Source organism: Borreliella americana, assembly GCF_021043605.1.
In the GTDB taxonomy this organism is placed as follows: domain Bacteria; phylum Spirochaetota; class Spirochaetia; order Borreliales; family Borreliaceae; genus Borreliella; species Borreliella americana.
On sequence record NZ_JAJNFB010000008.1, the window covers coordinates 1 to 51,312 of the forward strand.

The 51,312-nt window shown below is 27.8% G+C and carries 57 protein-coding genes and 2 pseudogenes; 42 read left to right on the forward strand and 17 right to left on the reverse strand.

Annotation, left to right across the window (positions count from 1 at the left end):
• Positions 1 to 803: 803 nt before the first annotated feature.
• Both LRB30_RS03110 and LRB30_RS03115 read left to right on the forward strand, forming a co-directional pair.
• A pseudogene (locus LRB30_RS03110) lies at positions 804 to 1,286 on the forward strand (P13 family porin); the annotation flags it as partial.
• Between the two features lie 307 nt (positions 1,287 to 1,593).
• Positions 1,594 to 2,112 carry a hypothetical protein gene (locus LRB30_RS03115; protein ID WP_231014030.1) on the forward strand — a complete coding sequence of 173 codons (519 nt, stop codon included), beginning with the start codon at positions 1,594 to 1,596 and terminating at the stop codon, positions 2,110 to 2,112.
• Positions 2,113 to 2,187: 75 nt separating this feature from the next.
• Here LRB30_RS03115 and LRB30_RS03120 read toward each other — a convergent pair whose 3' ends face one another.
• From LRB30_RS03120 to LRB30_RS03130, 3 genes are all read right to left on the reverse strand, one after another.
• A complete protein-coding gene (locus LRB30_RS03120) occupies positions 2,188 to 3,036 on the reverse strand; it encodes a S2/P23 family protein (protein WP_231014031.1) in 849 nt (282 codons plus the stop codon).
• Positions 3,037 to 3,152: 116 nt separating this feature from the next.
• Entirely contained in the window at positions 3,153 to 4,406 is a 1,254-nt protein-coding gene (locus LRB30_RS03125; protein ID WP_231014032.1) for a hypothetical protein, read from the reverse strand.
• Between the two features lie 401 nt (positions 4,407 to 4,807).
• Entirely contained in the window at positions 4,808 to 5,281 is a 474-nt protein-coding gene (locus tag LRB30_RS03130; protein WP_231014033.1) for a BBA07 family lipoprotein, read from the reverse strand.
• Positions 5,282 to 5,455: 174 nt separating this feature from the next.
• On the opposite strand from LRB30_RS03130, the gene LRB30_RS03135 reads away from it, so the two are divergent.
• From LRB30_RS03135 to LRB30_RS03200, 14 genes are all read left to right on the forward strand, one after another.
• Complete coding sequence (locus LRB30_RS03135) at positions 5,456 to 5,791, forward strand: contractile injection system sheath initiator (protein WP_010890377.1); 336 nt, start codon at positions 5,456 to 5,458, stop codon at positions 5,789 to 5,791.
• The gene (locus LRB30_RS03140) at positions 5,788 to 6,660 is read left to right on the forward strand and encodes a DUF276 domain-containing protein (protein ID WP_231019145.1); all 873 of its coding nucleotides are present in this window, start codon (positions 5,788 to 5,790) and stop codon (positions 6,658 to 6,660) included. Before LRB30_RS03135 ends, LRB30_RS03140 begins: the two co-directional genes overlap by 4 nt.
• Positions 6,661 to 6,662: 2 nt before the next feature.
• Entirely contained in the window at positions 6,663 to 7,289 is a 627-nt protein-coding gene (locus LRB30_RS03145; RefSeq protein WP_231014036.1) for a DUF735 family protein, read from the forward strand.
• A gap of 62 nt (positions 7,290 to 7,351) precedes the next feature.
• A complete protein-coding gene (locus LRB30_RS03150; protein WP_231019169.1) occupies positions 7,352 to 8,386 on the forward strand; it encodes a DUF685 domain-containing protein in 1,035 nt (344 codons plus the stop codon).
• A 23-nt stretch (positions 8,387 to 8,409) separates the two neighbouring features.
• A complete protein-coding gene (locus tag LRB30_RS03155) occupies positions 8,410 to 8,589 on the forward strand; it encodes a BlyA family holin (protein WP_231014041.1) in 180 nt (59 codons plus the stop codon).
• Positions 8,586 to 9,011, forward strand: a complete 426-nt coding sequence (locus tag LRB30_RS03160) for a BlyB family putative holin accessory protein (protein ID WP_231019183.1) — start codon at positions 8,586 to 8,588, stop codon at positions 9,009 to 9,011. The genes LRB30_RS03155 and LRB30_RS03160 overlap by 4 nt, the downstream gene beginning before the upstream one ends.
• The gene (locus LRB30_RS03165) at positions 9,001 to 9,366 is read left to right on the forward strand and encodes a BBA14 family lipoprotein (protein ID WP_231014043.1); all 366 of its coding nucleotides are present in this window, start codon (positions 9,001 to 9,003) and stop codon (positions 9,364 to 9,366) included. The genes LRB30_RS03160 and LRB30_RS03165 overlap by 11 nt, the downstream gene beginning before the upstream one ends.
• Before the next feature lie 226 nt (positions 9,367 to 9,592).
• Positions 9,593 to 10,414: an outer surface lipoprotein OspA gene (ospA, locus tag LRB30_RS03170; protein ID WP_231019194.1), complete on the forward strand. Its 822-nt coding sequence runs from the start codon at positions 9,593 to 9,595 to the stop codon at positions 10,412 to 10,414.
• 14 nt (positions 10,415 to 10,428) lie between these two features.
• The gene (gene ospB, locus LRB30_RS03175; RefSeq protein ID WP_231019208.1) at positions 10,429 to 11,316 is read left to right on the forward strand and encodes an outer surface lipoprotein OspB; all 888 of its coding nucleotides are present in this window, start codon (positions 10,429 to 10,431) and stop codon (positions 11,314 to 11,316) included.
• A 590-nt stretch (positions 11,317 to 11,906) separates the two neighbouring features.
• Positions 11,907 to 13,103, forward strand: a complete 1,197-nt coding sequence (locus LRB30_RS03180) for a plasmid maintenance protein (RefSeq protein ID WP_231019225.1) — start codon at positions 11,907 to 11,909, stop codon at positions 13,101 to 13,103.
• 47 nt (positions 13,104 to 13,150) lie between these two features.
• Positions 13,151 to 13,735, forward strand: coding sequence for a DUF226 domain-containing protein (locus LRB30_RS03185; RefSeq protein ID WP_231014047.1), 585 nt, complete (start codon positions 13,151 to 13,153; stop codon positions 13,733 to 13,735).
• Complete coding sequence (locus LRB30_RS03190) at positions 13,711 to 14,463, forward strand: ParA family protein (protein ID WP_231014049.1); 753 nt, start codon at positions 13,711 to 13,713, stop codon at positions 14,461 to 14,463. Before LRB30_RS03185 ends, LRB30_RS03190 begins: the two co-directional genes overlap by 25 nt.
• A 29-nt stretch (positions 14,464 to 14,492) precedes the next feature.
• Positions 14,493 to 15,038, forward strand: coding sequence for a chromosome replication/partitioning protein (locus LRB30_RS03195; protein WP_231014051.1), 546 nt, complete (start codon positions 14,493 to 14,495; stop codon positions 15,036 to 15,038).
• 487 nt (positions 15,039 to 15,525) lie between these two features.
• Positions 15,526 to 15,957 carry a DUF261 domain-containing protein gene (locus LRB30_RS03200; protein ID WP_231014052.1) on the forward strand — a complete coding sequence of 144 codons (432 nt, stop codon included), beginning with the start codon at positions 15,526 to 15,528 and terminating at the stop codon, positions 15,955 to 15,957.
• Positions 15,958 to 16,180: 223 nt separating this feature from the next.
• On the opposite strand, the gene dbpA is transcribed toward LRB30_RS03200, so the two are convergent.
• The 3 genes and pseudogenes from dbpA to LRB30_RS03215 form a co-directional block, all read right to left on the reverse strand.
• Positions 16,181 to 16,747: a decorin-binding protein DbpA gene (gene dbpA / locus LRB30_RS03205; RefSeq protein ID WP_231019238.1), complete on the reverse strand. Its 567-nt coding sequence runs from the start codon at positions 16,745 to 16,747 to the stop codon at positions 16,181 to 16,183.
• 325 nt (positions 16,748 to 17,072) lie between these two features.
• Positions 17,073 to 17,414, reverse strand: a pseudogene (locus LRB30_RS03210) (DbpA/DbpB family decorin-binding adhesin).
• Positions 17,415 to 17,902: 488 nt separating this feature from the next.
• Positions 17,903 to 18,115, reverse strand: a complete 213-nt coding sequence (locus LRB30_RS03215; RefSeq protein WP_231019246.1) for a hypothetical protein — start codon at positions 18,113 to 18,115, stop codon at positions 17,903 to 17,905.
• Positions 18,116 to 18,287: 172 nt separating this feature from the next.
• Between LRB30_RS03215 and LRB30_RS03220 the strand changes: the two genes are divergently transcribed.
• The 3 genes from LRB30_RS03220 to LRB30_RS03230 all read left to right on the forward strand — a co-directional run bounded on the left by LRB30_RS03220 (position 18,288) and on the right by LRB30_RS03230 (position 21,746).
• Positions 18,288 to 18,881: a helix-turn-helix domain-containing protein gene (locus LRB30_RS03220; RefSeq protein WP_231014056.1), complete on the forward strand. Its 594-nt coding sequence runs from the start codon at positions 18,288 to 18,290 to the stop codon at positions 18,879 to 18,881.
• Positions 18,882 to 18,884: 3 nt separating this feature from the next.
• Positions 18,885 to 20,237 carry a PBSX family phage terminase large subunit gene (locus tag LRB30_RS03225; RefSeq protein ID WP_231014057.1) on the forward strand — a complete coding sequence of 451 codons (1,353 nt, stop codon included), beginning with the start codon at positions 18,885 to 18,887 and terminating at the stop codon, positions 20,235 to 20,237.
• 969 nt (positions 20,238 to 21,206) lie between these two features.
• Positions 21,207 to 21,746: a hypothetical protein gene (locus LRB30_RS03230; RefSeq protein ID WP_231013795.1), complete on the forward strand. Its 540-nt coding sequence runs from the start codon at positions 21,207 to 21,209 to the stop codon at positions 21,744 to 21,746.
• 64 nt (positions 21,747 to 21,810) lie between these two features.
• Here the strand turns inward: LRB30_RS03230 and LRB30_RS03235 are convergent, their stop codons facing one another.
• Positions 21,811 to 23,397, reverse strand: coding sequence for a peptide ABC transporter substrate-binding protein (locus LRB30_RS03235; RefSeq protein ID WP_231019255.1), 1,587 nt, complete (start codon positions 23,395 to 23,397; stop codon positions 21,811 to 21,813).
• Between the two features lie 467 nt (positions 23,398 to 23,864).
• Here LRB30_RS03235 and LRB30_RS03240 point away from each other — a divergent pair, with 467 nt between their 5' ends.
• The 21 genes from LRB30_RS03240 to LRB30_RS03340 all read left to right on the forward strand — a co-directional run bounded on the left by LRB30_RS03240 (position 23,865) and on the right by LRB30_RS03340 (position 38,281).
• Entirely contained in the window at positions 23,865 to 24,527 is a 663-nt protein-coding gene (locus LRB30_RS03240; protein WP_231019259.1) for a hypothetical protein, read from the forward strand.
• A gap of 97 nt (positions 24,528 to 24,624) precedes the next feature.
• Positions 24,625 to 25,248, forward strand: coding sequence for a hypothetical protein (locus tag LRB30_RS03245; protein ID WP_231013791.1), 624 nt, complete (start codon positions 24,625 to 24,627; stop codon positions 25,246 to 25,248).
• A gap of 352 nt (positions 25,249 to 25,600) precedes the next feature.
• Positions 25,601 to 26,842 (forward strand): anti-CBASS protein Acb1 family protein, encoded by a 1,242-nt coding sequence (locus LRB30_RS03250; RefSeq protein WP_231013796.1) that lies wholly within the window; start codon positions 25,601 to 25,603, stop codon positions 26,840 to 26,842.
• Between the two features lie 11 nt (positions 26,843 to 26,853).
• Positions 26,854 to 27,450 (forward strand): DUF1357 family protein, encoded by a 597-nt coding sequence (locus LRB30_RS03255; RefSeq protein ID WP_231013790.1) that lies wholly within the window; start codon positions 26,854 to 26,856, stop codon positions 27,448 to 27,450.
• Between the two features lie 90 nt (positions 27,451 to 27,540).
• A complete protein-coding gene (locus tag LRB30_RS03260; protein ID WP_231013789.1) occupies positions 27,541 to 28,152 on the forward strand; it encodes a DUF228 domain-containing protein in 612 nt (203 codons plus the stop codon).
• A 16-nt stretch (positions 28,153 to 28,168) separates the two neighbouring features.
• Positions 28,169 to 29,086, forward strand: a complete 918-nt coding sequence (locus LRB30_RS03265; RefSeq protein ID WP_231013788.1) for a hypothetical protein — start codon at positions 28,169 to 28,171, stop codon at positions 29,084 to 29,086.
• Between the two features lie 3 nt (positions 29,087 to 29,089).
• Positions 29,090 to 29,542 carry a DUF3890 domain-containing protein gene (locus tag LRB30_RS03270; protein ID WP_231013787.1) on the forward strand — a complete coding sequence of 151 codons (453 nt, stop codon included), beginning with the start codon at positions 29,090 to 29,092 and terminating at the stop codon, positions 29,540 to 29,542.
• Positions 29,539 to 29,913: a DUF1506 family protein gene (locus tag LRB30_RS03275; protein ID WP_231013786.1), complete on the forward strand. Its 375-nt coding sequence runs from the start codon at positions 29,539 to 29,541 to the stop codon at positions 29,911 to 29,913. Before LRB30_RS03270 ends, LRB30_RS03275 begins: the two co-directional genes overlap by 4 nt.
• Entirely contained in the window at positions 29,910 to 30,308 is a 399-nt protein-coding gene (locus LRB30_RS03280; protein ID WP_231013785.1) for a hypothetical protein, read from the forward strand. The genes LRB30_RS03275 and LRB30_RS03280 overlap by 4 nt, the downstream gene beginning before the upstream one ends.
• Positions 30,289 to 30,828, forward strand: coding sequence for a DUF764 family protein (locus LRB30_RS03285; protein ID WP_231013784.1), 540 nt, complete (start codon positions 30,289 to 30,291; stop codon positions 30,826 to 30,828). Before LRB30_RS03280 ends, LRB30_RS03285 begins: the two co-directional genes overlap by 20 nt.
• A 65-nt stretch (positions 30,829 to 30,893) precedes the next feature.
• Positions 30,894 to 31,964: a DUF787 family protein gene (locus LRB30_RS03290; RefSeq protein ID WP_231019271.1), complete on the forward strand. Its 1,071-nt coding sequence runs from the start codon at positions 30,894 to 30,896 to the stop codon at positions 31,962 to 31,964.
• The gene (locus tag LRB30_RS03295; protein WP_231013782.1) at positions 31,964 to 32,386 is read left to right on the forward strand and encodes a DUF1463 family protein; all 423 of its coding nucleotides are present in this window, start codon (positions 31,964 to 31,966) and stop codon (positions 32,384 to 32,386) included. The genes LRB30_RS03290 and LRB30_RS03295 overlap by 1 nt, the downstream gene beginning before the upstream one ends.
• An 86-nt stretch (positions 32,387 to 32,472) precedes the next feature.
• A complete protein-coding gene (locus LRB30_RS03300) occupies positions 32,473 to 32,964 on the forward strand; it encodes a DUF1473 family protein (protein WP_231013781.1) in 492 nt (163 codons plus the stop codon).
• Positions 32,957 to 33,175 (forward strand): DUF1322 family protein, encoded by a 219-nt coding sequence (locus LRB30_RS03305; protein WP_231013780.1) that lies wholly within the window; start codon positions 32,957 to 32,959, stop codon positions 33,173 to 33,175. The genes LRB30_RS03300 and LRB30_RS03305 overlap by 8 nt, the downstream gene beginning before the upstream one ends.
• An 8-nt stretch (positions 33,176 to 33,183) precedes the next feature.
• Positions 33,184 to 34,578 carry a hypothetical protein gene (locus LRB30_RS03310; protein ID WP_231019282.1) on the forward strand — a complete coding sequence of 465 codons (1,395 nt, stop codon included), beginning with the start codon at positions 33,184 to 33,186 and terminating at the stop codon, positions 34,576 to 34,578.
• 18 nt (positions 34,579 to 34,596) lie between these two features.
• Positions 34,597 to 35,160: a DUF792 family protein gene (locus LRB30_RS03315; RefSeq protein ID WP_231013778.1), complete on the forward strand. Its 564-nt coding sequence runs from the start codon at positions 34,597 to 34,599 to the stop codon at positions 35,158 to 35,160.
• 39 nt (positions 35,161 to 35,199) lie between these two features.
• Positions 35,200 to 36,033, forward strand: coding sequence for a hypothetical protein (locus tag LRB30_RS03320; RefSeq protein WP_231013777.1), 834 nt, complete (start codon positions 35,200 to 35,202; stop codon positions 36,031 to 36,033).
• 99 nt (positions 36,034 to 36,132) lie between these two features.
• Positions 36,133 to 36,408 (forward strand): hypothetical protein, encoded by a 276-nt coding sequence (locus LRB30_RS03325; protein WP_231013776.1) that lies wholly within the window; start codon positions 36,133 to 36,135, stop codon positions 36,406 to 36,408.
• Positions 36,409 to 36,446: 38 nt separating this feature from the next.
• Positions 36,447 to 36,713 carry a hypothetical protein gene (locus LRB30_RS03330; RefSeq protein ID WP_231013775.1) on the forward strand — a complete coding sequence of 89 codons (267 nt, stop codon included), beginning with the start codon at positions 36,447 to 36,449 and terminating at the stop codon, positions 36,711 to 36,713.
• A 70-nt stretch (positions 36,714 to 36,783) separates the two neighbouring features.
• Positions 36,784 to 37,722 carry a DUF693 family protein gene (locus tag LRB30_RS03335; protein WP_231013774.1) on the forward strand — a complete coding sequence of 313 codons (939 nt, stop codon included), beginning with the start codon at positions 36,784 to 36,786 and terminating at the stop codon, positions 37,720 to 37,722.
• A complete protein-coding gene (locus LRB30_RS03340) occupies positions 37,712 to 38,281 on the forward strand; it encodes a DUF777 family protein (protein ID WP_231019292.1) in 570 nt (189 codons plus the stop codon). The genes LRB30_RS03335 and LRB30_RS03340 overlap by 11 nt, the downstream gene beginning before the upstream one ends.
• Positions 38,282 to 38,334: 53 nt before the next feature.
• Here the strand turns inward: LRB30_RS03340 and LRB30_RS03345 are convergent, their stop codons facing one another.
• From LRB30_RS03345 to LRB30_RS03360, 4 genes are all read right to left on the reverse strand, one after another.
• A complete protein-coding gene (locus tag LRB30_RS03345; RefSeq protein WP_231013772.1) occupies positions 38,335 to 39,474 on the reverse strand; it encodes a hypothetical protein in 1,140 nt (379 codons plus the stop codon).
• Between the two features lie 486 nt (positions 39,475 to 39,960).
• A complete protein-coding gene (locus LRB30_RS03350) occupies positions 39,961 to 40,170 on the reverse strand; it encodes a hypothetical protein (RefSeq protein WP_231019293.1) in 210 nt (69 codons plus the stop codon).
• A gap of 99 nt (positions 40,171 to 40,269) precedes the next feature.
• Positions 40,270 to 41,118 carry a hypothetical protein gene (locus LRB30_RS03355; protein ID WP_231019295.1) on the reverse strand — a complete coding sequence of 283 codons (849 nt, stop codon included), beginning with the start codon at positions 41,116 to 41,118 and terminating at the stop codon, positions 40,270 to 40,272.
• A 357-nt stretch (positions 41,119 to 41,475) separates the two neighbouring features.
• The gene (locus tag LRB30_RS03360) at positions 41,476 to 42,099 is read right to left on the reverse strand and encodes a hypothetical protein (protein ID WP_231013769.1); all 624 of its coding nucleotides are present in this window, start codon (positions 42,097 to 42,099) and stop codon (positions 41,476 to 41,478) included.
• Positions 42,100 to 42,281: 182 nt separating this feature from the next.
• Between LRB30_RS03360 and LRB30_RS03365 the strand changes: the two genes are divergently transcribed.
• Positions 42,282 to 42,479 (forward strand): Lp6.6 family lipoprotein, encoded by a 198-nt coding sequence (locus LRB30_RS03365; RefSeq protein ID WP_231019306.1) that lies wholly within the window; start codon positions 42,282 to 42,284, stop codon positions 42,477 to 42,479.
• A 236-nt stretch (positions 42,480 to 42,715) separates the two neighbouring features.
• Here the strand turns inward: LRB30_RS03365 and LRB30_RS03370 are convergent, their stop codons facing one another.
• From LRB30_RS03370 to LRB30_RS03395, 6 genes are all read right to left on the reverse strand, one after another.
• Entirely contained in the window at positions 42,716 to 43,717 is a 1,002-nt protein-coding gene (locus LRB30_RS03370) for a complement regulator-acquiring protein (protein WP_231019315.1), read from the reverse strand.
• Between the two features lie 163 nt (positions 43,718 to 43,880).
• A complete protein-coding gene (locus LRB30_RS03375; protein WP_231013766.1) occupies positions 43,881 to 44,756 on the reverse strand; it encodes a complement regulator-acquiring protein in 876 nt (291 codons plus the stop codon).
• 179 nt (positions 44,757 to 44,935) lie between these two features.
• The gene (locus tag LRB30_RS03380; protein WP_231019323.1) at positions 44,936 to 46,228 is read right to left on the reverse strand and encodes a complement regulator-acquiring protein; all 1,293 of its coding nucleotides are present in this window, start codon (positions 46,226 to 46,228) and stop codon (positions 44,936 to 44,938) included.
• Positions 46,229 to 46,854: 626 nt separating this feature from the next.
• Entirely contained in the window at positions 46,855 to 47,322 is a 468-nt protein-coding gene (locus LRB30_RS03385; protein ID WP_231019329.1) for a complement regulator-acquiring protein, read from the reverse strand.
• A gap of 331 nt (positions 47,323 to 47,653) precedes the next feature.
• Positions 47,654 to 48,031 carry a complement regulator-acquiring protein gene (locus LRB30_RS03390; RefSeq protein ID WP_231013763.1) on the reverse strand — a complete coding sequence of 126 codons (378 nt, stop codon included), beginning with the start codon at positions 48,029 to 48,031 and terminating at the stop codon, positions 47,654 to 47,656.
• Between the two features lie 173 nt (positions 48,032 to 48,204).
• The gene (locus tag LRB30_RS03395) at positions 48,205 to 49,068 is read right to left on the reverse strand and encodes a complement regulator-acquiring protein (protein ID WP_231019349.1); all 864 of its coding nucleotides are present in this window, start codon (positions 49,066 to 49,068) and stop codon (positions 48,205 to 48,207) included.
• Positions 49,069 to 49,588: 520 nt separating this feature from the next.
• On the opposite strand from LRB30_RS03395, the gene LRB30_RS03400 reads away from it, so the two are divergent.
• Entirely contained in the window at positions 49,589 to 50,389 is an 801-nt protein-coding gene (locus tag LRB30_RS03400; RefSeq protein WP_231013760.1) for an OMS28 family porin, read from the forward strand.
• The last annotated feature ends 923 nt before the right edge of the window (positions 50,390 to 51,312 follow it).

Sequence of the window (51,312 nt, forward strand, 5' to 3'; positions counted from 1 at the left end):
AAGTATGTTAATCTATACTGTGGCGATTCAAACCAATCCTAACACAATTTTGCTTTTTAATACGAATACATCTATCAAAAACTTTGATTTTAAATAAAAAAACTACATTAATCAAAAAATTTTTTTAAAAAATTCATTATAAACATTAATTTGAATTAAGAATTAAAAAATTATATAAACGGCTTAGAAAGTTAAAACATAAAAACATTATAAAAACTTACTTAATGTCATTAATAAGCGGTCTTAAAAGATTTCAAAAAGAGATAAATTGAAGATTAATCTAGGCTCAACAAGAAATAAATAATATAATAAAATTCAAAGTTTTAAAACAATAAGGGGCCAATTGAACCTGAAATCGCACGATCTTTTTTCTATAACAATTTAACAGTGGCAAGTTGGCCACCCCACTTATTATACATCATTATATTTATAAGCTTTTCAGTTTAATAAAGCTGAAAAGCTTATAATTCCTTTATACCCCACCTTATTGATCAAAAGAATTTCAAATAACATGGATAACTAGCAGATAGTATTACTCTCGCAAAAGAGCTTTGAATGAATATATGGTTCACTTTAAAGGCTTGCTTTTCCAACTTAATTAAACTTTTTAAAAGTCTTCTTTTACTTTTAATTTATCCTCTTTAATCTTAGAAATTTTAAAAAATCTATTACTACAGAAACAAACAAAATCAATTTAAACTTTATGTGCTTACAATAAATTGATATTTAAATTGATATTAATTTATTATAAATTGCGCTAATACGTTACTTGTTAAAACTTACTATTAGGAGATAATAAAAACATGAAAAAAATTTTCACATTAATATTAATTTTTGGGTTAACAATTCAAATCTTTGCCACAAAAAAAGACATACAAGATAAAATTGGAAAAGGTATTGAAAGTTTTAATAAATATGATAAAGAGAAAAAAAATCCAATAGGGCCATTCCTTTTAAATTTATTTTTGCCTTTTGGAATAGAATCCTTTGTCCAAGGAGATTATATTGGTGGAGGCTCGGCGCTTGGATTTAATTTATTGGGAGCAATCCTTTGGGGAACTGGAATTATTCTTAATCACCGTGAAACACAATTAACCGGATACATACTAATAGGGATGGGAGCAAGCATGGTTTTAACATCCTACACAGCCTCACTTATTATTCCATTTACATTTGCAAATCATCGGCACAATGAAAATCTTAAAAAGAGACTAAGCGCTGAGCTTGCGGGTTTTGAACCCAATTTTGATCTTGGAATAAACGGATTCCAATTGTCGTTTAAAAAAATTATTAAATTAATAATAGATAATAAAATTAAAAATCAATTTGCAAACAAAGAAAGTATTCACACCAACGCTATTGTTCGCTTATAAATTATACTTAAAATATCCTTATCTTTAATAATAAAATTCTTGCAATCTTGCCGAAAACTCAGCCCAATTAAAAAATTATTCTTAATGCCAAATTGGTACAATATTTTTAACAATTATTAATAATAATATAATAATTAATTAAAATGTTCTAAACATATTATTAAAATGCTATAATTACTAATTATTATTAATAATTAAAATACTTTTTAAGGAGACTATTTTGAAAAAAACGATTATTGTATTTATAATATTAGCATTAATGCTTAATTGCAAAAACAAAAATAATGATACCGAGCCAAACAACGATCTAGATGAAAAATCTCAAAAATCGCAAGCTAAATCAAATCTAGTTGATGAAGATAGAATTGAATTTAGCAAAGCAACACCTTTAGAAAAATTAGTAAGCAGATTAAACTTAAACAACACGGAAAAAGAAACACTAACATTTTTAACAAACTTATTAAAAGAAAAACTAGTAGACCCAAATATTGGCTTACATTTTAAAAATACCGGTGGAGATGAAAGCAAAATAGAAGAGTCTATACAAAAATTTTTATCAGATCTAAAAGAAGATGAAATAAAAGATCTGCTTGCAAAAATTAAAGAAAATAACGATAAAAAAGAAAAAGATCCAGAAGAGCTAAATACTTATAAAAGCATACTTGCTAGCGGATTTGATGGAATTTTTAATCAAGCAGATTCCAAAACCATACTTAATACTTTGAAAGAGACTATATAGCAAGCCTAAGTTTAAAACTTATAATTAATTTAAAAAAGCTAGTGGTTTTAAACTGCTAGCTTTTAAAATAACTTTTTAGTCAATCAACGAATTAAATGCAAAACTTGCGCTTTTTATCTTGGGATATTTTTCAATTATTTTTTTCATAGTAACATTAAAAAGCTGAGAATCAAGAGAAATTCTGTAAACTTTTTCATTTTTTGGATACTGCTTGTATTTAATGGTAATCTCAGCAATCATATCGCTCCAAGTTCCATTATTATAAAGAGAAACAAAAGCCTCAATCAATTTTTTAGCATCACTAGAACCAAAAGGATATGCGGTTACAAGACCAGATTCAATTGATTTTTCAGACATTGGAAGTCTTCCCCAAAATCCACCTTTATTTTCATTAAAATTTATATCATTTCCTTTGCTTATTAATTTAAACCCAGAAACAGAATATAACGGATCACTCTCGCTAGTAGTTTCAAAAACTATTATAGGCATGGCATAAGAAATATAGCTTCCATCAACAGGAGAAACAAGATAAGAATACTTAATGCCCCTAAGCTCTTTAATAAAATCTCCGCGCTCATCAAACAAATCTCTGGCTTTAATTTTTATCCAACGAACAGAAACTGCCCAAATAAAAGCATTTATTGATTTTGTTCCTTCTAAAAAATCTATTTTAGAGTAATCAATAAATTTAATTTTATTCTCAAAGACCCTGTGGGTTTCATAATTTTGCAAATCATAAACGGCTCCACAACCTCCAGAAAAAAGCCCAAAATTCATTGCTTCTAAAGCTCTTTTTTCCTGGCCCGTCTTGCTTGATCCACGTTCCCCAATAGGCTTATTGCTTCCCTTTCCCTCCATTTTTGAATTATCATCTAAATTACACCCTAGAACTAAAACCACAAAGGATACAATGACTCTTTTCAAAATGCTCCCCCTTTAAACTTTTAAAATTTTAAAATTTTATCTAATATTTAAAATTTTTAAATTAGATTATTAGAAGCAAATGTAGATCAATTAACAAAAAAATCAAAATAAAAACCTTAGCGTCTGCTAATTTCTTTTATTAGGCCGTTTAACATGCTATTTATATAATCATAAAGTTTTTTATTCTTGCCAATATTGTTGTAATAAAGTTTAAAAATTTCTAAAAGAGAATTTCTAACTTTAAAAATCAATACTCTTTTGTTTTTATTTCTAATAGAGCCTAATGCTTGCTTGAAAGATTTACGTGATTTTTCCATTTCTTTTAAAAACCTATCAACATCGTAATTTAATGTTATTTCCTCTAACTTTCTTAATATCAACCTAGTATATTCCTTTCCAAGCCTTTTAAACAAATCGTCAAGATTTTCAAAATCCAATTCTCCGTCTAGCAAAACCCTGCAACATTGCAAAGTCTCTTCTTCTTCGTCTGTTAAATTACGCTTCCAATTTAAATGCCAATCAAGCTCTGACTTTGTGGTAAGAGAAAAATTTTTTAATTCAAGAAGTTCTTTGCTAACGCTACTAATTTGTTGATCTACTGTTTTTTCAAGAGCAACAAGAATATCTGCGCTTGAACCACTCGCATTAATCTTGGTTAGATAAAATTGTTGACACAAATTCATATCTAAAAGAGAAATTTCATCTTCTCTATCACTTTTATCAGAATAATTTCCAATCAATCGCCCTAAAGTGCTCATTTTAGAAGACAAATCTCCCCACCGCTTTTTTCCTATATCAATCAAAAACTGATTAACATCTTTTTCGCTGTATTTATATTTTGCTAACACTTCATCATTGTTTAAAAGCCACCCACCAAGAGCATATCTATTCTCATCATTTTGCAAAGATTTCTTAAAAAACTCAAAATTTTTGTCTTCTTCCAAATTTAAATGGGGAATCCAAATCTCATCGTGAGCATTTTTCAGTAAAGCTTTACCGTATCTTGACTTACCAATGTTGTGCTTTGAAGAAGTTTCTTGCAAAGACTCAGAATTATCTAAATTGTCAAAATCATTGCTCAACTGATCCCGGTCTTTAGGCATTAAATTTTTAGAATTTCTTAAAGTTTGCAAATCCTTTTTAAAGTCTTTAGATTTTCTTAATGAATGGCCATTCTTTTTGCTTTCAAAATTACTTAGCCCAAAATCTTTAAGCCCATTGTTCTTAGAATCTAAAGATTTGTTTTCGTTGCTTATTAAATTTTGCTTATTGCTAGAAGTAGTACTTTTTAAATCTTCTTCTAAAGATTTACCCTTACAATTAACAAACAACGGGAAACTAATAATAACTGCAATTCCTATTTTATTCATAAATTTAATTACCTCTATTTAATTGTCGGTTTAAATAAAAATATAGCTCACTTTACATACACTAAATGTATACATCACATTATTCATTACTATAAAAGGAATTAGGATCGACATTATTTTAATAAATAGTTTTTTAAAATAAAAAAACTATTTAAAATAACTTAAATAAAGTTTTAAGCCTAAATTAATCCAATAATGCCTTTTAAAGCAAAAAAATATTAATTATCTGTGTTATTTAACAATATAAAAATTGCACAGATAAATTAAAATTATTAACATCAATTTAAATCATAGAAATTAAAATTTTCAAATCTAGACATAGTTGACACAAAATAAACAACCATAAACAGAAAGATTAACTCTTAAAATAAGAGTTAATCTAGGAGTTGATTAAAAAAAAGCTAAAACGAAGCAGATGCATCATAGTTTTTTACAAGATTACAAGCCTCTTCAATGTTTTTGGTAGTCATAAAAGATTGTCGCAAATTATCTATGTAGGTTTTTTCAACCTGTAGCAATTGCTGTTTGGCATTGGCAACATTTGCAACATTTGAGCTCTCAAGAGCCATTTTGGCCTTTCTTTTGGCCTTTAAACACTTAACAACAGTAACAAGCATTTCTTTTATTTTCTCTTCATTTAAATTAAAAATTTGATTAAACTTGTCGGGATTGCTATCAAGAACTACCTGTTCAAGAAAAAACAAAGCTTCTTTTTGGTCATCATTTAAAGAGTCTACAAAAGAAATTTTAAGGTCTTTACTTGATGCACCATTAGAAGCATTTAAAACCTTTGAAGACCTTCTCCTAAGATCAGAATAATTAAATTCTTTACAAGAAAAGAATAATAAAATAACAAATAATAAAATATTTTTCATACGTCTCCCACACACATTACTATTATGTAAATATTTAAATTTTAAAAATTAAATAAATTTTTTTAAAAAAAAATATAAATTATAATATATCTCAACATTTAAAATAATAAACATTTTGTAAAACTTTATAGCAATATCGAATAAAATATGTTAAAATGACTTTGGTAGTTAAAAATGGAAATTAAAATTGATGAAAAATTTAATATAGTATTTAACAACGATCTTAAATTAATAGAAAACATTGAAGAACAAAAACAGCGTTTATTTTTTTATCTTAAGACACCAAAAGGTAGTTTAAAGGAAAATCCAAATTATGGGCTTGACTACAGCTTTTACTTTAAACTTTGCAAAGCTAATAAACTAGAATCTATTAAAAATTTTTTTTTAAACCTTTCAAAAGAACTCAAAATAGACCTTATTAACGTAAGGCCAAGTATTAAAAACAAAACAATAACAATAAATTTTTTCTTTTTAGGAAAAGACAATTTAAAAATGGATTTTAAAATATGAGTATAATTTTTGACAAAAACTTGGGAATATTGGAAAAAACAATAGAAGAAATTCAAAATGAAAAAAAACATATGCTTAGAACAAAATACGGCATAAACATTAAAGAAAATTCAATTTACGACATAATAAACTTTCCAAGTTCAAGTATTGACAAACAAATATCAGAGGCCTTAAAAGAACTTTTTTCCAAAATAAAAGAAAATGGAAGCTACTTTAATGCACTCAAAGAAGACTTAAGCACACCCAAAAGCTCAACTTACGAAGCAATAAGAAAAGCCCTGCTAAATGTTGAAGGGATTAAGCACATAAATATTTTAAGTGGACCTGGAATAATTAACCTTTACTTAATACTAAAAGACGATTGCTTTAAAGACCTGGAGAAAAAGCAAATCAAAATTGAAACTAAAGAAAATATTTGGCAAGCAATCTACTATACAGCACCAAGTGGAACAGTTTTTAAAGGTGACATTGAGATTGAGTTTTTAAACAAATACAACCAAAAAAAAACATACAAATTCAGCTTAGGTAAGAAGAAATATGCATATCTTAAAGCAGTCTACAAAACAGAAGCAAAAGACGCAATCTACAAAGAAATAGACACTCAAATTAGAGACATTTACAACAAAATATTAACCGACAAATACATTGAAATGGGAACATCTTTTAGATATCAAGACTTTCTTGCACCAGTTAGCATTATCTGGGGAATAAAAGAGCTTAAAATAGGAATTTGTATTAAAAATGATGATACAAAAAAAATCACACAACTTAATGATGGTGATTTTACATTCAATAAAGACGAAAACACTAAAGAGGATGAAATTATTATTTTTGATACAAACAAAAGACTGCTTATTAACAGAGAATAAAAATGAATAAAGAGATCCCAAAATTTTTAGAAAATACCCAAATTGAAAAATTCATTTGCAATGAGCTTGATTACAAAAAAGAAATACTAAGAGAACTAAAAGAACTGCTTGCAAACTTTAACACAATTGACGTTAAAAAGAACATTAACTCCAAATACATTGCATTACTAATGCTTTCAATATTTAACGCATTTCACTTTAAAAAAGAGCTTGACAAAAATCTTGTCAACTCTTTAGATGCCATTATTTTTGCAATAAAGTCCATTGGAACTGATGAGAGCTTTATCGTACTCTTTAAAGCCTTTTTACACGCAAATGTAGAAGTCAGCTCAAACGAAAAGGTCCCAGGCGAAATAATAATAAAATTGCTTGGAAACATTAAGTCTCCTATTGAATTTAATGTTGCAGCAAAAAATCAAAACAAGCTAAAAAAAATAGCCGCAAAGCACGCCGGGCTTAAAAAAACTCTAACTTCTAACTATATGCCCAAAGATTACAAAAATTCAGTATATGAATTTATTAAAATATTAATTCCCATAGGAAGAATAGTTAAAATCATAGACAAAAAACAAATAGAAATAAAAGGCACAAGAACAAAAAAATTTAGCACAGCAGATCATTTTTTTTAACCTTCTGCTTAAATAGCTTATAAATAAAATTTAAAACTTAAAGAAATTTAAAAGGAGAATTTATGAATACCAACGAACCACAAGAAAGCGTACAAATAAAAGACTTAAACAGAAAAACAAAGGTTAATCAAAGCGACCTTATTCCTATTGATGACATAGTAGAAGATACTTGTGCAATCACATACAAACATCTCCTAGAACAAATACAAAAAGACACATTTTATAACAACGAATTTGGATGCTTTAAAAAAGCAATAAAAGAGATAATTAGCAAAGAACTTTTAGAAAACACAGAATATATAAAAAACATTTACATTAAAGTAATCTCAAAGCTTTTAAATCTAAAAACGCCACTTGAAAACATAGATTTTGATACTGTTTTTAGAAAAGTTAAATCTACACTTATTGAGAGTCTAAAGCACACAAACACAAAACCATCTTCAAGCAAAATTTCAATTTATAACTCAGAAACAAAAGATATTGAATTTATTCAATTTGAAATCTTGATTGAAAGTTTAAAAGAATTTCTTGCGGAAAAATCTGAAATAAATGAGCTTAAAAGCAACCTAACAGGGTGCGTACAAACAAAAGATTTTACAGATAAATTTCGAAACTCTTTCCAATTAATACCCAAACATAGTTTTGATACAAAAAATGAACAGCTTGTAAGCTGTTATGAACAAGGAATTCCACAAATTGTAAACGTTCCTATTTGGTGGCAAGGAAAACCAAACGACTTTGGAGGACTACACACAATAATTGATGATGTTAGAATAATGGAATTCCAATATAAAAATAAAGCTACAACCGTTGTGCTTAAAAACAGAAGTAGCACATCAATTGTAATAAAAGAATCACAAAAGGACAATTACATTTACTTACAAATAACTGCAGAAATCAGATATTCAAGCTCAACAGAAAATCACAATAAACAATTTTACCTTCAATTTGAAAAAAGCTCTGCAAAAATTCTAATAGCTTCATTTTCTTCTCAAAACATGCCCACACTTAAAACACCAATTTACAATGGTTGGTACTACGTTGGATCGGACAAACTAAGCACGGGAGAAGAAATGCCAATACTAAACAAAGCATAAAAAATAAATAAAAGGAGATATTTATGGATACAATACTTATTTTTTTGTCAACAATTGACAATACAAAACTAATTATACTGGGGGGATTTATTGTGCTGGCAATAATGCCAATGATTTTAGCAATAAAACCACAGTTTAGAGAAAATTTAAATTTGCTTATCAAAAAACTCTTAAAAAATATAAATAAAAAGGAAACAAAATGAACAGTAAAACAAATATCAACTCTGGCATTGAGGCTTTGAATAATTTATATGATTTTCTAAAAAGCAGCGATTCTCCAACAGAAGTCAAAGTGGAAAAAGGAATATATTTAGGGCTTAATCTTTACAATCTAATAATAAGCATATACAAGGACAGAATTACAGCCCTTGAGAAGAAAGAATCATTAAAATTGTTAAATGAAATTGAAAATGTCAATAATAAAATTACTCAACTTATATCAAGCATTAATGACGAGAGAGATGTAAACATTATTGAGCATTTAAGAGAAGAGAGAAATGAACTAATGGCAATCAAAACTCAAGCGCTCCAAGAAGAAATAAAAGAGCTCGCAGAAGGGCCAAGCACCACTAACAACAAAACCCAAGACTTAAAAGAAAATAAAGGAGATAAAATTGCAAATTAAAAATTTTCCTTTTTTGTTTTTATTAAACATTCTTATAATCTTTTCGTGCTCTACAATAGCAAGCCTTCCAGAAGAACCATCATCCCCAAAAGAGTCAACATTAAAGGCTTTAAGCTTATATGAAGCGCATCTTTCAAGCTATATTATGTACTTACAAACATTTCTTGTAAAAACTAAACAAAAAGTAAATAATAAAAATTATCCTGAGTTTACACTTTTTGATACAAGTAAATTAGAAAAAGATCAGACTCTAAAATCAATCAAAACAAACATTGATGCTTTAAAAAAGCACATTGACAAAATAAAACCAATTGCAATGCAAATTTACAAAAAATACTCAAAAAATATACCTTAAAAGTCATTTAACTTTTCTTTTTCCTGAAAGTCCCAGTTGTGGGGCTTTTTTTAATAAAAAGTCTAGATTAAATCCAAGTTTAATTAAAATCAAACCTAATTAAAATTAAAATTAATTGATGTTATTATCATTTTATTTTTTTTTTAATTTTCTATTTGTTATTTTTTAATCTTATAATATAATTATACTTGTATTAAGTTATATTAATATAAAAGGAGAATATATTATGAAAAAATATTTATTGGGAATAGGTCTAATATTAGCCTTAATAGCATGCAAGCAAAATGTTAGAAGCCTTGACGAAAAAAACAGCGTTTCAGTAGATTTGCCTGGTGAAATGAAAGTTCTTGTAAGCAAGGAAAAAGACAAGGACGGCAAGTACAGTCTAATGGCAACAGTAGACAAGCTTGAGCTTAAAGGAACTTCTGAGAAAAGCAATGGATCTGGAGTACTTGAAGGCGTAAAAGCTGACAAAAGTAAAGTAAAATTAACAATTTCTGACGATTTAAGTCAAACCACACTTGAAGTTTTAAAAGAAGATAACACAACACTAGTATCAAAAAAAGTAACTTCCAAAGACAAGTCATCAACAGAAGAAAAATTCAATGAAAAAGGTGAAGTATCTGAAAAAACAATAACAAGAGCAGACGGAACCAGACTTGAATACACAGAAATTAAAAGCGATGGATCCGGAAAAGCAAAAGAGGTTTTAAAAGGCTATACTCTTGAAGGAACTTCAACTGCTGAAAAAACAACATTTATGATTAAAGAAGGAACTGTTACTTTAAGCAAGAATATTTCAAAATCTGGGGAAGTTTCAGTTGAACTTAATGACACTGACAGCACTGCTGGTACTAAAAAAACTGGAGCTTGGAATTCAGGCACTTCAACTTTAACAATTACTGTAAACAGCAAAAAAACTAAAGACCTCGTGTTTACAAAAGAAAACACAATTACAGTACAAAAATACGACTCAAATGGCACCAAATTAGAGGGGTCAGCAGTTGAACTCAAAACACTTGATGAAATTAAAGCAGCTTTAAAATAAGGAGAATTTAATTTATGAAGCAATATTTACTAGGATTTGCCTTGGCGTTGGCTTTAATAGGATGTGCACAAAAAGGTGCTGATACTAAAGACAATGATGAAAAACCTGCAAACTCAAACAAACAAGAACAACAAGGTAATAAACAAAATCCTGCTAAATTAAAAGAAGACTCAGTAACTTTGTTTAATGGTAATGAAATTTTCGTAAGCAAAGAAAAAAATGACTCCGACAACTATGATTTAAGAGCAATAATTGATAGAGTTGAGCTTAAAGGAACTTCCAATAAAAATAATGGTTCTGGAACCCTTGAAGGTGTAAAAACTGACAAGAGTAAAGTAAAATTAAGAGTTTCTGATGATCTAAACACAGTAACATTGGAAACATTTGATGCTAGCAACCAAAAAATTTCAAGCAAGGTTACTAAAAAACATGGATCAATAACAGAGGAAACTTACAAAGCTAAAAAATTAGACTCCAAAAAGTTAACAAGATCAAATGATACTACACTTGAATATTCAGAGATTACAAATGAGGAAAATGCTACAAAAGCAGTAGAAACTCTTAAAAATGGCATTAAGTTTGAGGGAAGTCTTGTAGGTGGAAAAACAACATTGAAAATAGCAGAAGGAACTGTTACTCTTACAAGAGAAATTGATAAAGATGGAAAAGTAAAAGTCTTTTTAAATGATACTACTTCTGGTTCTACCAAAAAAACAGCGAAATGGAGCGAAACTAATAGTACCTTAACAATTTCTGCTGACAGCAAAAAAACTAAAGATCTTGTGTTCTTAACAGATGGTACAATTACAGTACAAAAATATGACACATCTACAGGTACCAACTTAGAAGGCAAAGCAACTGAAATTAAAAATCTTTCAGAACTTAAAAATGCTTTAAAATAATATATAAATAAACCCCCCTACAAGGCATTAAGCTAGTGTAAAAAGGGTTTATTACAACCTAAAAATTGAATTTATATATTTTTCAATTTGTTACTTCTAGAAAAAGTCTCTTGGGAGACTTTTTCTCTTTTTTAAAAGAGAAAACACAACAACAATCAAGCTAAACTATTTCGGTTATTTGGCTATTTCGGTCTTTAATCTTTAAAATCAAAATAAAAAGCACAAATAAACTGAATATACAAAACTTAATAAAATTAATGGGGCTAATTCCTTCACCCAAGCCCAATTCTTGAATGAAGGATAAATAAATAAAATAATCTAAATTCTTAATAAAATTAAACCCATCGCTAATAAGCTTACTATTTTAAATAAAAATTAAAGCGTAAAAATAATTTACTCCTAATATAAGTTTATTATTTATTATATTTTATAGTTTATTACAAAAACTTACTTTTGTAAAGTATATTTAACAAATATTTATTAAATATACTTTTTTTTTATTTTTTATATAAAAATACTTTACTTTTTTAAGAAACTGTACTATTAATTAAGTTATAATTATAGAAACTACTTATATTAGGAGTATAAAATTGAAAACATTAAAACAAAAATCACCAAGCACTACAAAAAGAATAAAAAAAACTACAATCAACTTCCAACACAATTTAATTGTATTAATCTCTACTCTTAACTTTATAAACTCAAACTTTAAAAAATACACACAAAACAACATACTTTATTTCCTAAATAAAAACCTTGAAAGGAATAAACAAAAACCCATAAAACTCAAAACACTACAAAACTATTTATACACACTAGAGAAAAAATTTAAAGTCACTCGAAACTACTGTAAACATTTGGGAAAAAATTCGGGAAGTGAAACCTATTATAAACTTAAATACGAAAAAGAAAAATGCTATTTGATAATTAACACATACTTTAAAGAAAAAACAATCAATAAAATTAACGAATTTACGCAAAGAATAAAAAAATTCAATAAAATAAATAGTAGTGTTAAATGGGAGTGTTTTAATAATAATAATAATATATATAAATATAAAGAATATAGAAATATACACAAAAATTCTAAAAAAACAATAAATAATGAAACAATAAAAAAATATTTAAGCAAATGTAACTTTAAAACAGAAATTCCAGCATTAATAATGAATCTAAAAACACCAAACAGAACCAAAATCTATCATTTAAGAAACCTAAAACACATTGAAAATGATCTTAAGGAAATAGATCCCAAAAGCATTGAAAAGCACATATCAAACACAATAAAAGAAAATGTAAACAATCCTGGATATCTATGCAAATTTTTTAAAAATAGTGGATACAAAAAAATGATAGATAAAATAAAAAAAACAGAGAAAAAATATATAAATAAAAAAGAAATTCTAAAAAAAATACTTGAAGAAAAAATAAAAGAATTAGAAAATGAACAATATAAAAAAGAAGATCTTGAAAAGTTTTTTAGAAAAACATACGAAATTTACAAAATAAAACCACATTTCATAATAGAGCACAAAAAATATCCAGATTTAGATAAGCTGGTAAAAAGAGCAAAAACAGAATCCTCTAAAATCCAAGACAAAATGATAAAATTAAAAAGTATAAAAAACAACGTTTTTAGTATATTATTAGAACAGTTAAGGCATAAAGTAGATGATGATAAGCTAGTTCCTGCTTTAAAAAAATTCATTGAAAATGAGCCTGACCTTAATTATAGCAAGGTATTTAACAATTCCTACTATAATAACTTGATTGAAATAGTGGGCTAAAAAGAAAATGTACAGTTTGGCTTTACTATTAAGGAAAAAGGAAAAAAATGACGGCTTTACTTGAACGATTAAAGCAAAAGCAAAAAGAATTAAAACTGAACGAAGAAAACAAACCAAAGACAAAAAAAGAAAAAAAGGCTAACGTCTTTTCTAAGATTGAGGAGGTTAAAAGTAGAAAGATATACCATACTAAAATCTTTAATGACTTTTATACATTTGGAATAAGCAAGAATGAACCTACGAAATTTTTCATTTCTTTAAGGGGAATTTTTAACATAGAAGACATAAGCATGTTTCATTTATTCTCTGTAAGAGAAGATGATGAATTTATGGGAATTCATTATGGAATAAGAAAACTTGATAAAGCATTTATTGTAAAGAACTTCAACAAGAAAGAAACTTACACTCTTAGAAAATGTGAATACATTGAATTCAAGTTTAAAAAAGGTTCTGTTTTTTGTTATTTAAACGGTCTTCATATTTTACTTAAAAAGGACAGGATAAACAGTCCCTATTACAACACGCTGTTAAATATTATTTTAGAACTAGAAACCGAACTCTACGCTTTTTATAGCAAAAAATTGTCAAAAGGGGGAATTATTCCTGAATGGATAAAAAAGAGACAAAAGTAATAACAATTGCAAGTATAAAAGGTGGTGTTGGCAAGAGCACAACAAGTTTAATTTTTGCCACATTGCTATCAATTAAATGTAAGATTCTTTTAATAGATATTGATACTCAAGCCTCAACAACAAGCTATTTTTTTAATAAGATTAAGGACAAGAATGTAGATTTAATAAATAGAAATATATATGAAGTATTAATATCAAATTTACACATAGATAATGCATTAATAACAATTAACAAAAACCTAGATTTAATTCCAAGCTATTTAACATTACATAAATTTAATTCAGAATCTATTCCATATAAAGAATTTAAATTAAAAGAACAGCTAAAGTTGCTAAGCAATCATTACGATTACATAATACTTGACACAAATCCCAGCTTAGATTTCACTCTAACAAATGCTCTTGTGTGTAGCAATGACATAATAATACCAATAACAGCAGAGAAATGGGCCGTTGAAAGTTTAGATTTGTTTACTTTTTTTATGAACAAGCTATTATTAACTTTGCCAATGTATTTAATTAATACTAAATTTAAAAAAAACAACACCCACAGAGAACTCTTAAGGGTTTTAGAAAAAAACAGTAATTTTTTAGGCACAATATCTGAAAGAGAGGATTTAAATAAAAGAATAGCAAAAAATGACAAATTTGATTTGACGAAGGATTACATAATAGAGTACCAAAATACGCTTACTGCGTTTTTAAGTAAATCAAGTTACGTACACTAAGTGTACTCAAGTTGTAAAGGAGGAGCACAATGGATATAAAGATAAATAAAAGAAATTTATCTGAGAGTGCCACAGAAGAAGAACACGCTCTTATTCATTATAATAAGCTTAAAGAAAAATTAAACATTAACTTCCAAAAAGAAATTTATTGCAAAATAGAAGCAATGAAGGTTTTAAAAGAAATTAAAGATAAAGAATATTATAAACTTGACAATTATTCCAGTTTTGATGATTTTGCAAAAGACTATAGACTTGCTAGAACTCAAACGTATAAGTATCTTAAAATTGCAACAGCAATAGAAGAAGGTCTTATTGAAGAAAAGTATGTGGTTAAAAACGGAATCAATGATACAATTTATCTTCTTAAAACAAAAGAAAGTCCAAGTTTAAAAAAATCTAACCAAAACCCAATAAAACCACTAAGATTTCAGCTTAAAAAGGAAGAATCTTATTCTTTTTATAAAAAAAATGCAAAGCTTACAAGCTTTCTTTTGGAGAAAATTTTTTTTGAGGAAAAAGATTTTTTATCAAAAATAATTAAAGAATTTGAAGCTTTAAGAAATAAACAAAAATGAAATATTTATTTGCAAAACTTGAAAAGTTAGTGTATACTTTATAGGTACAGACTGACACGCAATGTGTCGCTCTTAATATAAGGACCTGTTACCTTAAAGGGTTTATTGGGGAGTCTTTAAAAAGAAATTCCAATAAACCCTTTAACTTTTGATTTAAAGTTTTTATTTTTTAACACTAATTTTGGAAAAATTTAGAAAAGTATTTACAAAACATAAATTTTTTTATACTATGGTATTAGTAAAAAACTTATATTAGGGGTTAAGATGAAAAGGCTTAATAAGATCAAAAGGAAAGAATGCTACAAGCTTTTAATTGAAACTTTTGCCATTAAAAACAATGGGTTTGAGTGGCTTGGTTCTAACAATATTAAAGATTCTTAAAACCGAATGTTTTCTTATTAAGCTTTTAGATTCTAAAGTTTAAATAAAAATTGGTTAGGAATGTTTAATTATTTAAAAAATATATTTAAAAATTGTGTATTTAAAAATGTTTGTTGAGAAAATATTACAAAGTAATTCAGAGTTGTTTGAAGACGTTCAAAAGTCCGGATGTTATTTTTTATCTTTGCACTATTGGATATTTGGTTTAACAGGGATCGATTTTACAACAAAAGACGTTAATTTAAATTACCAGCGGTTTTTGGAATTGGGATTTATAAGAAATGATTGTTATATTTTAAATCCATGTAAAATTCTTAGTTATTATAGAATATTTTCAAAGGTCAGATATGAGGGTCCGCTTTATTTGCCTAAAGCTGGCATAGAGTTTGAAATAACAGAGATTAAGGTTAAAGATCAGGGGTTTGTGCATTTTCTTGTAATGGATAATAATAAGGTGCTTTACGACAGTCTTGATTTAAAGGCTAAGGGAAAGAAATTTCAAATAACATCAAAAAGGATATTTAATTATTTTATTTGAAAATATTAATGATAGGTTATAACTTTTAATGTTTGATACAGTGTTTAACTTTTTGAGTTAATTGTTTTACTTTAATTCCTTTTAATTTTTGGATGCCTTTTGAAAAGCTTAATATTTACTGTATGCATTTCAAAATTAACATTTAAATTATAAGACCAAACAACCTAAAATCAGTTGATTGTTTGGTCTTATGTTTTTACTTTAAGTTAAATTAAAAAGGTGTTTATTTCTTCTTTTCCTTTTCTGAAGCTTTGTTAAGTTCTTGCATTTGTTTTGCTTTAACCTTTTGTAACTTTTCTTTCATTTTTTTTGCAATCTCAAGTACTCCTTCAGCTGTAGTTGCAGGATGAGCTTCGGCTGCAATTGTGACTGTTTTTTTCATTTCTTGTACCCCAATATCTTCTAGTGGTTTTGAGACTTCAAGCATTAAGTTAAGCATTGCTGAGAATGCACCACTACTCCCAGTTTTTTTAAGCTTAGTGGCTTCTTCTTCTATTGCTTTTATGAACTTTTCTGCTACGGCAACAGCTCGTAGTTTTGCTTTTCTTATGAATTCAGGGTTCCCCGATACCTTGCCGCCTGTTGCATTACTTGTAAATGCTTCGAAGTTTACGCCGCTAGCAGCAGCCTCTTTTTTAATTTTATCTATTTCATCTGCAATGTCTTTTGCCGATGTTTCTAATCTAATTTTTGTTTCTCCCGTTAGGCCGCATGATATGAGCAGTTTAACAAGTATAGTTAGTTTAAGTAAATTTTTAAAAGTTGTTTTACTAGTTTTATTATATTCCATAATATTTATCCTTTTTTTGAATTTTAATAAAAGCAATAAGCTAATATTAATATTATTAAATTGTAAATATTAGGACGAGCTAAAAATTTTACTTTTAGTTCATTCTAATGACAATATTTTTAATATTTATTTTCTTTTTTTTGCTTTTGTTATTTTTTTCCTCCCCACTATTTTCAATATTTTGTTTTACTTTAACCGCTTTTAGTTGATTTTCTATTTGAGCTTTAATTAACCACAAGCAATCTTTAATCTTTCGGCTGTGATATAGGATTGCTTTTAGCCTTCTCTAAAACACGGGCTTTTAAGCTTATTGTTCTAGCGTCTTTTAGTAATTCTGTAACTTCAAGCATAAGTAAAACATAGCCAAGAATTTACCACTGTTTCGAGTTTCTTTAAGACTTAAGGCTTCTTTCTCTACTATCTTAAGGAACTTTTTTCCTGTTTTTTTACCAGCGGCTTGTACTTTTGCTTCTCTTAAGACCATTTAGCCATCCATCACCCTAGAGCCGGTTTTATGGTCTTTAAAAGCTGCAAAAAGTACACCTTTCTTAGCGGCTTCTTTTTTAATTGATTCAATTTTGTTTTTTTTTACGAATCCAATATTACATGCGACCAATAGATCAAAAAACAAGACCATAACTATTGAATTCAATTTTTCAATTTTCATTTGTTACCTCCTTTACCTTTATATTAGATTTGTTTAAATCTAAATTTTAGCCCATTTTATTGAAAATAAAATAAATTGGCCAATAGGGGCGACATAAAAAGTTAATATAATTTTTAGATTTGTACTGAATTGCAAAGCTTTTATTTTAAAATCGCATTAGTGTGAATTTTGTTTTTATTTTTTATTGGGGATATGAATTTGTTTTATGCAAATATAGCAGTAACATTGTTTGGAATTACAAGCTAGCTATGCAATCTGGCTTGTAATTTTAAGATTTATTTCCAGTTTGCCAAAATATTACAAATTGGTCAGTTGTAAATTAAATCAAAGATCTAAAAGAATTTAGGTCTTTAAAATAAAAGAGAAGTCATGCTCCCGCAATTTATTGGCTTCTCTTTCAAGTATTTTGACTATTTTGACATTGCTTTAATTTTTTTAATTAGGAGTATAAGCGGGATTGGCAGGCTTAAAAGGCATAAAAATACCCTTTACGCCCTTAAAGAAATGTTCTTTTTTGTTTGCTTTGGGATTATTTTATTTTTTACTTTAATTGTCATACCCAGCAAACTTTCATTAGATGCATTGTTTCCAGCAGCTTCTATTAAGCGCTTTGATTTTTCATTTTGTTTGTTAGCAACAATTTCTTTGATTTTTGTTTCTTGCTCCCGAGTAAATGTCCCGCCATTCAGATTACACAACAATATTATTGCTGGCAACAGAATATATTTTATTTTAAATATTCCCTTCTCCTTTTACCATTTATTTTATTAATTTTATTTTATTTAAATAATATATCTCTTTAATTAAATTATTCACAATAAAAAAACAATAATTTTTCTTGAGTTTTTAAAAGAACTTAATTAAAATAAAATAATGATATTTAAAAATAGAAAAGAAGAATATATTTTTTTATTTAAAAAAGGTTTAAAAGATTTAGATATCGCTCAAATTTTAGGTGTTAGCGAATCTTTTGTAGCAAAAGCCCGAAACAAATATTTTAAATCCGGCGATTCTGTTTGTAAAAAGAGCTCTTTTTCTAGCGACTTAGTAGGAGAAAGTATTGCTAAAGCGTCTTTTGATGAGGAAAATTTTAACAATTTAGTACTGCTTGCTACAAAAAAGGCCTGTGAGCTTGAAAATGCTAAAAACGAGGCTGAAAGGTTGTTTTACGAGATAGTTTGTTCTTTTATTGATTCCCACCACAGATATAAAAATCTCAGCTTAGAGGCAATAAAAAAGGAAGCATTAATCTTGGATTTAAAGATTAGCAAACTTCAAATCGAGATTAGTGCTGATAAAAAAAAAGGCCCTAAGAACCAAGAAAGCCTTGAGAGAGAGCTTGCTGATAGGATTAAAGAAAAAGAAGAGATTGAAAAAAAGCTTACTACTATTTGCCTGAGAGAGGATTTTGATGCTCTTGTTAAGCTTAAATCTGTTTTAAGTAGCAAGAATTTAAAATTGGAGTAAAATTTGAAATTTTTAAGATCTTTGACGTTTCTCAATCTTCAGAAAAAGTTTAAAAATAAGTTTAATATTAACATTTTGGATTATATTAAGCCCAAACCAACCAGCATTTGTTTTAAAGATTTTGAAAACAAACATTTAACCGCCAAGCAAAAGGAAGTTCTTTTTGACATAGAAATTAACAATTATTCAAAAGTAATATTTAGCGGCGGGATTGCAAGTGGTAAGACGTTTTTAGCCTCATATTTGCTTGTTAAAAAGCTTATTGAAAACAAATCTTTTTATGAAAAAGATACCAATAATTTTATTATAGGCAATTCTATTGGCTTGTTAATGACAAATACCATAAAGCAAATAGAGAAAATTTGCAGCTTGCTAGGAATTGATTACCAGAAAAAGAAAAGCGGGCAGTCTTTTTGTAAGATAGCAGGCCTTAAGCTTAATATTTATGGGGGAAAAAACAGAGATGCTTTTTCTAAGATTCGTGGGGGCAATAGTGCAATAATTTATGTAAATGAAGCAACAGTAATTCACAGAGAAACTTTGCTTGAAGTGGTAAAAAGGCTTAGAAAGGGTAAAGAAATTATTATTTTTGATACAAATCCGGAAAGCCCCGTGCACTATTTTAAAACAGACTATATTGAAAATACAGATGTTTTTAAGACGTATAATTTTACAACGTACGACAACCCTTTAAATTCAGCAGATTTTATTCAAACCCAGGAAAAACTTTACAAACGTTTTCCCGCCTATAAGGCTCGTGTGCTTTACGGAGAGTGGATTTCAAATGAATCTACACTATTTAATGAGATGATTTTCAATCAAGATTATGAATTTAAAAGCCCAATAATGTACATTGATCCTGCATTCTCAGTAGGCGGAGACAATACAGCTATTTGTGTTTTAGAGCGCACCTTTGAGAAGTTTTATGCATATATTTATCAAGATCAAAAACCAGTAAGCGATAGTTTAATGCTTGCTTCCATTCAAGTTTTAATAGAAAATTTTAATGTAAATACCGTTTACATTGAGGAGAGGGATAGCATCAAAGGGGATGGAATCTTAACTAAAACAATTCTTTTCTTGAGAAACAAAAGCACTCACTATTTTAAAGTTGCACCAATAAAACCTTTGAGCAATAAATTTAAAAGAATATGTGCGCTTATTCCTTTGTTTGAAAGCCGCAAAATAGAATTTTTAAAAATAGTAAGCAAAAATGTAGTATCTGATATTTACAGCTACAAGGGAGACGGCAAAACAAAAGATGATGCACTTGATTCTCTTGCAAATGCGTATCTTCTTTTAACGCTAAATTATAAAGAAAAATTATTTCATTTCGGCAGGTTTAAATATTTATAATTTGATCTAAATTTTAGTTATTGATTTAAGTTTTTTGTAATTAATAATGATTTAAAAAGTTTTTGTCTTTTGTGCTAATTTTGCCAAAAATTTCTGTTTGCCTTAAATCTAGGCTAAAACAATATTAAATAAATTTTTAAAATAATTAAACCAGTATATTAAAAAATATAATGGTTTGTAAAAAAAATAAACCAAATATTCAATCTTTTAAAAGTTTTGAAAAATTATTTTTAAAGTTTAATTTTTTTGTGAAATATTATTGATGTGATTTATAATTTAATTTTATTATTTTTTATTTTAAAGGAGTTAACCACGAAAAGCAGATTTTTTTATTTTTGTTCTCAAACTTTAATTTTTTTAGTTTTAATGCTTTTTAAGCACAATGTTAACTTTAAAAAAAGCTAAGTTTGAAATATTTAAGCTATTTTTTTTTCAAAAAGAGAGTTTATTTTGCATCAATTTTGATTAGATTTTATTGGATTAGCTAAAAAATAGCATTAGAAGAATTTGTGAGGTTTGCCAAATTTGCCTAGTGCAATCATTTTTAAGATTTATCTATTCAATCTATTCAAATATATTTCAAGGAGAGAGAAATATGAGAATTGCCGGTCTTCTTTTTTTTTTTAATACGTCTTTTGGGTTGTAGTTATTTTAAAAAGTTAAACAATAAAAATTTATTAGCCAAAAATAAGAAGAAAGCCTCAGATTATAACAGAGAGTATTATCAGAAAAACAGAGAAAAACTTAAATTAAGAGCCAGAGAGCGATATCGTAGAAATAAAAAAAAATAAATAAAAACAAATAGAAATAATTAAGTTTATTAAAATTATTAAAAATTTTAAAGCACGTTTAATATTAAATAATATATTTAGATTAAATGGCAGATTTATGTCAAAGATGCATGTTTTTTGTTTATTTGAATAATTTTGTGCTTTTGAAATAAATTAAATTTTAATTAGGAGAATATGTATGAAGAGATATATTTATGTATATATCATTTCAGTAGCGGTAATTTCTTGTTATTTTAATGATTTTTCTGGTATGAAAAAAAACAACTTTAATAAATATGATTTAAATTTTTCTGAGCTTTCTTTACCTGAGAGAGAAAATGCTATTTTAAAAATTCAAAGAAAATTTGAAAGCATAACTAATAAAATAAGCTCTAGGATATCTAATTATAGTGAGATTAAAGTTAGCAATTTTTTTAGCGAATCTAGTGAAGAAAAGATTAATCTTTTAAGCAAAATATTAGAGATTTTAAAAGTACAGCACGGATTAATAGAAAAAAGTAGCAATAGCTTAAGCAAGATTAACATGTTAAGCGGAAGCAATTACGATGTTCTTGATCCACAGCCAGAATTAAAACTTTTAAATCAAAAATATTCAGATATAGATGAAAAATTAAGAGAAATATGTAGTTACATTCTTAGCAACAGCATTGATTTTAATAAGGTTTTAAAGGATTTGATTTATTTAAAAGAGAGCGCCTTGAAGCTAATAAAAAGGTAGGCTTTTGTAATAAGTTTTTTATAAATAGAGTCATTAATTTTTGACTCTATTTATAAAAAATCATTTATTCTTCTAAAGGTTTTATTTCTGATAGGGCAAATCTTTCTGAATTATTTGTATTCCACCCTAGCCATTTATCGTTTTTAAAAAGATAGTTTCCCGCAACACTGTATATTGGAATTATTGGATAATCATTTTCAATAATTATTTCTTCTATCTTTTTTAATGTTTCTAATCTTAGTTTTTCGTCCTCTTCAAGATCAGATTTTATTATAAGCTCATCAAGTTCGGGATTTGAATATCCGTAGGATACAAAATGCGAGCTTTTAGTTTCAAATATATTAAAAAATGCCATGGGATCTAAATAATCTCCTTGCCAAGACCTTACTGAGATCTCATATTGACCCTTTAGAACGTTTGATATGTGGTTGGTCCATGTTTCAGGCGCAATTTCCACATTAATATTTAAAACTTTTTTCCACTGGCTTTGAATAAAATTGGCAACTTCTTTTTCAAGGTCATCGTTATTGTATTTTATTGTAAGAGTTGGAAAATTTTTCCCATCCGGATATCCAGCTTCGGCTAAAAGTTTTTCTGCTTTTCGTGGGTTGTATGGCTTAAGTTTTTTACCGTAATTATAGTTGTTAATATTAGGACTTATTTTTCTTGTTGCTTTAAAGTTATTATCAAGCGCTCTGTAGACCAGAGTTTCTCTGTCAATCGCAAGAGCCAATGCTTCTCTTACTTTTACATTGTCAAGGGGTTTACCACTTGTGTTTAATGACAAAAACCCAATTTGATTAATGTCAGCTGTATAGAAATCTTCTCTTAAGATAAGCTCATTAACAAGAGTTAAGGGTATGTTGTTAAAAATGGCATCTATTTCATTGTGCTCATACATGCTGTAAATTCTGCGGGGGTCGTTTATAGTAACAAATATAAGTTCATTAATAGCAACGTTTTTAGCATCATAAAATTTTTTATTCTTTTCAAGAGATATTTCTTCGTTTAAGGCTCTTCTTTTTAGCTTAAAAGGCCCGCTTGTAACCATGTTTTCTGGGTTTGTCCATTTATTTCCAAACTTTTTAACAACGTGAGTGGGAATAGGTATAAATATTGGGTTTGTAAGCATGTCAAGAAAATATGTTGTTGGGCGAGAGAGAGTTATTTCTAAAGTTTGTCCATTGATTGCCCTTATTCCAACCTCATCTGCATTTAATTTTGTTTTGTGAAATTCTTGTGCATTTTTTATCTTTGATGTTAATAAGCTAATATTTGGCACATCAAGATCATTTTCTAAGGCCATTATGTAAGAATCTCTAATGGTGTTTGCCGTTATTTTAACGCCGTCACTCCAATAAATGTCGTCTCTTAAATAGAATGTATAACAGGTGTTGTCATAGGAAATATCCCAATTTTTTGCAAGTCCCGGTCTGTATCCACCTGTTTTAGGATCACCCCTTAAAAGCCCAACAAATAGTTCGTTTATAATTAAATTGCCCAGTCTATCGCTGCAAAATTGTGGATCAAGCGATGTTGGTTCGTTTCCAATGCCAATGCCAAAGATAATGTCATCTTTTGGTTTAGACGTTGTGCACGAGATTACAACAGCAATGCTAAGTGTTAAAAGCAACTTTTTTTTGACAATCATTTTATTATTGCCTCCTTTGTTTTTGTAATAGTTAATAGCAAATTATATTGCAATCTTTTTTTAAAAGATTTTGTTCTGCTTCTAAGTGCTCGCGGAGCTTATTGTTTTTGTTTAAAGAAAAGTTAAAGGAAAACAATAAAAAAGATACATTGTTTACACATTGTTTATTTAAAACTACAAATAAGGCCTCAAGGCCTTATTTGTAGTTTTAAAGAAGTTTTCAATGAATTGTTGATTTATAACAATAGACAAGTATATATCGCTCTTTGTTTTTTTCAAATAAAATTTAAACCTTTATTTTATGTTATAACTTTTGGGGAAATGAAAATTTAATTTTTAATTTCTTTTCTTTTTTATTTTTAAAGAATAAAATAAAATAAAAAAATCGATTGATTTTTTGTATGCCTTGAGAATGCCAGAAAATGAACTATAATGAGAGTTTATTTTTTCAGTGGAGGAAGTTTATAATGAAAACAATAAACGTGGCATTCATATTACTGCTAGCGATGTTTTCTTGTAGACAAAATTTTGGCGATGTTAAGGCGCTCACAGAAATTGATTCTAGGAATAGCATTTTTCTTGTTACTGGCGATGTAGTAGTTAAAGATCAAATTCCTAAAGAGATTTCTTTAACTCCCGAAGAAGCTCAAAAGTTAGAGACTTTAAAAATCTTTTTAAAAGATGCAATAGCCGTTAATGGCAGAGATGAAAAGCTAAAAGTTGAGTACGAGAAATCTTATAAAGAATTTTTTGATTGGTTTTCTAAGGATGTTGAGAGACAAAAAGAGTTTGTAAGCTTTTTTGACAATATTTTTAGCATTTTATCTAAAGCAGTAGATTTAAGCAAAAAGCAAAGGCCCGATCCGCGATTTTTAGATTTAGACTTTAAGGATTATGTTTGTTATAAAATTAAAAACAGCACTGGTGGATATTTAAGCTTATTTTTCCAAAAGGTAGCTGATGCATTTGGCGGTGATGCTTACAAAAAAGAGAATGACGAGCACAGCGAAAAGCCTGTAAAATGCAATGAAGAGATTTTTAAAGTAATTAAAACGGCGTTTACCGAAAGTGAGAATAACAACGAATTGAAAAATTTGAAAAATTGTGAGAGCAATAGCGAGTACATTTGAAATATTATTTTTGTAAGGACAGGTTATAGACTTAACTTGTCTTTATTTTTTAAAAAGACCTTTAAGTATCTTTTTAAGGATATATCTTTATTAGGGTATGAGTGATAAAAGTAACGTAAATAGCGATTTTCAAGATTTTGAATTTAATAGTATTAATAATGTTAATAATATTGAATTTGCCAAAGAATTATCAAAACAGGTGATTAATTCTGCTTTAGAAGTAGAGACTAATTTAAATAAAATTTTAAATACAAAGAATTTACATGATGCTCATTTAAAGGTCCAAAAGTCAAAATCAAAACTTATTTCTGTGATCGATCTAGCCAAAAAGCTAAACAATCATCTACTTTTAGAATTTGATAAAATTTCTGATTTTGATATTCCCATAACATTTAGGATTGTTGACCAGATTTTAAAAGTATTTTATTGGACAATAGTCAATTTTAATTTTCACACAGTAAGTGAGATTGACTCAGTAGGGTTAAAAGAGATTGATTTTTTACATGAAGATGAAGAAGGAATAAAATCAGCCGAAGAAGAGATTAGTGGCATTGAAAATTTAAAGACAAGAGAATTTCTCTGCGACCTACTGTTGGTTATTAAATCTACATTTCAAGCAGACAAAGCTTTAATAAAAGCAATAAGAGCATCTCTTTTAGTATCATCTTTTATTGCTCAACAGGGAATAGAAGGCAAAAAGATTTTATTTTCTTATGTTTAGATTAAGTTAATTGGGTTTTCTGTATTTTTCAATATTAAAAGGTAGAGAAATCGCTCTCTACCTTTTTAATATTTATTGGGATTGGATAAAGTATTAATTTAATTTTCTTTATAATATCATTTTACAATGTTTATTTTGCAACAATGCGAGCAAAAGTAAGTAGAATATTTTGTAAGCTTTACTTATATTCTTTAATTAATATTAGCATAAATACCTTAAAACATATTAATTTTTTTATAAAATTTTGAATCAATTTTAATATTGACATTTTATGTATCAATATTACTTGATAATTATTATTAAATAATACTTATTTGCATAAAAAACTGTTTTTGATATAATAATGTATATAATGATATTTAAAAAAATGATTAACGAATTTAAAATGGAAATAAAAAACAATAAATCCCAAATAAACCCTATTGATGTTTACAGATATTCAATTTTTTTTAGAAACTACATAGAAAGTACAGCAGAAGACGCGCTTAAGAATGGAATTAGTTTAAGCTTGCTTGAAACGTCTTGTTTAAAAGAAGGCAGTAAATCTCTTGTAAGCTTAAAGGTAGAGTTAAAAGAAGCTCTTCTTGAAGCAATGATAAGCTATAGATTTAATGGAGCAGGCTATATTTTAGTAAAACCCAAAAGTGAAGATGAAGATTTAAGCAAAAAGGTTAACAGCGAGTTACCAACAGGTTTTAAATATTTAGATTTTCAAAAAATTATTAACAAAAGAGATTCTAACTACATAGAGTACCTTTCAAATTCAAAAGACCCAGATGGTTTTGAGAAAGCAAGGATTGTAAAAATAGATAAAAGCAGAGTAATAATTTATGAAAATTATGATTATGTTTTGGGCGTGCAAGAACCTGCTTACACGCAAAGTTTACTGCTTAACATTTGTCTTTTAGAACAAATTTATTTAGAAATAGAAAAAAGAATAAGAAATTATAATTTTTTGTTTTATAAAGACGAACATTTGGTAGAACTTGTTGAATCTTTAGAGATTGCAAAAGAAGAAATAAATGCCTTAGTAAACAGCAAAGGCAAAATATTTTCTACTTTTTTTAAAGCTCAAGAGCCAAACAAAAATTTTCAAGCATTAAGTAGCGCCTCTGACGAGCTTAGCCGAGAGCTTAGCAAGATTAAAAGCGCGCTAAACAATGATGGAATTTTTTATACAGCATCAGAGAATGCACGTCTAGAGGTAATAAAATATGATTTAGAATTTTTAAAAGACGCATTTGAACTTGTTAAAGCAAAAATTGGAGCTGATACTAAAGAGCCTTTAACCAGAAGTTTTAACGAACAAGTTAAAGGGCTTGGTAACAGCGGCAAGGGAGACAAAAGCAATTATTATGATTATTTAAAAGGTGTTCAAGAATCTGTTGCCAATGCGTGCAATCTCAAGCTTAACAAATATTACAGATTAAATATGAAGTTTAATGAGCTTGAAGCTTTAAGCTATGAGCAAAGACTTCAAAAAGACAATTTGCTTCTTGATGTTTATTTTAAATATTTAGAGCTAATTAAAAATGAAAATCTAAGTGACAAGGCAAAAGAAAATCTAAAAGAACAATTAAGTTTGGTTATTTAAAAGGAGTAATTATGGAAAAAATGGCAACAAGTGCAGACAAAAACAGCCAAGAAGATTTAAAAGACACCAAAGGTAAAAACAATGAAGTTTTAAGCGACGCTTTGATTCGTGAGTTTTTGGAATATAAAAATCTCAAAAGTGAAAATGATAATTTAACTGGTAATTATTCTCACAATGACTTAAGAGAATTTGTTGAGATAAATAAACTTGCAAATGATAATTTAAGTTTTGAGTATAATACAGAAAATCTTTTAGCAAAAGGGTATTCTTTTAAAGAGGTTGTCAAAGGACAAGCCGAAGAGCTTATTAGAAAGTATGTAAAATTAGCGCAAATATTTGCTGTAGCTGGAACTTGCAACCTTGAAGAGATTGACCCGCGTTCCCGTGCAATACTAATAAGGCTTGCAAAGACCAATATTGATCAAAATAAGAATTCAGAAAATTCATACAAAGTGATTAATTTTCAAAGAATAAAAGTAGATCAAAAAAATAATTTAAGAGACAGCAATGCTTTTTTTGGCACGTATCATGATTTAAGAAAAGCAATGCTTAATCAGTGGGAAGAGATTAAGAATGAATTTTATTGTAATAAAAAGATATTAGCTTAAATTAGCTTAAATTTTTGTAATTTAAGCTTTTAATAAAAAATTTTAATGAAAAAATTAAATAAGAAATCAATTTAAAAAAGGAGATTATTAATGAGCGATTCAATTGATTTTCAAAAAGAGATAGAAAAACTAAAAGCATCAAAAGTAGAACTTGAGAGCCAGCTTGAAAGTTTAAAGAAAAATCAAGCTCAAAAAATTGTTTTAGATAAACTGCAAAGCGTTAATGCTAGCAGTTACCCGGTGTTTGAGAACAGTAACAAATTTCAAGACGCAGGGCTTTATTTTGCTCAAAAAGGCGGTCTAAAAAACTCTTCTGCTGATAAGTTTGAAAATTATCAAGCTTTAGACTTTTGCTACAAATGTGGGGTTAAGCTTATTGTTAATGGTTCAAGTTTACAAATAGCAAAAGGCGGTGGTAGCGATCTTTACGGGGTTTGTGTAGACTTTGACGATTTTTCAAGAACCGGTACGGTTGTTCCAATCACTTGTAGTTTTGAATGCGTTTTGATCACTAAAGACAAAACCATCAAAGCAGAAGACAAATTAATAATAAACAGCGAAGGGGTTTTAGAAAAATCTAGCAAGAATGCATCTGTTATTCATGCTTTAGCATTAGGACCAGCTGAAGAATTTAAAGACAGAAGAGATGTTTATGGAGTTAGAGTTCTTTTTTTAGTCAAGCAAATAAAAGATTCAATTTAAAATAGGAGAATTTAAAATGGATGAGAGTATATTAAATAATGAGGAATATTTAAACACAGTAAGGGATGTTTTAGTTAGAGAATGTCCAACCCCTGAATATTATCATTTTTTAGATTCACAGCAAATACAAAGTAGCAATATTTCTCTTGGAAGTGACAGAATTATTAAGTGGTATTCTAATTTAACAGATATTCCTACATTAAAGGTTAATGATTTTAACACAGTCTCAACAATAAAGTTCCAAAGACAAATGGTAAAAATCAATTACTTACCTTTTCAGTATGCATTTACTTACTATGCACCAGATGGAAAAGTTAGCGTAGAGGCAAACACAAATATTAATATGAGAGAAGGGCTCTTAGGAGCAATAATTGAGATACAAAAGTTAATGAGCGCGCACTATTTAAGGGGTGGACTTACGCTCTCAAAAGGCAGTAAAAGAACTCTTCTTGTTGATGAGTCTAACAATGAAACTATGTATGGACTTTTAAATCTCCCAAACCAAATAGACAAAACGGTTAAACAGACAAACATATTAGATCAAGTAAAATCAATAAATGAAGATCTTTCAAAGATTAATTTAGAAGATGAGAGAAGGGTACCTTTTAAAATACTTACAACCAGCAAAATCAAAGGTCGTTTGCTTGAAAGACTTCCAAACAACAATTATTCATACAAAGACATGCTTTTTGATTTTATAAGTGCAATTAATAATGATGCAGATATTGAGCTTGAGACTACAAATTTACTAGACGATGAAATTTTAATATACCCAAGAAGTAGCAAACTTCTACTTTTAAAAGACGGGCATCAGCCGATATTAAATTCATACACAGAAGTTTCAAGTAGCAATTTTAGAACAAGTTTTCTTGACTTTTCTATTGGAACAATTTTGGCAACAAAAAATTCAATCCTTAGGATAAAATTGAGCTAAAAAATGAATGACAGCAAAGTAGATACCAATCAGGCTTTAAGTGAAAATTTAAAAACTCTAGAAAGTGATAATTTAGAATCACTACAAACAGTATATGAGCAAATACTGAGTCTTTTAATGCTTGATTTTAAAGATCTAAGCATTAAAGAATTTTCTTTATATTTAAATTTACTTGAGAATATTTTAATTTTTAAGAGAATAAGAATTACAAGTTTAAATGATTCTACAATATTTGTTTTAATTTATTATTTTATTGGTTGCGAGTTAAAAAGACGAAACAGATTAAAAGGCTTTAATTTAAATAACATTAAGTTTGAAAAATTTAAAGAAATATCATTAGAATATTTTCCCACAAATCTTGGCTCTAGCGGCTGTGGGGGTGATTTTTGCAAATGTTTGGATGGTTTAATAGAAGATTTAAGAGCAAAAGGCTCTCTAATAGGAGTAGTTAAATGAAGTCTTTAGAGATGATTAATATTGGTTTAAGTAATATTATTAGTACATATTCACAAGAACTTTTTTTCTGTAAATTTAGAGCAGTCAAAGATCCAATCAGTGCGTCTTATGAAACTAGATTTAAAAGCTCTGATACTGTTGTTTTTAAAGGAATGTTTTTGTTAATTAGTCCAGAAGAAGTGGTTGAGATTGAAGGTGTAAATATCTTTGACAGTAATAGTTACGCCAAGGTATATACACTTGAGAATTTGGAATTTGAGTACGGAGATTTGGTTAAGGTTTTTGATGATTTTTATTCGATCTTAGGGGTTCAAAAAAGCTACAACGAAGGCCTAAATTACAATACTCTAGTTTTAAGGAGCTCTTGTTGAGTGTAAAGATTAAGTTTAAAGACAATTCTTTTAATGCAGAAAATAGCATTAATATTAAATCTGAAGAAATTACAAGAGAGCTTAATTTCAAACTAGCAAAGGCTTTTTACAAAGAGTTTTATTCTAATATTTTTTCAAACAATGGAATAAAAACAGCTTTTAGAAAGTCTATTCAAAAAGGACTTGTTGAAATAAAAGATCAGTTTATAGTTTTTTGTAAAAATTATTCACTTATCAGGCAAAAAGACTTAAGACCAAAAAGAGCTTTAAATACTAAAGAGGCTAAAGAGGACAAAAAATCTAAAGGATTTAAAAGTTTTCTCAAAAACATTAAAAACCCAACGGGCCTCTTGAAAGCAAAAGAAAGGGAAAGTCATGATTATAGGACTAGATAAATCTGTACAGTTTTTAATAAAAATACTTACAAATTTTAAAAAATATTTATATCTTAAAGAAATAGAGTTAGAAATTTTAAATACCTATAACCACCCGTATTTAGAAAAGTTTGCTACAAATACTAGTAATTTACTTGTATTAAAAAGCGAGTCTTTTGAAGGGCTTACTCCCAGAAATCTAAGAGGTAGAAATTCTTATCAAGAGTCTAATGAGTTTAGATTAAGGTTTTCGCTTTATTTTTTAAGTTTTGTTTTATTTAAAGCTTACAGAGATTCTTATAAGAGCATTTGCAAAGTGTATGAACACTTTTTAGAATTTTTACACGAAAATAGATTTAGGTTTGAGTTTACAAAAGAGCTTGAAAGCGGTTCTTATTTGCTTTTAACTTATTATCTGTGTTCGGTTAGCAATTTAAATAATGATGGGCTTCTTGGTGTTTCCAATATGCATTCTAATATGTGTTTTAGTTTTAATCAAATTTTTGTTGCAAATATACAGGTTTTAAAACAAGAGAGATAAATTTTTTTGAAATAAAATAAATAAAATAAATAAAATAAATAAAAATAAATTTAAAAGGAGTATAAATGCCAAAAGATACAATAAGCATTAGTTTGGTGCAAAACAAACTAGCTTTCAATAATGTTAATTATTACAATCCGCTTGTAATCTACAAAAGCAATGTTTTAGCAAGCAAACACTTGGCATTAAGTGTTACAAATTTTCAAGATCTTCTTGAAAAACTTGAGATGCAAAAGGCCCAAGAGTCTGATTCTTCCAAGAAAAAAATAGCAGAAGATCAGCTTAGCGCTTTGAAAAAATCACTCAGTGATTTTTTCGGACAAGAAGGGCTTAGGTCTGTTGATTTTTATGTTTACAACCAGATTAAAGAGATTAAAGATTTTTTAAAATCCAACTTACATTCGTTTGTAGTTTTTGTAAATCACGCAGAAGATACCCTTAGTAGCGATTTTGAAGAGATTAGAAAAGCTTGTAGTTTTATTGTAATTTCTACTAAAGATGGCAACTTGCCAAATTTTTTAAAAGGCAAAAACAAAAGCGAGTTTAAAAATGTTATTGCTGTTTACGCTAGGGATCAAAATTTGCACCTTAAGTTTACAGCAGCGTATTTGCATCAAGCAAGCATTTTTCATGCTGTTAATCCTTATGGTATGATTTTAAATTCTGCTCCTGTTTATGATGACTCTTTAATTGATTCTCTTAGAAAATCCAATATTAATTTTTACTCACTTCTTAATGAAACTGGCAATGACGGCATTTTAGCTTTCAAGGAAGGGGTTAATCTTTCAGGCGATCCAATTGATGAGTCTTTCACGCTTTTTTACATTAAAAATGAATTAATAAAAGAACTTATTAGGATTTGGAATAAAAACAATAGAGCTAACAGCAAACTTGGAGCTTTAAATTTGGACAGTAATTTGCCAAACGAATACACAGCAGGGCTTGAATGTTTTTTTCATGAACTTAAACAAAAAGGGCTTATTGTCTCTTATAAAGAGATTAAACTTAAAATTAATTCTTCTGAGGGTTTAAGCTTAAGCTTAGAAGTTGCACTCAAATACAATGACAGCTTTAATAGCGTTAATTTGGCAATAACAACACAAGAGATAAACGAATATTTAAGGAGAGCATCATAATGAGAGAATATTATTCACTTGATTTAATATTTTTTAGCTTTAATGACAATTTAATAGACACAGGCACTCTTGAGTACAGCACAGAGCCTAATGTAATGGCTAAAGCAAGCACAGAAGACAGAAATTTCCCAATTCCAAGCTTTAGAGATCCAAGAACTGTTGTTCATATTTTTGATTTAGAAGTAAGCAAAGGATCTCTTGATTACAAACTCTTAACAAAGCTAAGCAATGAGCAATTTTACGAGAATGTACCAAAATCTAAAAAGTTAAAAAGATTGGTGTTTAACGATCAAATGGGACTTAAAATTATTTCAAATAGTGCCTTTTTTGCAGAAATTCCAACTAGAAAGTATTCATCTGAGAATGATACTGTTAAGTTTACAATTCATGCAATCAATTGTGATGTTGAGAAAGCAAGTTAAATGCAATTTAAATGCAAGTTCAAAGCAAGTTAAATTAACAATAAAAATGTTTTAAAAATGTTTTAATTAAAGGATAAGAATTTAAAATGAGATACAAGTTAAAAGTATTAACTAGAACCAAAACATATACGTACGTTTTAAAAGATATTCCCATGTACGAGTGGGATAGCGTTTTAGGATTTGATGTTGATCGAGATGAACTTATTAGCAAACTTAACGATCTGCGAACATTAAAAGAAATAACCAAACTAATGATCTCAAGAAGTTTTTTAGATGAATTTTACGAAATTTTAAACAAAGAGAGAAAATATTCTGAGCTTTACAAGTACGCTCTTCCCACAATTCTTTTTTCAGTTCAGTATTCACTTTTTGAAACAATAGAAGGTTTTAAAAAGCCTGGTTTGGTTTACATTGAAAGTTTTCAAGACAAAAACGGCGACTACATTAAGTATGACTACATTGACGAGCGCTGGAGTTATGATTTTTTAATTACAAACAATAAACCGGCAGATTTAAACTCAGAAGATTCTTTAGAAACTGGTTTTGAGCCTTTATTGCAAGAAGGTAGCAATGAATAAGCAAGAGATTGCGACCAATTATTTTAAATACATAGACTATTTGACAAAAGAAACTAATAAGTATTATTTTCCTGTTGTAATGGGCATTTGTACATACAAGGAAGTTAAAAAAATGAGCTACAAGGAGCTTTTAGAGGTTAACCGAGTAGCCAATTTAAAGCTTAACAAGGAAATATACGAAAGGTTTTTATCTTTTAGTAGCGTGTTTTAAAGGTTCTTATGTACGAAGAAAATAATAATAATAAATTCACAATTTCATTAGAAGGCGTTCTTGACAGAAATGCCACTAAGAGTAATTTAAAAAAAGAGTTTTTAAGTCTAAAAAGGGAAAATTTTTTCAGTCAGGTTTTTGGTGATTTGAGTTATAAAAGTGGTAAGGATTTTTTCTCCTTAAGTCTTAAAAGGCTTGAAATTTTTAAAACCCCCAAAATTGATAATTCTCAAAAATCATCGAGTTTTAAATCTTTAAATGTTTTAGGCACAAATGATTCTTTTAAGGATTTTCTAGGCTCTGATGATTATCAGAAAAAAACCCCAAAGAATGTTTTAAAAGATTTTGATTTTGATTTAAAAGACAAAATCGGCTTATTCGGCTGGCACTCAAATGAGAAAAAAAGCAGTCTAAGCTCTTGTTTAAAGCCAGAAATAGATAAATCAAATCTTGGCTTTAACGAGCATTCATATTTTAAAACTGAAAATATTAAAAACATTTTTAAGCAGAATTTTATTAATAATTCTGGTAAAGGTCAGGCTAATCTGTCAGAAAACTTTAGATTAAATTCCAATTTTAACAATATTTCCCCTTTTAAGGATTTGAAAGAACCATTAGGCGTTAAAAACGAAAACAGTCAGATTGCATGGGAAAATCTGATGTCTTTTAGAAATCTTTTTAAAGGCTCAAGCCTTGTTAATTTTTTAAATATAAAAAATGGTTTTAATGATTTAAATTCGCCTTTAGAAGAATTTAAAAATTTAAAAGACAAAAAGGCTCAGCTAAGTCTTGAAAATTTTATTTTCAAAGATTCTCAAAAAGAAAGTGCAAATAAAATACTAAAAAGAAAAAGATCTTTTGAAACAGAGCTTGAGAGAAATGATTTTTTAAGAAAACTTTATATTCTTCAAAGCTCACAAAACCCAAGTTTAAATTCAAATTCAAATTCAAATTCAAATGATTTCTCTTTTATGGTTGAGCTTGCACAGCAATTAAAAAACGAAGGACATGCAAAAAATGATTCAAAGGCAATTAACCTAGTAAGCGATTTTATAAAGGATGGGAATAATTTGGAAAAAGTTTTAAGTTTTAGGATGCCAACAGGTTCTTTAAAAAATCTAAAAGATGCGCCTGAAGTTTTAAATAGCAAAATAATAAGCACCGCTTTTGAGCCTGGATTATACCCATTTTTGGAAAAAACTTTAGAACTTTTAGAGTGGGCTAGAAATTACGATTTTACAAGCAGTATACTAGACCCTTTAAAAAATACTTTTTCAAATCTTGGCATTCTTTTGGCACAAGCTTTTGAAAGCGTGCCTTTGGTTGAGTATATGACAAATGTGCTAAATAGTGCTAGTGAATTTAATTCAAGAGGAATTGATGATGATTCTAGAATGCCTTAATTGTAAAAGAGGTTTCAAGTGATTAAAGAGCAAGCCAGTAGGTTAATAAAAGAGATTGTAAATCAAATCTCAAGTTTAGTAAGCAGTTCTAATTTTGTTTTACTTTTTCCAAGGCTTGATTTTAAAGGCCTTGGGTACATTCCCCAGTTATTTTTTATTTTTACAAAGCATGACCTAATAGAAGAAAATCTCTCAAGCGTAAGCTCAGACCGAGCGGTAATTGATTTTACAAATACAAAAAGCGAATATGTGAACTTTAACATTACTCCAAAGCCCGAGATTGTAACAATTAATAAGGGGATTTTGTCATCTATTTATGATCAAACTTTACTAAGAGCTTTAAGAGAAACTCCTTTTATGAACAGCGTTTTAGAATTTAATAGCAATTTTATAAAAATGCAATTTAGGCAAAGGTTTAACTTGGGGGTTTATTACAGTATGTACAGCCCTTCGGTAGGATTTCACGAGGTGGTAAGCATTAGTTCATTAAAACTTAAAGACACGGTTTATTTGGAGGAGGTTGAAATTAGTTTGCAAGTAAAAATTTGCAAAACGTTTAATATTATGACTTATAAAGGTTAAAATATTAATTAAAAACATCTAAATATTAGGAGAATATTAATGATAAAATTTAAACTTATTTTAATATTTTTTTTATATATTGTTTCAACTACATATGCAAGTGTGGCAAGACCATTTGATTTTAAAAAATGGAATTTCAAAAAAGACATAGATTTGGCGTACGTATTAATGTACGACGTTGACAATGGGATTTTAATTAAATCTCAAGATAAAGCCGGCAACATCAAAAGTCAAGAAATACTTGCTAAACTTAATGCACTTAGTGTCTATTGCAATAATTTGCAGGGAATAATAAAAACAAAACTTGTTAGGGGCAGATTTCAAAAAGAAGTTAAATTACCACTACTTAAGATTATTGGAAAATATGAATATTTAACAAGAAATTACAAAAATAAAAGCCTTATTGAAAATCCAGAATATACAAAACTTATTGCAGAGAGAATTATTAAAAAAGCTCTTTTTCTAGAAAACTATTTTCAATCCAGGCTTAAGAATATAAAATTTAGTGAAAATATTAAAAAAAGAATAGCTAATAATCGCAGCAGCCTAAAGCCCTTAAGCAGAACTAACAAATCTGTTGGCCAGAAGTTTTCAAACTCTAGACCTTCCAAAAGACCACAAAGTGTAAAAAAATGTAACAAAAGACGACCCTTGGATAATTATGATCTTAAATGCTCAGAAGGCAAGTTTTTAGCTGATCCAGACCAAGACTCAGACGAACTAGAAATAGAGTACCAAGATGAGCTAGAAAGCGAAGATCCAGATGAAAGTGAAATAGAGTATCAAGATGAGCTAGAAAGCGAAGACTATGCGCTTAGTGAGTCTCAAAGTGAAGATGAGTTTTTTGATTCTCCTGAAGATCAGTTTATTTAAATTTTTAAATTTGAATGTTTTTTTGATTTACTTTGAAAGTTTTTAATATTTAGGTTTTTAATTTTGTAATTTAGAACAATTTTTATTTGGAGAATATTAATGAGACAATTTATTTTAATTTCTTTTTTATTTTTAAGTTTTAATCTATATTCTTATGATCTTCAAGATGACGAAGAGATTGCAGTCAAGTTCTTATACGAAGAAGTAAAAATTGGTGGCAATTTAACCGAAGACCAGTCTGTTTCTTCTGTTGAAAGGTTAATACAAAATGCAATTAATAAAATAGGGCCTGAGAATATTTTAAACATTGAGCATAATATAACTTTTAATGGTTTGTCTGTAATGGTGATCTATAAGCTTAAAAAGCAAGGGTAGCAATGTATTTGAAAGTTTAAGGTAAGTTGGTAGCATTTGTGAGAAAGGTTTTTACAATTTTTATTTTATTTTTTTGTTTATCTTTTAATTTGCATTCTTATTCTGTTGAGAATGGTGCAGCTATTAAGGTTAAAATTTTCAATTTTAAACTAAATCAGCAGAGATCTTTTGAGGAATTAGAAGAAAATTTAAGACTTTTTATTCAAAAAATAGGTTCAAAAAATGTGTTAGACATTAATCATAAGGTTTTGTTCACTGGGGTGGATGTTGCAGTAATGGTGATTTACAAATCAAATAAGGAGTAGAAAGTTAAATTTTGTTTTTACTTTTAGCCTGATTTGTTGTTAATTTAAAAAGGAGTTTTATTTAAAAAAGATGTTAATATTTCAGTATGATTTTAAGATTGAATTTTACAATACGGTTGATCCTAAGAATAATAGCGCTGGTGGCAGGCTTGCGGGGCTAAGGCCTAGAGTTGTTATTACCACTAAAAATGGTGCTCCCGATTTGAATATTTTTATTCAAAATACATATTCTGAGAATAATTTAATAATTAGCAAAAAGGCCAAACTTCAAATTTTTAATGTGCCTTTAAATTTTTCTGATTTTAAGACCGCAGATATTGTAAAAATTTATTATAAAAAGTTTTCAGATCAGCAAGATTACCAGTTTATTATGGCTGGGTATTTGGGAGCACCTGTTGAAAGAATTGGTAGGTCTGAGAATTTTAGTTTTGAGTGTGAATTGTATCTTTTGTCCAAAGCGACCTTTTTAGAGAAAAAATTTGAGTATAAAAATTTCAAAGGCAGCACTATTGCTGATGCAATAAATTATGTGTTTAAGGACAAAGCAATCTTTTTTATGAATGAGCTTGAAAAAATAAAAGTTATCAAAGAGAGCTTTGCGTGCAACTCGCCAAAAGGATTAATAGAATTCCTAAGGCGACAAGGATACGTTGATGCTGTCATTGTTGATATTGGGAATTGTGAGCAAGATGTTGATTTGAAATTTATTTTCATGAATTTTGAACAGTTTGTTTCTGGACAGCACAAAAGACTTGAAGATTATGGGCTTTTGTTTGTGCCTCAAAAGGATGCTTTAGGGTTTAAATCTGGGTTAAGTTTGTATCAAGCGCAAGTGCTTTTTACTCACAACATTAAGATTGCAGATAATCTAAGCTTTAAAGACCGGCATGGAAATACGATCAACTGCAGGCTTAAAAACACCAGTGCTAGATTAAGCAGCACCAGAGAGTGTGTTTTAAATTTAGAGCTTTACTCAGAAAGTAAAAAGGAAATTTATTATGCAAAATAATGATTTTGGCGTGGCCCCAGGCAGCCTTAAAGGTTTTTCTGCTAGTGTGTCAAAGCAGTTTCTTTTTGAAAATGTTTTTATTTGCAGAATAGGTGTTATTAAGAGCTTTGATTTTAAATCTCAAACGGGTGTTGTTACTATTAAAGAGTACGAAGGGCTAGAAATTAATACTTGCAGTATATCTAACTTTAATCTTGATTTATCAGCAGAAGATGAGGTGATTTTACTTCAAAGTAATGTTAATATTTTCCAAGAAAGTGATAATAATCATTTTGATAAAAATTATTATTACATTCTAAGTGCTCTTAATCCTAAAAAAATTGGCATTAAGCTTGATCAGTTTAAATTGAGCGCGCAAGAGCTTGATTCACAAAGTAAAAATATAAAATTTAAAGCTAAAAAATTGATCATTGATGTGGATAATATTGAAATTAAAGGCAATTTAAAGATTAATGGAACCAAGTTTGAAAATCATATGCACAGTTCTGGTACTCTAACTTATGTTAATAGTAGTGGTGCGCCAACAACTACAACCGGAAAAACAGGCCCTATTGCTTGAAGTGGTTTTTGTATTTACTTTTTCTTTTTTAAAGTAATCTTGCTGCCAAGGGTTTATTGATGATTGTTTTCTGCCAATAATATTAGGTTTATTACTTGGTTTGCAAACTCTTTTGTTGCGTTAATTATTTTGTTGATATTGTTGGTTGTTAATTTAGACTCTGCTTTTAGTTGTTCTTTTGTGTTTTTGTATTCATTTTTCACTTTAGTAAATTTTTCAGCCAAAATTTTATATTTTTGAGCTTTGAATTTATTGTAAAGTTTTGGGTTTGGATGAAACTTAAAGCTCAAGTCCCAGTCTATTTGACTTAAATTTTCTTTTTCCTGCCATTTTTTAGCAGCATCTATGACCTTTTTTATTGTGCCTGTTCCCAGGGGATCTTTAGTATCTTCAAAAATAAGCTCACTTTTGTTTAGTTCTTCTAGTAATTTGTTTTTTATTATTTCCATGTTATTGGTATTAATGTTGTTAATATTGCTCTCAATTGATTCTTTTGCTGTGTTTAGAGAGTTTTCTTGATCCTTAGATAAATTTTCAAGTTCTTTAAATGCTTTAGATGTTTCTAGAGCTTGGATTGCATTTAGTGCTTTATCCAGAGAATCTCTAACTTGCTGTGCGTATTCTTTTGTTGCGTCATTTTCTTTTTTTTGATCAAAAATTTTGTCTTGATCATTATTAATTTCTTCTTTTTCAATCTCGGTAAGTATTGTTTCATTGGTGGTTGTTGAAATTTTAAACTCTATTGTATTTGGATTTAAAGGTTTTTGCATATTTTCGCCTAATTTTTGATCTGTGGTTTCATCAGAAGCGCCTATTAACAATAATTTTTCTTGTATTTTTGCAATTTCTTCTTCTGATTTTGCCATATTTTCTTCTTCTGGCTTTTCCAGTGGCATTAGGCTTTCGCCATCAAATTCAGATTTTAAGGACATCTCTTGTGTTCCAGGTTCAATTTTTTCAATTTCCAAAATAGGAGGTGTACTTTGATTTATGTTTGCATCATTTTCTTTTTTTAATTTAGAGCCTGATTCAAACTGTAAGCTCTTTTTAATGGCTTCTGAAATATTTTTTAATTTATATTCGTTTAAGGCTTGGTTTTTATCGTTTGTATCCATATTTGGATTACAGCTAATAACTAGCAGCAATGTTGCAAATATTGAGATTTTTAAAGCTTTTCTAAGCTTGCTTTTCAAAGCCTTGCACTCCTTTAAAAAAGAATATTGAGAAACATTATACCACATTTTTTGTATTTTGATTTTATTTTAAAATATAAAAATCCCCTTAAGGGGGATTTAAGGGGGGGGGTATCATAGATTTTGTATTATTATTTTTAAATCTCTATTCTTACTGTTTTGTAGAAATTAACATTTAATAATTTATAATCGTTACCTTTGGTCCTTTTGTAATTTGGCGTTGAAGTGGTGGTGCTGTTTTTAAATTTTCTAAAATTTTCAGCACCATTCCTTTCTTCTTTATTTTATATTGATACAAAGAATTTACTTTGTACTAAGTGTACAGCATACTTAGGATTTTTCAGATTTATCAATAAAGGAGAACATCGGGTGAAATTCGATGTTCCTTTGAATATATTAATATATTTAAATTTAGGCTTAAAATTTTAACTGCTAGCTAATAAGATGTTTTTAAAATATTAAAATGTTTTTATTGTCCTACTAATTTTATTCATCATCATCTTCTTCAGAGCTGTTGTCGGCATTTTCTTCTATTTCGGCTTTTGATTGTGAATTTTTCTTTTTTTCATCTTTTTTTTCTTGCTCGAATTCTTTGTGCACATTATGAAAAATAGAATCTATTAAAATTCCACGACCAATTGCACTGCAAGACACAATAAATATTGAAAATGAAATAAATATTATTTTTTTAACCATTTAATCATTCCTTTAACCTAATCAATTTAGGTGTAATTATATATCATAAAATTATATTAATCAATTAGATGTATGTTATTTTGAAAGTCCGAGTTAATTTTATACATATTCTTTTTGAATTACTGATTTTAGACTATTTAAGTCTGTTGTCATGTTTAAAATTTGAATGAAATTTTTATTCATTTGAAAGACTTGATTGTGAGGTAGTAGTTCTAATTCTATTGTTTTTTCACTAATAGATAATTTGTTGTAATCTATTGAATGATAATCTTTTTTGTTTTTTATTTGAAATCTATAGATAGGATTTAAGTATTTTTCACTAATACCCTTTTTAATTGTTTCTTTAAGGTCTTTTAAAATATAATCTTTGAGTTTTCGGCTGTCGTTTGGGGGATTGAGCATAATGCTAATAATGCTTTCATCATTTTTATTTTTAAGGTTTAAAGCAAATAATAAGTCTTGATTCTGAAAGAAATTATCAATATTTTCAATATCTTTGAAATTTTTTAAAGTTGAGGTTTTTGAATTTTTTGGGTTTTTAAAGTCTAACAATTTTTTATTGATTAAAATGCTCAATGACTCCACTTTTCCCTGTGCAAACAAGATTTTATCTTCTGTTTGTTGAAATTCCTTTTCTCTTTTGATTGTAAAATCAAGTGTGAATGTTTGAATCGGATAAGCTTGTTTGTAGTACTTCTCAATACTTTTTGGAACTTGGTTTGATTGTCTTATTTCTATCGTTTGAATGGATACTGCAGGGATTATTTTTGCTGCAGGTTGTTTATTTCTTTCACGAGCTTGTTTGTCGAGGGTTTGTTTGTCAGACATTTGCTTTTCAGAGGTTTGCTCTTTAGACGTTTGCTTTTTAGGCGTTTTCTCTTTATTTGTAAATAAATCACAAGACAATATCAGAATTTCTAGTAATATTAAAATTACTCTTTTACTCATTTATTTCTCCTTATCCTTTTGTTTGTTCATTATATAATTAATATCAATTATTAATAAGGCGGTTTAAAGTTTATTTGATTAAAATTTTTAAAAACTATTAGAAATTAATTTTTGCAAAAAGAAGCTCTTTAATGCAACAAGAACTTCTTTTGGAGGTAGTTAAAAAATAGTGTTATTTTTTATTATTGATTAATAACCTACTGGCTTTGATGAAGTATGTAGACATTCTTAAATTATAGCTCAGATTTTAAAATATAGATTTTACTTGTTTTTGAAATTTATACAAAGAGGACCCATGTTGAGAGCCTCTTTGAAACGTGTGTGGGAAGTGTTTATTATTATTTTTAATAAATAAAATTATTTGATGAATTCTTTTAGTCTTGAAGCATTAATTAATATTTTTAGTGTAGCGTAAATGCTTTGACTTATTTTAATGTAATATTTTTTATTAGAATAAGCAGAATAGATAAGTTTAATTTTGTTTAGACTTTTTTGAAATTTAGCAAAGCTTAGATATTTCCAGCTGTGATTGGTTGACACGTAAAATGAGCTTCCAAATTGCAAATTGCCATTTTTATTTTTGCTTAGAATTGCATTGTTAATGCTTGACAAGCTATGATAATGAAATAAGGGCATTAAATTTAGTTCTTTTTTTTGTCTATCTTCGAAATTTAAACAACATCTTATGTAATTATTTTCATAAAAATGATAAAAATCTTTGTGATTTTTCAATTGAAGCAGGTTTTTTAAACCTTTTTTATCCATACTAGTTTTGTGAGCTAATATGCTAATTGATTTTAGCTTACCTTTTGTTAGTGTGATTTGATCGTATTGGTCTAAATGTTGTGCTTCTGATCTTATTTCAATTGCTGCATTTGAATCTACGCTGTAAGTTCTAATGTAAAACTGTGTACAAAGAATAGGGTTTAAAGGTTTTGTATGTTCATTTTTATAAATTAGGTTGTTTTTAACTACATACATATAAATATTAAATTCTTTTCCATTCCAAATTTATTAATATAAGATATCATTTTATACATATTTTATCAATAGTTTGTAAATTATTTAATACTTTTTTTATTTAGAATAAAAAACCAATTGATATTGATTATTTCAAGATTATATTTTAATATAAGATTAGCTTTAAAGAAGGAGAATAAACAATGACAAAATTAATGTACGCGATATTTTTAAGTGCGGTATTATTTTTTGCTTGTGAAACTACAAAAATTTCAGATGAGATGGAAAATACTAGCGATGAAGATTCAAAAGTTACAACTCCGATGTCAGACAAAAATATGATGAAGTCAATGCCAGACAAAAATATGATGAAGTCTATGAAGCAACCAATGAAAAAGTAATAAATATTTGCTTTTAAATTAATTTAAATATAACCACCAATAAATATTTAAGAAAACTTTTTTGATAAAATTTATTAAAGAAGTTTTTAGGTTTTGATTTTAACAATATTAAACATTTTGATTTATTATTTTTATTCATTATTCTGATTTAGACAAATTTAATTAATATTAAATTAAATATAAAAAAAGGGAGAGAGGTTGTAAACCCCATTCCCTTTTTGAATACAAAACGAGTATTACTGAATTGGAGCAAGAATATTGGTAGTTGTGTTTACTAAATCCAAAATTATATCGTGAATGTCTGCAAATTGCGCTATTGAATTTTTTAATCTTAAAGCATCATTTAATTTTGAAACGTCAGTTTGCAGGATAGGGTCAGCATTGTACTCATTAATAAAGTCATCTGTGTCTTTTAGCCATTTTTCTTTAAGTTTTGTAAGTTTCTCAAAATCATAGTAGAGTTTTTTCAAATTAGGTTTGTTTAGCTGTTGTAGTTTATCTTTTACATTTAGTATTTTTGCGCTGATTTCTTCCATTGCTAATTGAATGCTAAAGCCCCTGTTTATAAGAGTTTCTTTAACTAAGCTTCTGTAGTTTGAGTCTTGGCTTAGTTTTGATAAAATTTTCCCAAGATCCAAAATTTTTCCTTCGTTGAAATTCAAAGATGTGTATAACATTCTTCTTTCTTCTGTATATTCGTTTTCGTCAAAATGTACTGTTGATTTTGTATTGAAAAATATTTTACTAAATATTTCTGCTTTCATTCCAAATTGGTCATCAGGCTCGCCCTTGTAAGAATCCATTTCGCTTATTTGAATAATGTTCTCAGATCTGTCTAATATTTTTTGTACTAGCTTTGCAGCTTCAGGATCTAATATTTGTTTTGGGGCAGTATTAGTATTAGCATTGGCATTAACATTAGCATTAGAATTGGCATTGTTGGGATTGTTTTGTTGATTTAAGGCTGCTGAATTTGGTTTGTTTTTATTGCCAGCGGCAGGTTTTTGTGGATTTTTTAAATTATTAATAGCAACAAGCAGATTGTCTATTTTTGATTTACCGTTTTTAGATACTTTTATCTTGCTTAATGAATTATTTTCGTTTTTTGTTATTTTTTCTTTTCCTTTTTTATGCTTTTTATTTTCATGACTGTCTTTGACCTCCAGAGAGCAAGAAAGCAAAATTAATACAGTTAATACATGCAATAAAAATATTGTAATTAATTTATTATTTTTCAAAATGTTATCCTTTAATAAAAATTTTAAGTAATTATTATTAATTAATAATTTTAATTACTCAATTAATAACTTTAATTCAAAATTGTTATTGTACAAGAAGAATTTGAAAAAAAAGAGAGCTCAAGCTCTCTTTGGGTAAAAGGTTCTAAATTTTAATAATTTTTTAATTATTATTAAGTTTAAATAATGTGTCTAAGTGAAGTAATGTTTGCTCGGCTTGAAGGCAAAGAGAAATCATAGTATCTTTATATACTTGATCAATGTGGTCTTTTAGTTTTTCTGTATTGTATTGTAGCTCCAAGTTAGCATTTGAGCTTTTAATTAATGTTTCTATTGTGCTAAGCCATTCTTTTTTTATTAAGGTTAAATCAACAATTAAATTATAAATTTCTTCTAAAGCATTTTTGTTAAAGTCATTTTCTTTTAGTTTGTCCATGTTGATTGCTAAATCTTCAAGCGCAACTTCAAATACTTGTTGGATTCGTATGCCCCCTGATATTTTTTTTATTGTATCGTGAGCTTTTGGGTCTTTGTAAAGCTTGTTTACAATCTCTGCTAAATTGAAAATGTCAGTGGTGTTGTAGCTTAGTGATGAATAAAATTGTCTTCTCATTTTTTGAGATTCTGCAAGGCCTGAGTTCATTTTTTCTTGAAGCCTTGTGCCATTTTTGGAGTCAATTTTGTAAACATTAAGTAGTTCAAACATGCTATTTTTTAGTCCAAATTGGCTAGGTATTTCTGTTTGAAGTTTTTCTTTTTTTATTATTGTCATTTCTCTTGCTAAAATCTCAAAGAGTTTGTCAATTATGTCCTTTTCCTTTTTGTTTGAAACTTTTAAGTTTTTTGTTGATCTTTGATGTTCTTGTGTTTTTGTTTCTGTTTGTGTATCTTTTCTTGTGTCTGTTTGAGGATTTAATTCATTGTATTTTGTTTCTGTAAAACTTGCTACTTTGTTTTTATTGTCTTTGTTGTTTAGATCGCAAGATAAAAATGTCATTATTCCCAATGTTATAAATATAGATAATTTTCTTTTATTCAAAATTCACTCCTTTAATAAAAGTTTTAAGTAATTTTAATTATTTAAAATTAATACTTAATGACTTAAATTTAGCTCAAATTTGAAATAGAACAATATAAAAAAAGAAGAGTCCAGTGCTCTTCTTTTGATTAAATAGTTGTAAAATAGTTTATTTTCGTTTTTTAAATAAACTATTTGAGTTATGTTATGCTAATGTATGCCTCAAGAACAGACTGGCGAGCATTTTGCATGTTATCTAGATATCTTTTTTTAATGTACTCTGCTAAAGATTTAGAATCTCTTAAGTTTGAATTAGAGCTAGTATTGGCAATAAGCGCATCAGCTTGTCTTGACCATTCTTTTCTTTCTTCTAATATTTGATTTAGCTTGGATTTAAGCTCTTTTAGCTTATTGGTGAAATCAAAACTGTTGATTTTAGCGTTTAAGTAATCCTGGTTAAAGATTTCAATTTTTTTATTTATTTCTTCTAGCGCAAGTTCGAAAGAAATTTGTATTCCAATTCCTGATATCATTAATTCTCTTATTAATTCGTGATTTTGATTCTCATTGTAAAGAGTTTTCATTATTGATCCAAATTGTTTGATTTTGTTTTGATCAAAATCCATAAGTGCATAGAATTTATTTCTTTCATTTTCTGCTTCTGGTGTGTTGGAGTTAAGCTGTGGTGCGAAGCTTTTGTCATAAACTTTAGCCCCCGAAATAACATCTAGTAGATCAAATGCAGAATCTTTCATTTTAAATTGATCGTAAGTTTCTATAAATCCAACGTTGTTTTGTGTTTTATTTTTTTCTTCAGAAATTGTTATAATAAGTTCATTTTTTAATGTTTGTAATTTACTCCTGGAAGATGTTGTTGTTTGTACAGTAAAGCTTGAATTTGTTGGCTGGTTTGTTGGTTGGCTGTAGCTTAAGGCAAATGTTGGCATAATGTTACTTTTGTTGTTAAAAGTTCTTGTATTTCCAGGCACGGTTGTAACCGCTTGAATAGGTATTCTTTGTTTTAGCATTGTTGCTGTTGTTGTTTGTGACAGATTTGTTGTCAAATCTGCGCCAAAACTTAAATTTTGCAATTTTAGATTTGGTGTTGATTGTGATTGATTTTGCAATCCTTTATTTTGTATTGATTGTGCTGCTTGTTGTGCTTTTGCTACTTGTTGTGCTTTTGCTACTTGTTGTGCTTTTGCTACTTGTTGTGCTTTTGCTACTTGTTGTGCTTTTGCTACTTGTTGTGCTTTTGCTACTTGTTGTGCTTGCGATTGTTTTTGCAGCTTGGCTGCTACTTTATCAGCGATTGGTATATTTTTTTTATCATCTGAGCTTGTATTAACATTGGTTGTTTCTTGATCATCTGTTGTGCTATTGAGCATTCCTTTTACTTTGTTTGTATAGTCTTCATCCAGTTTGGCATCAATTGTGCAAGAAAGTAAAAACAATCCCAAAAGCTTTAAGTGTATTAATGGTTTGATTTTCAAAACACTATTCCTCGATTTCTTTTTAATGAATTTTAATAATCAAAATTAATTAAAATTTAAAATTAATTATTAATTAATAAAAACTTAGTTCAAATTAAGAAATAATCAATAAGATAAACAAAAAAGAATAAAGTCTTTGCTCTTTTTTTTTGTTTGTCTACTGCTGGTCTTATTATTTTATATATTACTAATGTATATCAAATTATTTAAAGTTTAAATTTAAACTCTTATAAAAATAGAAAGACATTTATTGTGTTTTAGTTTGGATTTATATTGCAAGTATAAAAAAAAAGAGAAGAATTAACTCCTCTTTTTAAAATATCAAGTGCAACATATTATTTTTTCTTAAAGATTATTAAGAGGCAGATTGGAAAGAATTAGGATCTTGTTAATATTTATTAAAGTGTTCTGCCAGTATTTTATTTTCTTTAATATTGTTAGTGTTTTGACGATAATCTTCAAGGAGTTCTTTTAACCTTTTTTTAAACATCTCTTTTAGCTTTAAGGCAGATTTTGCCTGTTCTGTAGCATTTTTGAGTCTTCTTTTGAATTTTCTTTGCTTTTAGCTTTTAGTATTTTATTTATTGATGTTAAGTGATTTTCTAGTCATAATTGAATGTCTAGTGCTACTCGATAAAGGAAACCCGCAGCAATTTTAGGGTCGTTGTCCAGATTATATACATAAGTTTTTCAAGAATTTCTTTTAAAGTCTCTATATTTTCTTTTTTATAATCTAAGGATGAATAAAGCATTCTTTTTAAAATCATTTTTTTATCTTCGTTAGCCATTGTAGGATAAGCATCAATATAAGCATCCAAGATCCCAAATTCTTCCTTATTAATTTTATCTATTTGTGTATTTTCTTCTTTTTTTTGAGTTTCCAGTTTCGTAGCAATTTCTTTTAATTCTGAGTCTGTAGTTTTAATAAATTTTTGATTATAAAGTATAAGGTCACCAGATTCATTTTCAAAATTTTGAGTGTTTTCTTCCAAATTAGTGTTTTTTAAGCCTATTATTTTTTTTTGTTTTAGAGGTTTTTTTAGCTTGAATTTTCCGCTTACTTTGGGATCGATTTTGCTAAAGTGCAGGTGCACATGAAATGCAAATTAAAGTTAATATCATTGTAATGATTTAATATTGGTTATATTTAGTTTTACTTTTTTCAAAATGTTCTCCTTATTAATGAAGACAAATATTAATTAATTATATTATCAAATAATATTGTAACTATATTATAACAATTATCAAATAGTAATATTATTATTTAATATTTTAAGATTAAATAATAATATTACTATTTGATAATTGTATTTATTTGGATTTAGATTGCAGGTCTAAAAAAAAAAGAGAAGTTTTAACTTCTCTTTTTAGAAAAAATATCAAGAGCAACATTTATTTGTTGCGTATATTATTGGTTTAATTTGTTTAAATTGTTTTGTTTAAATTAAGCATTTTGAGCTCTTCTTTTGGTGTTTTAAGAATTTTTTTTAATTTCTTTATTTTTTCTGTATTGCAATTTAAAGATGATTGAATTATTTTTTCTATTTCTAGTTTTTCATTTTTTTGATCTTTCAGTTTTTTGGCAAGTGCTTTTAATTTTATAATTATGGCTTCTTTTGGAGATTTTTGATTTAAAGACCTTAATTCTCCAGATTCATTTTCAAAATTTTCAGAGCCTTCTTTTAGATCGGTGTAGCTTTTTACTTTTGAATCAGGTGGATTAACAGCACATGAAATGCAAAATAAAGTCAATATTATTGTGATTATGTTAAGCTTAATTTTATTTAGTTTATTTTTTGGCAAAACAATCCCTCTATTATTCATAAATTAAAATTGATGTTTATTGATTTTAATACAAAATAATAAACTGCATTGCAAGATTTGCCGAATAACAATATTATTATTTAATATTAAAAGTTTTTTTTAATATTAACCTTTCTTTAGTTACGACCCACCACTTACACATACACCACCAATTAGTAGTGTATGTGATCACAACAGGTTTTTAGCGGTGTTCTAATATTGTTTAAAATTTGCATACTTTTATCCGAATCTAATTTATATTCGTATCCAATCCTTATTACTTCTCCCAGAATTTTTCCATTAGTTCTACATCCCCCTGTATTTTTGTCATATTCGTCAATAATGTTGTCTACGGTTTTTATCCATGAATTTCTCTCTTGTATTAGTTTTTCAAAATTTTCTTGAATCTCTTTTACTGTTTTTGTTCTAAAATTAAACATTAGGCGTCTTTGCTCGTCTTTAGTTAAAAGATTAACAGCGCTTTCAAATGCTTCTTGGATTTTAAATCCTGTCCAAAAAATTGAACCAATAAGTTGGTAATGGTAGCCAGTTGAGCTTGATGTTTGTGCAAGTATTGTGGCTAATGTTTTGATTTTATTTTCATCATAATTTAAAGATGAATAAAATAATCTTCTAATCCGATTTTCTTTTAACATGAAATCAATATTCATGTCTTTTTTTTCTGGGAATGTGGTTTTGTTTATTCCAAATTGATCAGTAGGTTCGATTTTTTGAATATCTGTGTTTATTGTTTGAGTAAACGTTGCAATATTTGGCCCCATCTTGTTAATCAATTTTTCATTTTCATCAAACTCTTGTGCAATTTTTTGAATTATCTTTTCTTTTTCATTTGTAAAGAACTGGCTTTGTTGTAAGTTTGGAATATTTTTTTTAACTTCAGATTTTTTAACTTCAATGTGGTTTGGTTGTAATTCACTTGTTGATTCTGTGTTGTTTGATTTAGAATAAAAAGAGCATGAGAACAGTAAAGTTATTTGAAACAGGCTCAATATTTTCAAAATTCTGTTTTTCTTCAAAACGTAATCCTTTAAAAAAATTAATCATTAGTTTTATTTGGCAAGCTCAATATTTTTGATTTCTAATATAAATGTATTTCAATATGTTTAATTTTCAATGTTTATTTTATCTTTTTAAAATACAAATTAATAAATTAATTATTTAAAATATTTTATTTTTTAAAAAAGCTTAAGTTAATTATTTAAAATATTTCGTTTGGTTTTTTTGAATTTGTTAGCAATGTAATTAGAGTATTAATTTTTAAAATTTTTGCCAGTAGCCTTGTTTTTGCTTTCAATTGAGTTATATTTTTCATGTGTTATTTTATAATAATAATAAATCTAACTATTATAAAATAACACCGTTCTCCCCATTTTAATGAAAAATCTAAACATTTAATATTTATTAAAAGTCTTTTGTTTTTAAGGTTATTTTTAATTAAAAAAGTTAATTATTTGTTTTTATATAAATTTATATTGATTCTAATTTAGTTATGTTTTAAAATATTAAAAATAAATGTTTAAATAAGGAGAATTAACAATGACTAAAATATTTAGTAATTTAATAATTAACGGATTATTGTTCGGATTTGTAAGTTTAAATGTGTTTGCAGATTCTAACAATGTAAATATTCTCAAGTCTCAATCCAATGTTTTAGAACAACTAGAAGAGCAAAAAGATGACAAAAAATTAGAGCAAAAAGATGACAAAAGCTTGACCCAAAAAGATCAGGTTAATCAAGCTTTAGATACTATTAACAAGGTAACAGCAGCTGTTTCTAGTAAATTAGAGGAAGTTAGAGAATCATCTCTTGAATTGGTAGAATCAAATGATGCAGGGGTAGTTAAAAAGTTTGTAGGTTCAATGTCTTTAATATCAGATGTTGCTAAAGAGACCGTTGTTGCATCACAAGAAGCAACTGTTGTGGCAAAGTGTTCAGGAATGGTTGCTGAGGATGCAAACAAGGTTGTTGAAATGTCTAAAAAGGCTGTTCAAGAAACTCAAAAAGCTGTTTCTGTTGCCAGTGAAGCAACATTTTTAATAGAGAAGCAAATAATGTCAAATAAATCTCCAAATAACAAGGAATTGGAATTGACAAAAGAAGAATTTGCTAAAGTGGAGCAAGTTAAAGAAACTTTAATGGCTTCTGAAAGGGCTTTAGATGAAACAGTTCAAGAGGCTCAAAAAGTTCTCAATATGGTTAATGGTTTAACTCCATCAAATAAGGATCAAGTAGTAGCAAAAAAAGATGTTGCAAAGGCTATTTCTAATGTTGTTAAGGTAGCTCAAGGTGCAAGAGATCTTACAAAAGTAATGACTATTTCTTTATATATGAGATAGTTAGATATATAGATTTATAAATAATTAGAGGTTAAAGTAAAAAGGTTTGAAGCTAATTATATTAGTTTCTGCCTTTTTTATTTTGATAAGGCCAATATTAATATCTCTATTAAGGTTGTTCTTAGATAGAATATTTTCGTTCTGAATTTTTACATTTTGAATATTTACATTCTTAACTAATAAATTTACCTTAAGTGAGGAGAATTGATTTTTGAATAAAGAATATAAATTTTGGATAACGAGTTTAAAGCTTATTGATTTTATGGGAGATGATGGGAAATATGGTTAATACAGCAAGGATTTATTATTGAGGAGAGAAGTGTTAAAAGAAAAGATGAGAAACTTATTAATTTATTTAATAAGAAATGGGCACACAGGTTTATTGGATCAGGTAGTTTTTGTAGTTTCACATTAAAGCCCCAATATTTGTTGCAAGGCAATGGATAATGAGGATAGATCCGTAAAGGATTAATGAAGTTTGTGGATGCTAAAGCTTAACAAGAGAGGGATTTATACTTCCCTTTAGAGGAAGACCTAAAGTGAGTTTAATTTTTTGGAAAAATTATCAAACAAAATAAAGCATTATCAAAAATATTCTATGAGCTTTATCAAGACATGATCAATTCTGATATTCCAAAAGAACTCTCAAGAATAGTTTGATTTTCGCATGAAGAGATAATAGCAATTATTAATGCTTTGGATTTAAATAGGCTTAGTATGAATGCTGAAAAATTGGACTTATTAAAATAAAACTAGTATTAGTATAAAAAACCAGGAATTGATTGATTTTTAAGTGTCTATTTATCATTTTATTCAGCTATTGAATATTATACTTTCGGACAAAAATTAATTTTTTAGCATAAAGTGTAATATTCAAAAGACAGTTTAAATTATAAATTAAATAAGTAACGTAAAAGCCATTA

Excerpts from the sequence above, each read along its gene's own strand:
- LRB30_RS03125 (WP_231014032.1), bottom strand. The coding sequence starts at position 4,406 with ATGAATAAAATAGGAATTGCAGTTATTATTAGTTTCCCGTTGTTTGTT.
- LRB30_RS03130 (WP_231014033.1), bottom strand. The coding sequence starts at position 5,281 with ATGAAAAATATTTTATTATTTGTTATTTTATTATTCTTTTCTTGTAAA.
- LRB30_RS03135 (WP_010890377.1), top strand. The coding sequence starts at position 5,456 with ATGGAAATTAAAATTGATGAAAAATTTAATATAGTATTTAACAACGAT.
- LRB30_RS03140 (WP_231019145.1), top strand. The coding sequence starts at position 5,788 with ATGAGTATAATTTTTGACAAAAACTTGGGAATATTGGAAAAAACAATA.
- LRB30_RS03145 (WP_231014036.1), top strand. The coding sequence starts at position 6,663 with ATGAATAAAGAGATCCCAAAATTTTTAGAAAATACCCAAATTGAAAAA.
- LRB30_RS03150 (WP_231019169.1), top strand. The coding sequence starts at position 7,352 with ATGAATACCAACGAACCACAAGAAAGCGTACAAATAAAAGACTTAAAC.
- LRB30_RS03155 (WP_231014041.1), top strand. The coding sequence starts at position 8,410 with ATGGATACAATACTTATTTTTTTGTCAACAATTGACAATACAAAACTA.
- LRB30_RS03160 (WP_231019183.1), top strand. The coding sequence starts at position 8,586 with ATGAACAGTAAAACAAATATCAACTCTGGCATTGAGGCTTTGAATAAT.
- ospA (WP_231019194.1), top strand. The coding sequence starts at position 9,593 with ATGAAAAAATATTTATTGGGAATAGGTCTAATATTAGCCTTAATAGCA.
- ospB (WP_231019208.1), top strand. The coding sequence starts at position 10,429 with ATGAAGCAATATTTACTAGGATTTGCCTTGGCGTTGGCTTTAATAGGA.
- LRB30_RS03185 (WP_231014047.1), top strand. The coding sequence starts at position 13,151 with ATGACGGCTTTACTTGAACGATTAAAGCAAAAGCAAAAAGAATTAAAA.
- LRB30_RS03190 (WP_231014049.1), top strand. The coding sequence starts at position 13,711 with ATGGATAAAAAAGAGACAAAAGTAATAACAATTGCAAGTATAAAAGGT.
- LRB30_RS03195 (WP_231014051.1), top strand. The coding sequence starts at position 14,493 with ATGGATATAAAGATAAATAAAAGAAATTTATCTGAGAGTGCCACAGAA.
- LRB30_RS03200 (WP_231014052.1), top strand. The coding sequence starts at position 15,526 with ATGTTTGTTGAGAAAATATTACAAAGTAATTCAGAGTTGTTTGAAGAC.
- dbpA (WP_231019238.1), bottom strand. The coding sequence starts at position 16,747 with ATGGAATATAATAAAACTAGTAAAACAACTTTTAAAAATTTACTTAAA.
- LRB30_RS03220 (WP_231014056.1), top strand. The coding sequence starts at position 18,288 with ATGATATTTAAAAATAGAAAAGAAGAATATATTTTTTTATTTAAAAAA.
- LRB30_RS03230 (WP_231013795.1), top strand. The coding sequence starts at position 21,207 with ATGAAGAGATATATTTATGTATATATCATTTCAGTAGCGGTAATTTCT.
- LRB30_RS03235 (WP_231019255.1), bottom strand. The coding sequence starts at position 23,397 with ATGATTGTCAAAAAAAAGTTGCTTTTAACACTTAGCATTGCTGTTGTA.
- LRB30_RS03240 (WP_231019259.1), top strand. The coding sequence starts at position 23,865 with ATGAAAACAATAAACGTGGCATTCATATTACTGCTAGCGATGTTTTCT.
- LRB30_RS03245 (WP_231013791.1), top strand. The coding sequence starts at position 24,625 with ATGAGTGATAAAAGTAACGTAAATAGCGATTTTCAAGATTTTGAATTT.
- LRB30_RS03250 (WP_231013796.1), top strand. The coding sequence starts at position 25,601 with ATGATATTTAAAAAAATGATTAACGAATTTAAAATGGAAATAAAAAAC.
- LRB30_RS03255 (WP_231013790.1), top strand. The coding sequence starts at position 26,854 with ATGGAAAAAATGGCAACAAGTGCAGACAAAAACAGCCAAGAAGATTTA.
- LRB30_RS03260 (WP_231013789.1), top strand. The coding sequence starts at position 27,541 with ATGAGCGATTCAATTGATTTTCAAAAAGAGATAGAAAAACTAAAAGCA.
- LRB30_RS03265 (WP_231013788.1), top strand. The coding sequence starts at position 28,169 with ATGGATGAGAGTATATTAAATAATGAGGAATATTTAAACACAGTAAGG.
- LRB30_RS03270 (WP_231013787.1), top strand. The coding sequence starts at position 29,090 with ATGAATGACAGCAAAGTAGATACCAATCAGGCTTTAAGTGAAAATTTA.
- LRB30_RS03275 (WP_231013786.1), top strand. The coding sequence starts at position 29,539 with ATGAAGTCTTTAGAGATGATTAATATTGGTTTAAGTAATATTATTAGT.
- LRB30_RS03285 (WP_231013784.1), top strand. The coding sequence starts at position 30,289 with ATGATTATAGGACTAGATAAATCTGTACAGTTTTTAATAAAAATACTT.
- LRB30_RS03290 (WP_231019271.1), top strand. The coding sequence starts at position 30,894 with ATGCCAAAAGATACAATAAGCATTAGTTTGGTGCAAAACAAACTAGCT.
- LRB30_RS03295 (WP_231013782.1), top strand. The coding sequence starts at position 31,964 with ATGAGAGAATATTATTCACTTGATTTAATATTTTTTAGCTTTAATGAC.
- LRB30_RS03300 (WP_231013781.1), top strand. The coding sequence starts at position 32,473 with ATGAGATACAAGTTAAAAGTATTAACTAGAACCAAAACATATACGTAC.
- LRB30_RS03305 (WP_231013780.1), top strand. The coding sequence starts at position 32,957 with ATGAATAAGCAAGAGATTGCGACCAATTATTTTAAATACATAGACTAT.
- LRB30_RS03310 (WP_231019282.1), top strand. The coding sequence starts at position 33,184 with ATGTACGAAGAAAATAATAATAATAAATTCACAATTTCATTAGAAGGC.
- LRB30_RS03320 (WP_231013777.1), top strand. The coding sequence starts at position 35,200 with ATGATAAAATTTAAACTTATTTTAATATTTTTTTTATATATTGTTTCA.
- LRB30_RS03325 (WP_231013776.1), top strand. The coding sequence starts at position 36,133 with ATGAGACAATTTATTTTAATTTCTTTTTTATTTTTAAGTTTTAATCTA.
- LRB30_RS03335 (WP_231013774.1), top strand. The coding sequence starts at position 36,784 with ATGTTAATATTTCAGTATGATTTTAAGATTGAATTTTACAATACGGTT.
- LRB30_RS03340 (WP_231019292.1), top strand. The coding sequence starts at position 37,712 with ATGCAAAATAATGATTTTGGCGTGGCCCCAGGCAGCCTTAAAGGTTTT.
- LRB30_RS03350 (WP_231019293.1), bottom strand. The coding sequence starts at position 40,170 with ATGGTTAAAAAAATAATATTTATTTCATTTTCAATATTTATTGTGTCT.
- LRB30_RS03355 (WP_231019295.1), bottom strand. The coding sequence starts at position 41,118 with ATGAGTAAAAGAGTAATTTTAATATTACTAGAAATTCTGATATTGTCT.
- LRB30_RS03360 (WP_231013769.1), bottom strand. The coding sequence starts at position 42,099 with ATGTATGTAGTTAAAAACAACCTAATTTATAAAAATGAACATACAAAA.
- LRB30_RS03365 (WP_231019306.1), top strand. The coding sequence starts at position 42,282 with ATGACAAAATTAATGTACGCGATATTTTTAAGTGCGGTATTATTTTTT.
- LRB30_RS03400 (WP_231013760.1), top strand. The coding sequence starts at position 49,589 with ATGACTAAAATATTTAGTAATTTAATAATTAACGGATTATTGTTCGGA.